This window comes from Mycobacterium sp. (assembly GCF_040509115.1).
In the GTDB taxonomy this organism is placed as follows: domain Bacteria; phylum Actinomycetota; class Actinomycetes; order Mycobacteriales; family Mycobacteriaceae; genus Mycobacterium.
Map to the genome: position 1 here is coordinate 1 of NZ_JBEVLO010000284.1, position 41,815 is coordinate 41,815.

Annotated in this window: 34 protein-coding genes; 24 read left to right on the forward strand and 10 right to left on the reverse strand. The window is 64.8% G+C overall.

Features of this window, described 5'->3' with window-relative positions; translation table 11 throughout:
* Nucleotides 1-903: dihydrodipicolinate synthase family protein (locus ABW137_RS19340; RefSeq protein ID WP_526402913.1), on the forward strand; the 903-nt coding region annotated here is incomplete at its 5' end.
* 294 nt (nucleotides 904-1,197) lie between these two features.
* Nucleotides 1,198-2,493: an Nramp family divalent metal transporter gene (locus tag ABW137_RS19345; protein WP_526402915.1), complete on the forward strand. Its 1,296-nt coding sequence runs from the start codon at nucleotides 1,198-1,200 to the stop codon at nucleotides 2,491-2,493.
* A 206-nt stretch (nucleotides 2,494-2,699) separates the two neighbouring features.
* On the opposite strand, the gene ABW137_RS19350 is transcribed toward ABW137_RS19345, so the two are convergent.
* Entirely contained in the window at nucleotides 2,700-3,542 is an 843-nt protein-coding gene (locus ABW137_RS19350; protein ID WP_526402917.1) for a maleylpyruvate isomerase N-terminal domain-containing protein, read from the reverse strand.
* Between the two features lie 161 nt (nucleotides 3,543-3,703).
* Here ABW137_RS19350 and ABW137_RS19355 point away from each other — a divergent pair, with 161 nt between their 5' ends.
* The 3 genes from ABW137_RS19355 to ABW137_RS19365 all read left to right on the forward strand — a co-directional run bounded on the left by ABW137_RS19355 (nucleotide 3,704) and on the right by ABW137_RS19365 (nucleotide 9,571).
* Complete coding sequence (locus tag ABW137_RS19355) at nucleotides 3,704-7,021, forward strand: helix-turn-helix transcriptional regulator (protein WP_526402976.1); 3,318 nt, start codon at nucleotides 3,704-3,706, stop codon at nucleotides 7,019-7,021.
* A 175-nt stretch (nucleotides 7,022-7,196) separates the two neighbouring features.
* Nucleotides 7,197-7,967: an enoyl-CoA hydratase/isomerase family protein gene (locus tag ABW137_RS19360; protein WP_526402919.1), complete on the forward strand. Its 771-nt coding sequence runs from the start codon at nucleotides 7,197-7,199 to the stop codon at nucleotides 7,965-7,967.
* Between the two features lie 35 nt (nucleotides 7,968-8,002).
* Nucleotides 8,003-9,571: an AMP-binding protein gene (locus ABW137_RS19365; RefSeq protein WP_526402921.1), complete on the forward strand. Its 1,569-nt coding sequence runs from the start codon at nucleotides 8,003-8,005 to the stop codon at nucleotides 9,569-9,571.
* A 24-nt stretch (nucleotides 9,572-9,595) separates the two neighbouring features.
* Here ABW137_RS19365 and ABW137_RS19370 read toward each other — a convergent pair whose 3' ends face one another.
* Nucleotides 9,596-10,387, reverse strand: a complete 792-nt coding sequence (locus ABW137_RS19370; protein WP_526402922.1) for a FadR/GntR family transcriptional regulator — start codon at nucleotides 10,385-10,387, stop codon at nucleotides 9,596-9,598.
* A 70-nt stretch (nucleotides 10,388-10,457) separates the two neighbouring features.
* The gene (locus tag ABW137_RS19375; protein ID WP_526402924.1) at nucleotides 10,458-10,841 is read right to left on the reverse strand and encodes a thioesterase family protein; all 384 of its coding nucleotides are present in this window, start codon (nucleotides 10,839-10,841) and stop codon (nucleotides 10,458-10,460) included.
* A 203-nt stretch (nucleotides 10,842-11,044) separates the two neighbouring features.
* Between ABW137_RS19375 and ABW137_RS19380 the strand changes: the two genes are divergently transcribed.
* The 6 genes from ABW137_RS19380 (at nucleotide 11,045) to ABW137_RS19405 (ending at nucleotide 19,625) form a co-directional block, all read left to right on the forward strand.
* Entirely contained in the window at nucleotides 11,045-12,418 is a 1,374-nt protein-coding gene (locus ABW137_RS19380; RefSeq protein WP_526402926.1) for an MFS transporter, read from the forward strand.
* Between the two features lie 298 nt (nucleotides 12,419-12,716).
* On the forward strand, nucleotides 12,717-13,970 hold the full coding sequence (locus ABW137_RS19385; RefSeq protein WP_526402928.1) for a PucR family transcriptional regulator: 1,254 nt from the start codon (nucleotides 12,717-12,719) through the stop codon (nucleotides 13,968-13,970).
* Between the two features lie 99 nt (nucleotides 13,971-14,069).
* A complete protein-coding gene (locus tag ABW137_RS19390; protein ID WP_526402930.1) occupies nucleotides 14,070-14,813 on the forward strand; it encodes a class II aldolase/adducin family protein in 744 nt (247 codons plus the stop codon).
* A gap of 206 nt (nucleotides 14,814-15,019) precedes the next feature.
* Nucleotides 15,020-17,047, forward strand: a complete 2,028-nt coding sequence (locus ABW137_RS19395; RefSeq protein ID WP_526402932.1) for a CocE/NonD family hydrolase — start codon at nucleotides 15,020-15,022, stop codon at nucleotides 17,045-17,047.
* Between the two features lie 135 nt (nucleotides 17,048-17,182).
* A complete protein-coding gene (locus tag ABW137_RS19400; RefSeq protein ID WP_526402934.1) occupies nucleotides 17,183-18,673 on the forward strand; it encodes a peptide MFS transporter in 1,491 nt (496 codons plus the stop codon).
* A 91-nt stretch (nucleotides 18,674-18,764) separates the two neighbouring features.
* Nucleotides 18,765-19,625, forward strand: coding sequence for an EamA family transporter (locus ABW137_RS19405; RefSeq protein ID WP_526402936.1), 861 nt, complete (start codon nucleotides 18,765-18,767; stop codon nucleotides 19,623-19,625).
* A gap of 75 nt (nucleotides 19,626-19,700) precedes the next feature.
* Here ABW137_RS19405 and ABW137_RS19410 read toward each other — a convergent pair whose 3' ends face one another.
* From ABW137_RS19410 to ABW137_RS19425, 4 genes are all read right to left on the reverse strand, one after another.
* The gene (locus tag ABW137_RS19410) at nucleotides 19,701-20,567 is read right to left on the reverse strand and encodes a TIGR03620 family F420-dependent LLM class oxidoreductase (protein WP_526402938.1); all 867 of its coding nucleotides are present in this window, start codon (nucleotides 20,565-20,567) and stop codon (nucleotides 19,701-19,703) included.
* A 157-nt stretch (nucleotides 20,568-20,724) separates the two neighbouring features.
* Nucleotides 20,725-21,951: an MFS transporter gene (locus ABW137_RS19415; protein ID WP_526402940.1), complete on the reverse strand. Its 1,227-nt coding sequence runs from the start codon at nucleotides 21,949-21,951 to the stop codon at nucleotides 20,725-20,727.
* A 69-nt stretch (nucleotides 21,952-22,020) separates the two neighbouring features.
* Nucleotides 22,021-22,962, reverse strand: a complete 942-nt coding sequence (locus ABW137_RS19420; RefSeq protein WP_526402942.1) for a LysR family transcriptional regulator — start codon at nucleotides 22,960-22,962, stop codon at nucleotides 22,021-22,023.
* A 14-nt stretch (nucleotides 22,963-22,976) separates the two neighbouring features.
* A complete protein-coding gene (locus ABW137_RS19425) occupies nucleotides 22,977-24,362 on the reverse strand; it encodes an MFS transporter (RefSeq protein ID WP_526402944.1) in 1,386 nt (461 codons plus the stop codon).
* A 326-nt stretch (nucleotides 24,363-24,688) separates the two neighbouring features.
* Here ABW137_RS19425 and ABW137_RS19430 point away from each other — a divergent pair, with 326 nt between their 5' ends.
* From ABW137_RS19430 to ABW137_RS19470, 9 genes are all read left to right on the forward strand, one after another.
* Nucleotides 24,689-25,885: a hydroxymethylglutaryl-CoA lyase-like TIM-barrel protein gene (locus tag ABW137_RS19430; RefSeq protein WP_526402946.1), complete on the forward strand. Its 1,197-nt coding sequence runs from the start codon at nucleotides 24,689-24,691 to the stop codon at nucleotides 25,883-25,885.
* 29 nt (nucleotides 25,886-25,914) lie between these two features.
* Nucleotides 25,915-26,238, forward strand: a complete 324-nt coding sequence (locus tag ABW137_RS19435; protein WP_526402948.1) for a 2Fe-2S iron-sulfur cluster-binding protein — start codon at nucleotides 25,915-25,917, stop codon at nucleotides 26,236-26,238.
* Nucleotides 26,235-27,497, forward strand: a complete 1,263-nt coding sequence (locus tag ABW137_RS19440) for an NAD(P)/FAD-dependent oxidoreductase (protein ID WP_526402949.1) — start codon at nucleotides 26,235-26,237, stop codon at nucleotides 27,495-27,497. Before ABW137_RS19435 ends, ABW137_RS19440 begins: the two co-directional genes overlap by 4 nt.
* Nucleotides 27,498-27,533: 36 nt before the next feature.
* Nucleotides 27,534-28,751: a cytochrome P450 gene (locus ABW137_RS19445; protein ID WP_526402951.1), complete on the forward strand. Its 1,218-nt coding sequence runs from the start codon at nucleotides 27,534-27,536 to the stop codon at nucleotides 28,749-28,751.
* Entirely contained in the window at nucleotides 28,748-29,839 is a 1,092-nt protein-coding gene (locus ABW137_RS19450; protein ID WP_526402953.1) for an isocitrate/isopropylmalate dehydrogenase family protein, read from the forward strand. The genes ABW137_RS19445 and ABW137_RS19450 overlap by 4 nt, the downstream gene beginning before the upstream one ends.
* On the forward strand, nucleotides 29,814-30,689 hold the full coding sequence (locus ABW137_RS19455; RefSeq protein ID WP_526402955.1) for an amidohydrolase family protein: 876 nt from the start codon (nucleotides 29,814-29,816) through the stop codon (nucleotides 30,687-30,689). The genes ABW137_RS19450 and ABW137_RS19455 overlap by 26 nt, the downstream gene beginning before the upstream one ends.
* A gap of 1 nt (nucleotide 30,690) precedes the next feature.
* A complete protein-coding gene (locus tag ABW137_RS19460) occupies nucleotides 30,691-31,662 on the forward strand; it encodes a D-2-hydroxyacid dehydrogenase (protein WP_526402957.1) in 972 nt (323 codons plus the stop codon).
* 494 nt (nucleotides 31,663-32,156) lie between these two features.
* Nucleotides 32,157-33,500 carry an MFS transporter gene (locus ABW137_RS19465; RefSeq protein ID WP_526402959.1) on the forward strand — a complete coding sequence of 448 codons (1,344 nt, stop codon included), beginning with the start codon at nucleotides 32,157-32,159 and terminating at the stop codon, nucleotides 33,498-33,500.
* 100 nt (nucleotides 33,501-33,600) lie between these two features.
* Nucleotides 33,601-34,176, forward strand: a complete 576-nt coding sequence (locus ABW137_RS19470) for a hypothetical protein (RefSeq protein WP_526402960.1) — start codon at nucleotides 33,601-33,603, stop codon at nucleotides 34,174-34,176.
* Nucleotides 34,177-34,203: 27 nt separating this feature from the next.
* Here ABW137_RS19470 and ABW137_RS19475 read toward each other — a convergent pair whose 3' ends face one another.
* The 3 genes from ABW137_RS19475 to ABW137_RS19485 form a co-directional block, all read right to left on the reverse strand.
* Nucleotides 34,204-35,454 carry a hypothetical protein gene (locus ABW137_RS19475; RefSeq protein ID WP_526402962.1) on the reverse strand — a complete coding sequence of 417 codons (1,251 nt, stop codon included), beginning with the start codon at nucleotides 35,452-35,454 and terminating at the stop codon, nucleotides 34,204-34,206.
* A gap of 199 nt (nucleotides 35,455-35,653) precedes the next feature.
* Nucleotides 35,654-36,307, reverse strand: coding sequence for a sigma-70 family RNA polymerase sigma factor (locus ABW137_RS19480; protein ID WP_526402964.1), 654 nt, complete (start codon nucleotides 36,305-36,307; stop codon nucleotides 35,654-35,656).
* 253 nt (nucleotides 36,308-36,560) lie between these two features.
* A complete protein-coding gene (locus tag ABW137_RS19485) occupies nucleotides 36,561-38,339 on the reverse strand; it encodes an acyl-CoA dehydrogenase C-terminal domain-containing protein (RefSeq protein ID WP_526402966.1) in 1,779 nt (592 codons plus the stop codon).
* A gap of 213 nt (nucleotides 38,340-38,552) precedes the next feature.
* Here ABW137_RS19485 and ABW137_RS19490 point away from each other — a divergent pair, with 213 nt between their 5' ends.
* The 4 genes from ABW137_RS19490 to ABW137_RS19505 all read left to right on the forward strand — a co-directional run.
* The gene (locus tag ABW137_RS19490) at nucleotides 38,553-39,809 is read left to right on the forward strand and encodes a ketoacyl-ACP synthase III family protein (RefSeq protein WP_526402968.1); all 1,257 of its coding nucleotides are present in this window, start codon (nucleotides 38,553-38,555) and stop codon (nucleotides 39,807-39,809) included.
* Nucleotides 39,810-39,826: 17 nt separating this feature from the next.
* On the forward strand, nucleotides 39,827-40,753 hold the full coding sequence (locus tag ABW137_RS19495) for a hypothetical protein (protein ID WP_526402970.1): 927 nt from the start codon (nucleotides 39,827-39,829) through the stop codon (nucleotides 40,751-40,753).
* On the forward strand, nucleotides 40,750-41,010 hold the full coding sequence (locus ABW137_RS19500) for an acyl carrier protein (protein WP_526402972.1): 261 nt from the start codon (nucleotides 40,750-40,752) through the stop codon (nucleotides 41,008-41,010). The genes ABW137_RS19495 and ABW137_RS19500 overlap by 4 nt, the downstream gene beginning before the upstream one ends.
* The coding region (locus ABW137_RS19505) for a beta-ketoacyl [acyl carrier protein] synthase domain-containing protein (protein ID WP_526402974.1) at nucleotides 41,007-41,815 on the forward strand (809 nt) is incomplete at its 3' end. The genes ABW137_RS19500 and ABW137_RS19505, both read left to right, overlap by 4 nt.

The following is a 41,815-nucleotide window of genomic DNA, read 5'->3' on the forward strand; positions in this document are numbered from 1 at the left end:
ATCACCCCGTTCACCCGCGACGGCGCCGTCGACTACGACGCGATTCAGCGGCTAGGTTCCTGGCTCGGCAGCATCGACGGCGTGAAGAGCCTGGTCGTCCTCGGCCACGCCGGCGAGGGAACCTTCCTGACCCAGGACGAGCAAGCCCGTGTCATCGGCGCCTTCAAGGACTCGGTCGACGGAAAACTGCCGATCATCGCGGGCATCACCGGCGAGGGCACCGCCGTGTCGGTCGAGGAAGCCCAGCGCGCGGTCGACGCCGGCGCCTCCGCCGGCCTGGTCTACCCCTCGCACGGGTGGCTGCGGTTCGGGTACCAGGATGGCGCCCCCCAAGATCGCTACAAGGCCCTGTACGAGGGGTCGGGGCTGCCACTCATCCTGTTCCAGTACCCAGACGTCACCAAGGCGACCTACAACCTCGATACCCAGCTCGAGATCGCCGCGCAGGAAGGCGTCTTCGCCACCAAGAACGGTGTCCGCAACATGCGTCGATGGGATCGCGAAATCCCCGTGTTGCGTAAAGAGAACCCGGACCTGCAGATCCTGAGCTGCCACGACGAATACCTGCTGCACACCATGTTCGACGTCGACGGACTGCTCGTCGGCTACGGCGGCCTCGCACCCGAGCCGCTCATCGAGCTGATCGCCGCAGGCAAGGCCAAGGATTACCCCGCAGCCCGCGCGATCCACGATCGCCTGCTCCCGGTGACCGCCACCGTCTACCACCGCGGCTCACACATGGAAGGCACCGTCGCACTCAAGGAAGGCCTCGTCCACCGCGGCATCCTCGAGCACGCCACGGTCCGCTCGCCCCTGCTCCCGCTGGCAGCCGGCGCCCACGAGGAGATAGCCGCGGCGCTCGATTCGGCGAACCTCGGCTCTGTCGTGCCCGCTTTGGTCTGACCGGACACCTCTCTGGCAGCACGGACCCTGTGCCCTCCGGCCATCCACCCGATGGCTGGAGGGGCACCCCATCAGCGCTTCCTCTCGGGCGCAGCACATGCAGCGGGCAAGCCCCGCGGATCGGGCCCCACGGGCCGCCGCCCGACGATCCTTCACAGGCACCAGCGACGACCCCGCTCGGCTCGATGTGCCACGTCTGAACCCCGCATCCACGTCTCATATCCGCTCCCCCCGCGTCGAGCTGAGGGCACACTGCCTAGGTAGCGGCACCGAGCGCCTCCAGGAAGGCTCATCATGAGTCAACACCGCACATCTGAAGAACTAGTCGGCTCCGCGCTCACGCCAGGCAACCCGCCGGGGGACCCCATCCCTGCGTCGAGCAGGTGGAAGACCGTACTCAGCACGCTCGCGATGGCCGGCCCGGCATTCATCGCCGGGGCATGGCAATTCGGCCCGGGCAACCTCGCCAGTGCAGTCGAGGCCGGCAGCGGCTACGGGTACTCGCTGATCTGGGTCATCGTGCTCTCGACCGTGTTCATGCTCGTCTACGCAGACATGAGCGTGCGGCTGGGCATTCGAACACCCAAGTCGATGATCAGCTCCGTCAAAGACGTCCTCGGACAACGAGTGGGGGTGGCAGCTGGCGTCGGCGTCTTCATCATCACGCTGTGCTTCTCGGTCGGCAACGCCGTCGGATCCGGGCTCGGGCTGTCCATGGTGTTCGGCGGCTCCCCGCTGATCTGGTCCGCGGTCTGTACCGCCTTCGTCGGGCTAATCCTGTTGTTCCGCAACGTCTACCGCACCGTCGAACGGGTGCTACTGGTCATCGTCGGACTCCTCGGTGCCACGTTCATCATCAGCGCGGTCATCGCCAAACCCGACTGGTATCAGGCCCTCAACGGCGTCGTTCCCAGCATCCCACCCGGTGGGGCACTGCTGGTCGTCGCGCTCGTCGGCACCAACTTCTCGCTGAACGCCGCGTTCTTCACCTCCTACGGAACCCACGAACGTGGCCGCACCCGCGACCAGTACCGTCAAACCAGTATCGCCGACACCATCCCCGGGATCATTGCCCCCGGGATCATGACCTCCCTGGTCATCATCGTCGCAGCCGCGGTCCTGGGCCGCGAAAATGCCGAAGCAACAACACTTCTCGGCCTGGCCAAGATATTCGAGCCCATCGCCGGACCCGTGGGCTCAACGATCTTCGCACTCGGACTCTCCGGCGCGGCGTTCTCGGCGATGGTCGCCAACGCGACAGCTGGCGGCACCATGCTCTCCGATGCCCTCGGCAAGGGGCCGTCGCCGAGCACCGTCACCGCCAAGCGCACCAGCGCCGCCATCCTGGTCTGGGGACTTGCCATCACGCTGCTGTTCACCAAGTCCCCGATACAGCTCATCATCGTCGCCCAAGCCCTCACCGTCCTGATCGCACCGTTCCTTGGATTCCTGCTCTACGTCATGAGCAACAATCGCCAACTCATGGGCGACCTGCGCAACACCTGGTGGAAGAACGTCATCGGGGCGATCGGCTTCCTCTGCATCCTGTCCCTGTCCGGGCTGCTCATCTACGAACTGGTCACCCGGTAGATCGCATGAGCCGATCCGCCTCTCGCGGCAGCCACGCCCGGCTGCCGCGAGACGCGTCGTGCGAGCGCCTACGAAGTGCCGTGAAGAAGAGCTATCCGACAGATGGATCCGAGGGAGTGGGCGGAGTCGCCGAGGCGCACGATGGCACCCGCTGACGTGCCCGATGTCCATCGACACGCCCCCCGCCGAACGCCAACGCAACGGCATCACGGAGTGAAGAACAGGCGGTTGAAGCGCAGCCCGAGCCATGGCCTGCGGCCCGTCGCGACCATCCCGCCACGCAGCAGTGCCCGGCCGAGCGGCATCCGCCCGTAGCGGACCAGTAGATACGTCACCGGGTCCGCGGAGATCACGCAATCCACCGGGCCGCCGGCGGCCCGGGCCTCCGCCGTACCGTCCGCGACCTGGATGATGTAGCGCGGGCCGTTGCCGCGGAGCCGAATCTCGTATGTCACCGGCCGTCCGCGGCCCGCTTCGGGCCGCACCAGCAATGGCGACATTTCTGGGCACACCGTGCCAAGGATCAGCTTCGCGTGCTCGGCGGAGATCGGCCATGGTCGGCCCGTCCCGCACGCGATGTCGTGCCCGTGCACGGTCAATTCCCCCAGCGCGAGGGCGGTCAGGCAGTCCACGGTGCGGACCCGGCCCGGGCCGTACCACGGCGTCGCGCATTCCATCTGCGGATCGGTCCCCGCCGCAAGCTCCAGGAACCGTTGCGTCCCAACGGTGATTAGCTCCGTGAGACGACCCACGTCGGTACGGTCGACCATGGCGATGGTGGCGGCATTGGTGGCTGCCAACCGAGTCGGGAAGTCTGCGTCGAGGTACGGGAGCGCTTGCGACTCCCCGGTGATCGCTGCGCTGAACCCGGTGAACACGACGGCCAGGTGGGCCGCGGTCTCTGCGACGGTCCAATCGGTGCCAGCCGCCGGGCGCGCGATGTCATCGGTTTCCCGCAGCAGCGTGGTGAACCGTCCAGTCGCAGCGCTGATTGCTGCCCGGGCCGCTTCTCGGTCCAATGCGATGACTGGCGTCGTGTGGATCGTCATAGTCGTCCTCCTGGAGTCGTGTGAGTCGACTATGGGACGTCGCCGGTGCGAGATCGAGCGTCACAACGCGTAAATGCACGCAAGCGAGGTGTCGTAGATCCGCACTGCGCGGAGGGGAAATCCACGCGATTCCGCTGATGTTTGTGGCGTGCGGCCACAGCATGCTGGCTAGCATGAGCGAAACGGACCCACGGGCGGACACGCCGTTGAACTGGAGCGACCTAGGTGTGAGCGAGCTTCCGACCGGAACGGTGACGTTGTTGCTTGCCGACGTCGAGGGGTCGACGCGGCTGTGGCAGACCCAACCGGAGGAGATGACGGCCGCCATTGCGCGCCTTGATCGTGCGCTGTGCGACATGGTCTCCGCCCATCACGGTGTCCGGCCGGTGGAGCAGGGCGAGGGAGATAGCTTCGTGGTCGCGTTCGCGCGCGCCAGCGACGCGGTGGCGTGCGCGCTGCAGTTGCAGCGGGCACCGTTGGGCCCGATCCGGCTGCGCATCGGCGTACATGCCGGGGAGGTGCAACTGCGAGACGAGGGAAACTACATCGGTCCGACCATCAACCGGACCGCACGGCTTCGCGATCTGGCCCACGGCGGGCAGACCGTGCTGTCGGGCATCATCGAGGATCTGGTTCTCGATCGGCTGCCGACCGACGCCTGGCTGGCCGACCTCGGCGAACACCATGTGCGGGATCTTCCGCGCCTGGAACGGGTGGTGCAGTTGTGCCACCCCGACCTTCACAACGATTTCCCACCGCTGCGCACACCCGAAGCTGTTGTTGCCCAGCATCTTCCGGTCCACCCAACGAGTTTCGTGGGGCGCCGCGCCGAAATCAAGGACGTGCAGCGGATTCTGGCCGAGAGTCGGTTCGTAACGCTCACCGGGGCGGGCGGTGTCGGCAAGACGCGACTGGCGGTGGAGCTCGCGCGCGCGATCGCCGGGGGATTCGACGGCGGGGTGTGGTTGATCGACCTGGCGTCGATCACCGATCCCGATCTGGTGTCGGTGGCGGTGAACCGCGCACTCGGGTTGCCTGACCACCAGGGCAGTTCCACGACGGACGCGCTGCTGCGGTTCATCGGTGAACGTCGGATGTTGTTGGTACTGGACAACTGTGAGCATCTGCTTGACGCGTGCGCGGCGCTGGTAGTCGTTCTGCAGGGCGGCTGCCCCGCGGTAACGATCGTGGCGACGAGTCGGGAGCCGATCGGGGTGGCCGGCGAGGTGAGTTGGCGGGTGCCGTCGCTGTCGCTGGTCGACGAGGCGATCGAGCTGTTCGCCGACCGTTCCCGACAGGTCCGTCCCGAATTCCGCCTGACCGAGGACAGTGCGGTCATCGTGGGAGACATCTGCGGGCGCCTTGACGGCGTGCCATTGGCGATCGAGTTGGCGGCGGCGCGGGTGCGCGTCTTGTCGTTGACCGAGATCCGCGACAGCCTGCACGATCGCTTCAGGCTACTGACCGGCGGCTCCCGTACCGCCGTGCGCCGCCAGCAGACGTTGCGTGCATCGGTGGATTGGTCGCATGCGCTGCTGACCGAGTCCGAACGGGTTTTGTTCGCGCGGCTGGCGGTGTTCATGGGCGGATTCGATCTCGATGCCGCAGAGGCCGTCGCAGGCGGCGGCGACGTGGAACGCTTCCACGTCCTCGACCTGCTCACATTACTGGTCGACAAGTCCTTGGTCGTGGTCGAAAGCGGAAGCGGCCGAACGAGATACCGTCTGTTGGAGACGGTGCGGCAGTACGCACTGGAAAAACTCGGCGAGTCCGGACAGGCCCACGCCGTGCGTGCCCGTCATCGCGACCACTACACGAGTATGGCGGCCCGACTCGATACGCCGGCCACCGCCGGCCACGAGCGGTTTCTCGAGCAGGTCGACACCGAGATCGACAACTTGCGCGCCGCGTTCACGTGGAGCCGCGAGAATTCCGAGGCAGGGCTTGCGTCGCAGTTGGCGTCGTCGCTGCAGCAACTCTGGCTCGGACGGGGCCGAGTCCTGGAAGGGCTGGCCTGGTGCGACGCCGTCCTCACTGACCAAAACGCACGTCCGGACGAGGTGGCGCAGGCAGTGCGCGCGGCGGTGCTTGCCGATAGGGCCACGCTCAACGCATTCATGGGTGCCACTGACGACATGGACCAAGCGCTTGAGGCCCTGGCGATCGCGCGGGATGTCGACGACCCCGCCCTGTTGCTCCGGGCCCTGATCGGCTGCGCTGGCATCGCGCTCTACGACTCTGCCGTGGCCGGCCCCTACTTCGCTGAGGCGATCGGCCTGGCCCGCTCGACAGGCGACGGATGGAGGCTCAGCTGGATTCTGAGTTGGCTGGCAGTCGGGGCGGTCATGCTGGGCGATCCGATCGGGGTACGCGCTGCCGCCGAAGAAGGACGTGACCTCGCCGACGCCGTCGGCAACCGGCGCGCGCAGCGTGGCTGCCGATGGAGTCTCGGTGTGGCGCAGGGAATGACCGGTGATCCGGCCGCAGCCGTCGCGATGTTGGGTGCGGTCATTGTCGAGGCTGACGCGGCTCGCGACCCGTACTGGCGGTGCTTGGCCCTGTTCATGCAGGCGCTCATGCTTGCGCACCAGGGAGCCTCGGATGCGGCGCGGGACGCGGGCATCGCTGCCGTCGAGACCGCCGCGGAACTGGGCGGGTTCTTCCCGGGCCTCGCCAACGTGGGGTTGACCGTCGCGAGTCTTGCCGCGGGTGACGTTGCCGCGGCAGCCGATGCGATCGCTGCGGGCTTGCCCTACCTCAGTCTTCAACCCAAGCAGGCGGCGATCTGGATTGCCTATACGGCCCAGGCCGCGCTGGCACGCGGGGATCTGACCGCGGCGCGGCGCTCGGCCGACGAGGCCGTCGCGGCGACGAGCGGGTTTCACCTGTCGCTCGCGCTGACGACACGCGCCATGGTGGCGATCGCGCAGGGTGAGCCCGAACAGGCCGGCCGCGATGCGCACGACGCACTCGTCACCGCCACCAGCAGCGGAACATGCGGCGCCACTCCAGAAACTCTGGACTGTCTCGCGGCACTCGCCGTCGACACCGGCAGTCACCGCGAAGCCACCCGGCTGCTCGGCGCCGCAGACTCCATCCGGCAACGCGGGGGTTTCGTCCGCTTCAAGATCTTCGACGCCGCCGTCGAAGCCTCGGCCGCGACGCTCCGCGACGCATTGGGAGAGAGGGACTTCGAAGCCGCGTGGGCCGAGGGCGCCGCGCTGTCCACGGCCGAAGCAGTCGCCTACGCCCGGCGCCGTCGCGGCGAACGCAAACGCCCAAGCAGCGGGTGGGCATCACTCACCCCGACCGAACGCGACGTCGTACGACTGGTCAGCGAAGGGCTCGCGAACAACGACATCGCCACGCGGCTCTTCGTCTCGCCGCGCACCGTCCAAACCCACCTCACCCACGTCTACGCCAAACTCGGACTCACGTCCCGCGTGCAACTCGCGCAGGAGGCGGCCCGGCGCGGCTGACCCGGCCTCGTAGGGCCGGGTCAGCGTGGCCAGCCGCGGTAGTTGACACGACAGGCCAGAACGGCCAAGCTGTAGGCAACTGGCTAGACCACTAACCGCGAACGGTATTTCCAAGGTATTGGCAGGAGCGACCAGCGCCCCTCGGGGAAGCTGGCTCGACCACAACAGGAGGACGATGAGTTCGACGCCACCCGTGATCACCGAACACGTCGGCAGCATTGCCGTGATCACGCTGAATCGTCCTGACGTACTCAACGCCCTCAACCGAAGCCTGCTCGGCGGTTTGGTCGACGCGCTGCGACTGGAAACACGTTCTGCCGGAGCGGTTGTGGTTCGGGGGGCCGGTCGCGCCTTCTGCGCTGGCGAGGATCTCACCGAGACGCTCGCCCCGGACACGGGCTCGGCCGACGAGCTTCGGGTGGCCTTCGATCAGCTGCAGGAGATCACCCGGCTGATGGTGGCCGCCCCTTGCCCGGTGGTCTCTGCGGTGCACGGCTATGCGGTCGGTGGTGGAGCCGAGATCGCACTGGCGGCCGACTTCGTGATCGCTGGCCCGTTGGCGCGAATGAAGTTCCCGGAAGCGGTGATCGGGCACGCACCGACCGGCGGTATCACCGGCAGGCTGCCACTCATGGTGGGCATGCTGCGCGCGAAGGACCTGCTCTTGACCGGCCGATGGGTGGACCCTGCGGAAGGGCACGCCATCGGGCTCTACACGGAGCTGGCTGACGACCCGGCGTCCCGGGCAATCGAGCTGGCACACATGCTGGCGGAGAAGCCGCGGCGCTCAATGTCCAGCGTCAAACAGGCAGTCGAACTCGCGGCCCACGCCAACCAGGAGCTCAACCTGCGGATGGAGGTCGACATGGCCTCGTACTGCTTCGCATCCGCGGAGAACGAGGAAAGCTTCACCGCGTTCCGCAACCGAGAGCGCAGCCAGGTCTAGACGCAGCCGACGAGAGGAAACGAGTCGAGAACGACATGCACGACGACACGACCCTGAACTCAGCGCTGGCCTCCGCAGTGGAACGCTGGCCGGAGCGGGTCTTTCTCAAGATCGACGGCGTTACAGTGACGTTCGCCGAATTCGAACACGAAGTAGGACGGCTGGCGGGCGGTCTCCGCGCTGTACACGCGGTAGGACGAGGCGACCGCGTCGCGGTATTGATGCGGAACTCGCTGGCGTGTGAACACACCTGGTTCGCCAGCAACCGTCTCGGTGCGGCGTGGGTTCCGATCAACACCGAGTTCAGGGGCCTCGGGCTCGAACATGCGGTGCGGCTCGCCGACGCCACCGTGTTCATCGCCGATGCCGACCTGGTCGACGTCCTGTCAGTCGCCTTGGCCCGCGCCGGAATCGACGCGCCCATCGTGACCGCCAACGGGCCGCGCGACGCGGCGCACCGGCTCGAAGACCTCTACCAGGACGCGGTGCCAGCCGAAGTCGTCCACCACAGCGACACTGCTGCATTTCTCTATACCTCCGGCACCACCGGCAGATCCAAGGCGTGCGTACTATCCCACCGGTACTTCACCTCGCAGGCGCGTATCGCCATGCGCGACTTTGGACTCCGTCATGACGACGTGTTGTATTGCCCATTTCCGCTGTTCCATGCGGACGCAACGGCACTGACCACCGTCCCGGCGCTACTACTCGGCGCGACCGCGGCAATCGGGCGGCGCTTCAGCGCGTCCGGGTTCTGGGCCGAGGTCCGCGAGACCGGAGCGACCGTCTTCGATTTCATGGGCGCGACGCTGTCCATCCTGGCCAAGGCGGAGCCTCGCCCCGACGACGCCGACAACCCCGTCCGCTTGGCCTGGGGCGTCCCGGTGCCGGAGTCGATCGAGGTCTTCGAGAAGCGATTCGGGCTCACCGTCGTCGAACTGTACGGCTCGGTCGAGGCGAACATCCCCATCACCCAACGGTTCGATCAACCTCGGGTTCCGGGCTCCTGCGGCACGGTAATCGACGAATTCGACGTGTGCATCAGCGACGACAACGACGAACCAGTGCAGGCAGGGGTGGTGGGGGAGCTCCTCATCCGCCCCAAGGTGCCGTTCTCGGTGTTCTCGGGGTACTACGAGAACCCCGAGGCCACCAACACCGTGCAGCGCAACATGTGGTTCCACAGCGGCGACCTCGCCAAGATCGACGAGGCCGGCAATGTGTTCTTCATCGGCCGCAAGAAGGAAGCGATCCGGCGCCGCGGGGAGAACATCTCCTCGTTCGAGGTAGAGGAGAGCGTGCGTGAGCATCCTGCTGTTCTCGACTGCGCGGCGTTCGGGGTGAAATCCGACCTCACCGAGGAAGAGGTCATGGTCGCAATCGTGCTGCAGCCCAATGCAACTGATACGACGGAGGAAGTGGTCTGGGAATTTTGCCGCGAACGAATGGCACGCTTCCAGGTGCCGCGCTACATCGAGTTCGTCGACCAGCTGCCGAAGACACCGACGGGCAAGGTCGAGAAGTTCAAGCTCCAGGAAGCGGGTGTGACGGCGCAGACTCGCGAATTCGTACTACCGCGCGCCGCCGCGAGCGCCGCGCTCTGACCGACGTGGCAAGGCCGTCGCCACTCAGCCCACAGGTGATCGAGCGGCGAAGGCTTCTAGCGGTGCGCGACGGTCGGCGGGGATCAGCGGGGTGTAGTGCTCCATCATGTCCTGCAGCGCCATTCGCGCGGCCGCGGCCCCATCGCGTTGTTCGATCAGCTCGAGCACCAGGCCGTGGCTGCGGCAGCTGTGTCGCATGAGCTCCAAGATGTCGACCGACGTCTTCAGTTTCACTTCGATGAGGTTCATCACGACGCCGCATGCCACGTCGTTGCAGACCCGCAGGAGCCCGCTGCCCGCGGCCTCGGCGACCGACCGGTGGAAGTCGACGTCGGCGGCGGAGAACGCCTCGTAACCGGAATCGATGGCCGCGGCTGCCGCCGCATGAGCCGCCTTCATCTGCGCCAGCTGTTCGGGGGTGTGCGATACCGCGGCCAGGAATGTCGTCGAGCCCTCGATCGTCATCCGGAATTGCACTAGATCGGCCAAGTCGAACTGCTCGAGGTGCACCATCGTGGTCAGCGAGCGGTTCAGCGCATCCGGCGAGAACTGCTGTACTTCTGCGCCGCCGGTGGGGTCACCCTGGCGCGACTTGATCATGCCTTGGCTTTCCAGCACTCGCAACGCTTCTCGTACGGTGGCGCGACTCACGGCGAACTGGGTGGTCAGGTCACGCTCGCTGGGCAGCCGTTGGCCGGGGCGCAGATCGCCGCGCAGGATTGCACTCTCGATCTGGTCGACGATGCTCTCGTACGCCCGGACGCGTTTGGCGGGGGTGAACTGACGCCGCGGTTCATCACCGGTGTCCTTGGCCAACGGTGCACCCCTCGCCTGGTTGTAAGTGGTCCGACCAGCGCCACCTTACTCCGACCCGGCTAGCGCATCGTCACTCGTCGGTGACGCGCCGCGCCAAGCGGGCGGCGATCTGTTCGCTCAGGACCACCGCACGGCTGTGGGTGACGGTCGCGCACACCTCGTCACCATCGACTACCTCGACCTCGAAATGCAGGCGCCTACCGCTGCGCTCGGTCAATCGGGCCCGTGCGGTCAGCGTGGCGCCAACGGGGCTCGGTGACCGGTGCTCGATGGTTGCCGAAGTGCCAACGGTGATTTCGCCGGGACCGAGCTCGTCTGCGATTGCGTTGTGGCACGCCACTTCAGCGAGCCCGAGCACGAACGGCGTGGACGCGGCCCGTGGAAAGGACTGCCCGAAACTGGCTGCGGTGTCCCCCTCGCCGACGGTTCCGGATAACGATCCTGTTAATGGCATGTGCACTCCTCGTTAGTTGCGCAGGTGGCGTCCTGGATTCCGCGCCACCGCTCCTGTGAAGTTTTCAAAACCCGCGACAACAGCGCCGCATCAGTCTACTTTGGTCACTGGCTAGACCACTAGATGGGGCCTAGCGACTCATCGCCCGCGTCGCGTCAGTTCGACGGACTGCCGCGCCCGGCTTCACTGGAGGATTACTGCACGTGAAACCACACGCTCTTGATGACGCCCCCCTGTCGGGATTCCACAAGCGGTTGGCCGTCTATGCCGCCGGGGGGCCATTCCTGGACGGCTACATACTGAGCAGCATCGGCATCGCTCTGGTCGCTGCGGGGCCAGAACTGCAGTTGTCGTCGGTGATGGAGGGACTGATCGGCGCGGGAGCGTTGATCGGAATGCTCTTCGGCGGCGCCGTATCGGGCTTCCTCACCGATCGATTCGGTCGACAGGTCATGTACACCCTGGACCTGGGATTCATCGCGGCGGTCTCCGTGCTGCAGTTCTTCGTGACCGAGGGTTGGATGCTGTTCGTGGCGCGACTGCTTCTCGGGGCCGCCGTCGCTGCCGACTATCCGATGGCCTCATCACTGCTGACCGAGTTTGCACCGCGGAAGTACCGCGGGCCACTCCTCTGTGGCCTGGTGTGCATGTTCTTCGTCGGTGCTGCGGCAGCGTATTTCATCGGTGACGCCGTGCTGCGCCACCTGGGTGACGACGGATGGCGATGGTTCCTGGTGAGCTCCGCGGCGCCCGCCCTGGTGCTGCTGATTCTGCGGCTCGGTACCCCGGAGTCCCCGCGGTGGCTGTTGAGCCGGGGCCGTGATGCTGAGGCCCAGGAAGTACTCACCAAGGTCTACGGGCCGCATGTGACGGTGGCCGATCTCCCCGCCGTCAGTTCGTCGACACTCACCTGGCGTGATCTGGCCCGGCGCGGGTACGTCGGCCGCCTCGTCTATGTGGTCGTCTTCTATACGTGCTCGAATATCCCGGTCTTCGCGATCTACACGTTCGGCCCTGACATCCTGGCTGCCTTTGGTCTCAGCGGTATCTCGGACAACGTCGGCGCCGCCTTGCTGGAGATGCTCTTCCTAGTGGGAGTCGTTGCCGCTCTTGCCGTCATCAACAAGACCGGACGGCGACGCATGGTCATCTGGGGTTCATTGCTGGCGGGGTTGTCGCTGCTCGTGCTGGGTGTCGCCCCGGGGGCTCCGACGTTGGTGATCGTCATCGCGTTCACTCTCTTCGCACTGTTCAATGGTGGGCCGCAGGTGCTGACGTGGGTGTACCCGAATGAACTGTTCCCGACTGCCGTGCGGGCCACCGCGATCGGAATCATCACCGCGCTGACGCGGGTGGGATCCGCGGTCGGAGTGTTCCTGGTGCCGCTGTCCCTGGAGCGCCTCGGCATCGGGGGGACCATGACGATCACGGCGGCGCTGTTGATCTTCGCGGGCCTTGTCTCGGTGCGCTGGGCACCGGAGACCACGCAGCTGAACCTCGATGATGCCAGCGGGCTGAACCCAGTTGCACCACCAGCCCCTTCGCCCGCACCGGCCATGGATGGCGAGCTGCGCTGAGCAGAGGAGAACGCCTCCGTGGCCAGGACCATTCAAAGGATCGGCATGACAACAGTATTCGGCTGGCGTCCACTGCGTCGACGCATTCACGTTCAACACTGCGGCCCCACGTTAGCCCCTGCCAAGCGGGAGAGGTCGACGAGAAAGGATGTGCCATGACGGGGCGGTCGACGTTGGTGCCGTGGGCACCCGCTGCCGTACACGATCGGCTGACTAGCCTCGACCGCGATCGCCGGGCGCTCGTATGAGCGCGAGCATTGCCGAACACAGCTGTTGCGTCCTGAATCTCGCTGCTGACGTGGACCACCCCGCACTACGAAGGATCCCTCACACAGATCACGAACCGCTGTACGGCAGCGACATCCAGCAAGCGCTGGACTACATCGCCGATGGTCTGCGCATCGGAGTATCGCTCGATGACCTCACCGGAAGGCTCATCGCATACAGCGCTCAACACGGAGTCGATGACGCGTGTGTTCGTGCGGTGCTTCACCACGGAGTGCCGCCAGCAGACATCCGTGAGTGGCAGGAACGCCATGGCACCGCCACCGCGGTCAAACCCGTTGTCATCCCCGCGAACGCGGATCTGGGGATGTCCGCACGCCTCTGTGTGCCCTTGATCGCAGGCGGTGTGCGGACGGGACTGCTCTGTCTGCTCGCCTCCGAGGCAGTGCCCGTCGAGAGACTCCAGCAACATCTCGACACGATTGGTGATCAAACCGAGCTGCTAGCGGCAACGTTGTACGAGTTGGCTTCCCCGCATCTCGACGAGCGACGCCAGCGCGAACGCGACTTCATCGCCGCATGCCGAGGCGACACGGACGCCTTGGGCCTGATTGGGGAGATCGCCGCAGTGCGTAGCGCCACGACGTTGCGGATCGCTGTATCGATCTTCAGCACCGCTGACGCGAAACCATTGTCGCAGAGTCGGGCGGCGCAATTGCGACTCAGCGCCCAGCAAGCCGTCTCCCGGTATCCCGGTGTGATCGCCAGTTCGGTCCAGGGCACTCACACCGTGGTGCTGCTGCGGCCCGACCGCGACGCCAACTCTGCAGGGCGGCTACACCAACAACTTTCGTTGTCCTCTCGGCACAGCCGGGATGCCACCACTGACCGATTGTGTACCGGGATCTCCCAAACCAGTTCAGGAGTGGAGGATCTGCCACGAACCTACCGACGGGCCGTCGTGGCTGCCCAAACCAGCGCTGTGGAACCCCTCCTTGGAGACGCCATCGACTGGGCCGATATCGGGGCCTACCAGCTCATCGCCGGGCCGATGAAGGTGGGCGACTCGCTCCCGTCGGACAGACTCTCGGCCCTGCTCGCCGCCGACACCACCGGCAGCCTGACTGACACCCTGGAAGTGCTCTATGACAAGGGCGAGAACGTTCAAGCGGCCGCCGAAGAGTTGCACGTACACCGGACCAGTCTTTACTACCGCCTCAACCGCATTCGGGAAATCCTCGGCGTCGATCCGCTGCTGGGGTCGGTGCGCCTCGAGCTGCACTTAGCACTCAAGGTTCGACGCTGGAGCCGTCGACCGCTCGTCTGAGAACCGGGTACCTCACGGCGAAGACTGAAGGGCACTGCGTCGAGGCTTTCATTCTGAACAGAGAAATCGTTGGACACCCATCGTCGGGAGGCGTGAAAGATGTTTCAATTCTGGAGTGAGCGGCAGGATCTGGCAGCGACGCTCCGCTGGGCTGCCCGGCTGAACATGCAAGAGGACATCGACAATCACTTTTCGCTTGCGGTTCCCGACGAAGACGGGCGGCGCACGGGGAGCCGCTATTTGGTGAACCCGTGGGGACTTCACTGGTCAGAGATCACCGCGTCGTCGTTGCTCCTGTGCAATTACGACGGCACCGTGTTAGAAGGTGACGGCGAAGTCGAGTCTTCTGCCATGAACATTCACGCTCCCGTTCATCGGCGAGTCCCCGATTCGCCCGCGGTGCTGCACACTCACGCGCCGTACGCCACAGCGCTGGGGATGGTGGCTGGTGGCCGGGTGGTATTCGGGCAGCAGAATGCGGCTCTGTTCTGGGAGAACATCGCCTACGACGATCACTACGACGGTGTCGCGATCGATCACGGCGAGGGCGAGCGACTGGCCGACATCCTCGGTGCCGCTTCCGTTTTACTGCTCAGCGGGCATGGTGTCATCACGGTGGGCTCGAACCTCGCTGAGGCCTTCTGCTACATGTATCTGCTCGAACGAGCGGCGCGGGTGCAAGTGCTCGCGGCGTCGACGGGCGGGGCGCTTCTCGAGTTCCCCAAGGAGGTGTTGGTTCGGACAGCCGCCGACCTGAAGGGCGGCTTCGCAACGCTGTCATCCACGTACTTCGAGTTCGTCAAGCGGACGCTGGCTCGGGAAGAGCCCGAGTACCTCGACTGAGGGGCCTGTCGGATACCCGCCCGGCGATCGACGTGCCCTTCATTGCAACAGATGTCGAGAGTTCGCCGACGAGCACTCATCGTTTGACGATGGTGACGAATGTCGCTGTCACCGTAGCGTTCACGTCGGGTAGCGCGGTTCTAGCCCGATCCACCGATTCAAGTCCAGCACGCCACCACTTTCGACCCGCCGGAGGCCTCCACGATATGGCTGAAACCCAAGAGCCCAATCGGACTCAATCACGTGGCAGTGCGCCAAACGACGATGACCTCAACGATTACCGCCCGAGCGAGCAAGCGCGTCCCTCGCTATGTGATGTGCGCTTGGCCATGCGTGATGGGATCACCCTTGCTGCCGACGTATACCTGCCGGCTGGAACCGGACCATGGCCCGCAGTCGTCGTCCACACGCCGTATTCGAAGGACTTCAACCAGGGCATCACCTACGCCAACTATCTGAACCACTTCGCCGAGCATGGCTACGCTGCAGTCATCGTCGACTTCCGCGGCATCGGCGCCTCCAACGGAACGAAGACCGACTCGATGCAAGCCATCGAATCTGACGACGCGTACGACAGCATCGAGCAGATCGCGACCACATCGTGGTGCAACGGCGACGTCGGCGTCTGGGGCGTGTCATATGGCGGAATCGCGGCACTGCGTACCGCCGCTGCCAAGCCGCCGCACCTGCGGGCGGTAGTCGCCGTCGAAGGGTCGACCGACCCCTACGAACACGAGATCATGCGATGGGGCGCACCAGGCCTCGCCGAGGTCATCGGCGCGTGGTCGTCGATGATGCTGTTCCTCAACTGTCTGCCGCCGGCCAACGGCGGCAATGCGTTTCGCATCGGCTCAGCCGAAGTCTCGGCGGGTGTCTGGGCCGAGCATCTCCACGCGTTGACTCCGTGGCACTTCGCCTGGCGCGATCATCCAACGCGCGACGGCTACTGGCTAGGACGCGCGGTCGATCCTGCACAGATCGCCGTGCCCACGATGATCGTCACCGGGTGGCGCGACATCGTCACCGTCGGGGCCTGGCAGGACTACAACAGACTGGCCGGTCCGCGCCGCCTCGTGGCCGGGCCGTGGCAGCATGGCCTACCGGATCAGGACTCCAACCATCCCATCCACTCAATCGACGAGATGATCGCCTGGTTCGACCAGTGGATGCCGTCCTCGCCGAACGAGCAGCCCACAGAAGACATCCGACCATATTCAACGGCGGATCTCTTCGTCATGGGGGCTGACATCTGGGAGAGCTACGACCACTGGCCGGTGACCACCACACCCGCCACCTTCTACCTCGGACCCGACGGCAGTCTGCTCGGCGCCCCCCATGTCGCCCGAGACCAGGTCCTGGTCACCTTTGACGCGACAGTGGGCATTCACGGAGGTCTCGGTAGCAAGCACGTGCCCGCCGACCAGCGACTCGACGACGACCGGTCGGTGACCTTCACCAGCGACCCACTGACTCAGCCCCTGGACGTGCTGGGACAGGTAGTAGTCCAGCTGAGGCTCACGGGCGTAAGCCCCGACGTCGATGTCGCGACCCGTATCGTCGATATCGCCCCCGACGACTCGGCGACACTGATCACCAAGGGCTACCTAAAGCTGAGCAACCTCGCCCCCGGCTACGTCGGTGATCACGTCCACGGCTCGTCGGCTGCGGTCAGCGTCACGTGCAATCCAGTCCGCTGGCGGATCGCCGCTGGACACCGGATTCGGCTTGCGATCGCCGCCGCCGACTTTCCCGAGATCTGGCCGTCCAGCCAGGCTCTCGACTGGGCCGTCGACGTCGGCGGCGACATCGAGCCGAGCAGGCTGGTCGTGCCACGACCGTCGGAGCCACCAACTCGCACGCCAACGTTCAATCCGCCGGATCCCACGTTGGTGCGCAATCCGCCCGCACCACCGCGGTCGGACTTGATCATTTGTGAGCCCGATCGTTCCGGACTGGCTTCCGTCCAGCACACGACGGAGATGTCACTGATGAGCTTCGCCGGTGACCTCGTGGACTTCACCCACACCTATCGCGCGTCCACGGTGGCTCGTCGGCCCGAACGAACCCAGCTCACAACCGACGGCAAGATCACCGTGACCCAACCACACCGGATCGTCGCGATCACGGGCCGCTCTTACAGCAGCCGCGACGTCGCAACCGCGGACGTGGAGGTCACGATTGACGGGCACGTGGTGGCGCACAAGCAATTCCACCACCAGTCGACCTCACCGTGACCCACGCGCCGATGTACGAGCACCCGCCCGCCTGCCGTCGACCAGGTAGTCCACCTACGCGCAGACCTGGCCGGACACCTCGACTTGTCGAACCCGGCTCCAACTACCGCAAGTGTCAAGGATTGGGGAAAGAACATGTCTCAGGATGAGACGGTGCTGCCGGATTTGGGCGGGCCGGCGACGAGGGACCTGCCGTCCCGCAAGATCTTTGGCCACCCGGTCGGGTTGACCACCCTGTTCGGCGTGGAGATGTGGGAGCGGTTCTCCTACTACGGCATGGCCACGATTTTGGCCTACTACCTGTACTACTCCCTGGACCAGGGCGGCCTGGGGCTCCCGCAGGCCACCGCCACCGGCATCGTCGGCGCGTACGGCGGAACCGTGTGCCTATGCACGGTGCTCGGCGGCTGGCTCGCCGACCGGTTGTTCGGCATGGAGCGCACCCTCTTCTACGGTGGCGTCGTCGTGGTGCTGGGTCACCTCGCGCTGGCCGTGCTGCCCGGGCTGCCCGGGGTTGGGGTCGGACTGGTGCTGGTGGCGTTGGGCAGCGGAGCGCTGAAGGCGAACGCGTCGTCGCTGCTGGGCTCGCTCTACGAGCCGGGCGACCCGCGCGCCGACGGTGGATTCACCCTGTTCTACCTGGGCATCAACCTCGGCTCGTTCATCGGGCCGATCACTACCGGGCTCCTGCAGCAGTCGTGGGGCTTCCACGTCGGGTTCGGTGCGGCGGCTATCGGCATGACGATCGGGTTGGTGCAGTACGCCGTGTTCCGGCGCAACCTGGGGACGGTCGGCCGCGCGCCGACGAACCCGTTGCCACGGTCGGCCTACGGGAGAACGGCCGGGATCGGTGCCGCGGTCGTGATGGTAGTGGCGCTGGTGCTGATCACCGGGATCGTTCCGCTGGCGCAGGTGTCCTACGCGATCGCCGTGGTCCTTGCCGTTGGCGCACTCGGCTACTTCACGTTGATGCTGCGCAGCAGCCGGGTCGGTGCCGGGGAGCGCACCAGGGTCCGCGCGTTCATCCCCCTCTTCCTCGCCAACGTGGCGTTTTGGGCGCTCTTACTGCAGATCCTCACCACTCTCGCCGTCTACTCCGACGAGCGGATCAACCGGAACGTCTTCGGCTGGACCGCGCCGTCGAGCTTCATCGGCTCGCTGGAGCCGATCTGGGTGATCGTGCTGTCCGGGGTGTTCGCGGCGCTGTGGACCAGGCTCGGCACCCGCGCGCCGTCCACGCCGCGCAAGTTCGCCTTCGGTGTGATCGGCATGGGCATCGCATTTTCGATGTTCCTGCTATTCGCAGGCGGCTCCGGGACGTCGACTCCGGTCGTGGCGGTGGTGTTCATTCTCGGGCTGTTCGCGGTCTCGGAGCTGCTGGTATCGCCGATCGGGCTCTCGGTCACCACCAAGCTTGCGCCGCAGGCGTTTCGGTCGCAGATGATGGCGCTCTATTTCATGTCGATCGGCATCGGTGCGGCCTTGTCCGGCACGCTGGCCGGTTTCTACTCTGCAGAGGACGAGGCGGCCTACTTCGGCGTCAACGGCGCAGTGGTGATCGCGATCGGGCTGGTGATGTTCGCCCTCGCGCCGTGGATCAGCCGCCACATGGAGGGCGTGCACTGAACGGCCGCGTCACCGAGGCCCGTCGAGCTGGGCGGCGCCCTCCTAATTGCCGACCCGACACCGGTGCCGCGTGCGAAGCCGAGGGGAGGCGATGAGCGCCCGCGGCTGGGTGCTGTTCGCCGCGATGAGCGTGATCTGGGGGATTCCCTATCTGCTGATCAAAATCGCGCTGGAGGAACTGCCGGTACCGGTGCTGATCCTGGCCCGGACACTGATCGGAGCTGCAGTGCTGCTGCCGGTGGCATGGTCGCGCGCCAACCTCCGAAACCTGCTTGCGCACTGGAAGCCCGTGCTGGCCTTCGCCTTCTTCGAGGTCATCGCCGCCTGGCTGCTGCTGACGAATGCCGAACGGCACCTCAGCAGTTCGACGACAGGTCTGCTGATCGCGGCGTCTCCGATCATCGCGACGGTGCTGGACCGGGCCACCGGCAGCACGCACCGCCTCGACGCGCTGCGCTGGGCCGGGCTGATCATCGGACTGGCGGGTGTGGCGGTGTTGGCAGGACCCGGACTGACCGGCGGGGGCGCCTGGCCCGTCGTGCAGGTTCTACTGGTGGCGACGTGCTACGCGATCGCGCCGCTGATCGCCGCGCGGTATCTGGCCGACGTTCCGGCGCTACCGATGACCGCCGGCTGCCTGGTCTTCGCGGCGCTGGTGTACACCGTGCCTGCGGCACTGCAGTGGCCCACCGGGGCGCCCGGCGCACGGGTGCTGGTCGCCACCGTCCTGCTCGCTGTGGTCTGCACGGCGCTCGCCTTCGTCGTCTTCTTCGCGCTCATCCGCGAGGTGGGCCCGACCCGCGCCGTGGTGTTCACCTACGTCAACCCGGCGGTGGCCCTGGTGGCCGGCGTGCTCATCCTCGCCGAGCCGCTGACCGTATTCAACGTGGTGGGTCTGGCACTGATCCTGGTCGGCTCAGTGCTGGCGACGCACGACAGTTCGACTGCCTAGAGCGGTCACGCGACAGCGCCCAGGAAAATCGCGCAGCTAGGTCGGCGGCGCGACCTTCACCGTGGTGACGGGACCTCAACGGGATGCGCGGGAAGGCAGACACTGTGCGAGAGCTCGGTACTCGGTCATCGGCGAAGCGCCATGCTCCTCCGTGAGCACCTGAATCCCAACGTGATTCGCCCCCGCCGTCAGGTGTTCGGCAAGCTGATCGAAGATCTGAGCCGGCGGTCCGTGCAGGACGAGGGCATCAATCAGCCGGTCACTGCCCGAACCGGCGATATCTTGCTCGGTGAAGCCGTGACGCACCAGATTGCTGGTGTAGTTGCGCAGCCGCAGGTACGGGTTCTCGATGGCGGGCCTGCCGATCGAACGGGCGTACTCGACGTCCTCGGTCAAGACGACCTTGTGCTCCACCGCGAGCAATGGGGTGGGGCCAAGAACGTCTCGCGCGAACCGCGTGTGCTCGGGCGTGGTGTTGTACGGATGGGCGCCCAGGGTGCGAGTACCGGCAAGGTCAAGGGTTTTCGTGCCGAGCGCGGCAACAACGATCTTCTCGGCGGGCACGCCCGAACTGAGTAGCGTGTCGAGGTAGCCCACCATGTGCGTGTACGGCTGCCTGTAGGGCTGGGTGCTCTCGGGGTGACCAAGCCCAACGCCCAGCAGCAGACGCGCGCCGAACCTGTCGGCCAGCCGGTGGTACTGGGCGGCGACGCTTTGAGCACTGTCCTGCCACATGTTGATGATGGCCGTGGCGACTGTCGCGGTCCGTGTGGCTGCCAGAACCCCTTCGAGGAGCGCCAGATCGCCCACGGGCTTGGCGCCGATGCCCAGCCAGATCGTAGAGAAGCCGAGCTCCTCGAGCTCGGGGGCGTAATCAATCCGGGCCCGATCCCCGAGGGCAGGGTTAAGCCAGGCGCCGAACGCGCCGAATTGCTCGTACAAGGCGAATCCTCCATTTAGATGTGTCGGGGCCGATCGGCTGACACGTGGCCCCGTCTGATTGCCGCTCACGTACACCGAGCGTGAAACCTCCCCCTAGGGGAATGTCAACCATCCAAACGACGGGTGCCCCGGCGACATGTCGTGGGCGTAGCGAAGGTCAGGTCACCCGGCTCGGCCGGCACATTCCGCCCAGAATGGCGAGACTTGCGGCGATCATCATCAGCGCGGTCCCGACACCGAGGTGATCGGACACCATGCCGACGACCACGGCGGCGATCGGGCGGGTACCGAGCAATCCCATGAGCCACAAGGCCATCACGCGCCCACGCAGTTGGGAAGGCACCCGCAACTGAATCAGGGTGCTGGAACTCGTCAATGCCATCACGAACCCGAAGCCGGCCGACCCGAAGGCGACGACGGCGAGGCTTGTTGTTGGAGCCAGAGCGGGTGCCGCCAGCGCGGCCGCCATCAGCAGGATGCCGGCCATCGGTACTACAGAGAGCCGAAGTCGTTGCGCAAGAGCCGCAGTGACGACGAGCCCAGCTGCCGCGCCTGCCCCGAAGCTCGTGGTCAGGACACCAGTGATGGTCGCTCCGCCGCCGAGTTCCTTGGCCAGCGGGGGTGCCAGTGTCACCACGGGCTCGGAACCGTAGCCGAGTGCGGCGGTGGCCACCAACAGCATCAGCAACGGGCGATCCCGCCGGACGTGGACCAACGCAGCCCTCATCGTGAATTCGTCGCCAATGGTCTTGGGCACCCGCGGGATATGGACGGCGAACATCATCAACACGAATACCAGATGCGCCAGGGCCGCCACGGAGAAGGCGTGACTTGCCCCGAGGCCGACGGCGAGGGTGGCGCCTAGCGCTGGACCGCCGAAGCGCCCCACGGTCACCGGCGACGTGTTGAGCGCCATTGCTGCGGGCAGCTCCTCCCTGGTCACCAACAGCGGAGTGACCGCCTGCATCGCGGGACCGCCGATGACCTGCCCGAGGCCGGTGATCAGCGACCCGCCCATGATCACCGCCGCGCCCGCCCAGCCCGGCCGACCGTTGGTGACGGTCAACCACACCGCCAGCACGCCAGATCCCGTCGCGCACAGCAGTCGTCCCGTGATGATCTGCCGGGCGAGATTGCCGCTGTCGGCCTGAGATCCGGTAAGTGGGGCGAGAACCAGTTGAGGGACATATTGCAGACCCGTCACCAGTGCGACGCCCAGCGCCGAACCAGTCTGCTCGAACACCACGATCGATGCGACCACGGTGTGTATCCAGTTGGCGGCCGCCGTCAGAAGCCGGCCCCAGAAGAACGCGCCGAACTGGCGGTCGAATACCAGGGCGAGTACGCCCCGTGGCCGACCAGGCCCGGAATCTCCTTTATCCATGCAGCATCCCGCCGACATCGATCGAAACAAGCTGGTGCACCCCGTGATCGACGTGCCTTCGGGTGTGCCTCAGTTCTGGATTGCCACCAGCTTCGGCGTGGTCTGCCCCGGCACACGTGCCGGAGTGGGGAGTGCGGTCTCCGAAGCGCGCAACACTTCCCGAAGTGCCGCGCTATCGTCGTTGTCCCGCCAGGCGAGCCGGGCATACGTCGGCTCGATTCCGCCCTGGGGCTCCAGAACATGCAAGCCCTCGGTGCGAATCTGTGCCACCACTGCATCGACGGTGAACGTGATTCCGATGCCTGCGCTCACCATCGCCATCACGTCCCACGAATCGGGTGCTGTCTGAACGATATTCGGTGTGAACCCGGCCTGGTAGCACTGGGCGGTGAAGGTGTCGCGGACCGTCGATGCCGGCTCTGAAGGGAGCATGACGAACTGCTCGTCCTTCAGCTCGGCGAAGCTGACTCGCTTGCGATCGGCCAGCGGGTGGGCTGCTGGCACCACGATGACGAAGTGCTCCTCCTGGACGATCCGCGAACAGATGCCGGGCAGTTCCGTGGACCAACGCGTGATCGTGAGATCCATCGAGCCTTCCATCACCAGTGCCAGGCCTGCATAGCCATAGGTGACGCTACGCAGATCGAACTCGATACCTGGATGCTCCGTGCGCACTGCCTGCACCAACTTGCCGATCAGCGTGTGCGATGACGGGCCGGCATACCCGAGCCGGATCATGCCCGTCTCACCCACGCCTGCGGCCCGCACCGCGGCCTCGGCGACGCGGCAGCTGGCGAACACGTCCCTCGCCGGGCCCACCAGCGCCTTGCCTGCGGCCGTCAGTTGCACCGACCGAGTGGTGCGGTCGAACAGCCGGGCTCCGAGTTCCCGCTCCAGTTGCTGAATGGCACGCGAGAGCGGTGGCTGGGCGATGTGCAGCCGGTCGGCAGCGCGCCCGAAGTGGAGTTCTTCGGCGAGGGCGAGGAAGACGTGGAGGTGGTGCAGTTCCATGTGGGTCATTGTGGTCAAGGTCGGGTGACACGTGGGCGGGATTGCGAAGTCAGCCCATTGCGTTCTGCATCCCCCCTGCCCGGCGTCTCCGAGGCCTGAGCGGCAAGGTCATCGGCCAGTGGATCTTCGACCGGCAGGGCGATGAAGGCCTGTGCGCAGACGAGGGAGATGGCGCACGCAACCATGGTCAGCGCTATCGGCTGCACAATCGATCCGGACGCGGCGTAGACGGTTTGCATCAGCGCAGGCATGCCGCCGCCGATCATCGCCGACAAGGCGTAGGTGGTCGAGATGCCGGTGTAGCGGACCGCGGCCGGGAATCCATTGGCGAACATTCCCGCGAGCATCCCGAGATACATCACGTCGGGGATGGTGGCCGCCACGGTGCCAGCCAGGGCGAGCCACCAGTTCTCCGTCGCAACGAGAATGAACATCAAAGGAAGGGCCGGCAACTCGAGGGCCAGGAAGATGATGACCATCGTCCGCGGGTTGTACCGGGTGGCCAACCATGCGCCGGCCGGTTGCGCGAAGAACTGCAGGACGCTGGCTATCAGAATGATGGTCAGGAAGTCGTTCTTGTCGAAGCCCAATTCATTCGATGCCCAGGCGAGTGCGAAGTTGTCCCGTGCGTAACCGAGGGTGAAGATGATGAAGCACGCGCCGATGCCAAGGGTGACTGCCTTCCTGTGATCACGGAAGAGCGTTCGGATCGGCAACTTCTCGACCCTCTTCGTGAGTTTCAGCGCGACGATGGCGGGCGATTCCTCCAGGCGCAACCGGATTACCAAGCCCACGATCACTAGGATTGCCGACGCCAGGAACGGGATTCGCCACGCCCAGGTCATCAACGCTTCGTCGGGCAGCGACGCGATCGGGATGAAGGACAACGTCGCCAGGATCCGGCCGAGGGGAGAGCCCTGCTGGGCGAACAGGCCGTACATGAACGACCGGCTGCGTTTGGCGTGCTCAGTGGCGATGAGCACCGCGCCGCCCCACTCGCCGCCAAGGGCGATGCCTTGAACGACACGCGCTAAGGTCAGCAATATCGGTGCGGCGATGCCGATCTGGGCGTAGGTCGGTAGGAGGCCGATGCCGACCGTCGCGCCGCCCATCAAGGTGAGCGTGGTGACGAGCGATTTCTTGCGGCCGACCCGGTCGCCGATGTGCCCGAAGATCACCGCCCCCAACGGACGGGCCAGGAAGCCGACCCAAAACGTGAGGAACGACAGCAGGACACCGACCGCATGCGGCGCCGGCGAGAAGAACGCCTGACCGAAGATCAGGGCCGAGGCGGTGCCGTAAACGTAGAAGTCATACCATTCGATCGTCGTGCCGCACAGGGATGCCCATCCCGCCTTCCTGGCCATCTTTTCTTTGGGATCAAGCAGTGTTTGTCGCATCGTGCTCTTCCTTTGCCGGGACGAATTCAGTCGATGTGGCACCAATCACAGTGGCCGCGCGCAGCCTTATTCTGATCAGGGCACGAGGCCGTGTCCAACACCGAAATTGATGCCCGGCAATACCAGGAATACATAGATCGACGCGTTCGGAGATTGATGTTCCACGGTCATGAACGCTGCTCGGAGTTGGTATTGGACACCGCGGTGTCGTCCCGTCCATATTCGATGGAGACAAACGCGGCACCGGCATCATCGATTCAGCGGTGATGTCTTCGGGCTGTTTCTGAAACGGCGTGATTGGCTGCCAATTCGAATTGGAGGCATGAATGAGTGATTCACAATTGAGCCTGTACAACACCAAAATCAAACGTGGGGAAGCGCGGCCGCGGGTCCGGCTACGGGAGATCACGTTACGTCAGATCGGCCACATGGAAGCCGAATTGACGATGACGGAGAAGATGTACCTGCTGCGCGAGCTGGCCGAGTCCGGCGTCGCTGAAACGATCGTCTGGGGTGCCGACGACGACGCCGACGAACTGGTGCGGCGCAAGAACGACGAGGGTCTGCCGATCGGCATCGGCTTCTACGGCAAGTCCTTCTTCCGAAAGGAGTGGCTGGCCACGTTGGAGAAGGCGCAGAAATGCGGCGCCGACTTCGTCTGCCTGAACGGACGAGGAGCGGAGTTCGCCCTTGAGCAATCTGGATGGACGCAGCAGGAAATGCTCAAGGCGTCCAATGATGCCGTCGCTGAAGCCAAAGACCGTGACCTGACGGTCTCCATGGGTCTCTACGGCTTTCCGCAGACGGTGCTGGGATTCGTCGAAGAGTTCGGTGCGGCGATGGGCGAGGCGGGTGCCGACCGCATCTACTGCCCGGACTCTCTTGGCGTGGCCAGTCCGCAGGCCATGGCCATGGTCGTCGCAACGTTGCGCAGTGTCACGGACGTAGCGATAGAGGCGCACTGCCACAACGATTTCGGGCTCGGTGTGGCCAACTCGATCGCGTGTGTGGAAGCAGGTGCCGACTTCGTTGAGGTGTTCATCAACGGGATGGACCCGGAACGGTGCGGTATAGCCGCACTCGATGAAGTGGCCACCGCACTGGAGAAGCTGTACGGCGTCGATACCGGGATCAAGCTGGAACGGCTGACCGAGCTGTCCCGCCTGCATGAACGCCTCACCGGTATGCAGATGGCTCCCAACAAACCCATCGTCGGGGAGCGGGCCTTCAACTACCGGGTGGCTCCCGTGCAGGGCCACGGCGAAGCGCGCCACGACTCGTTCTACGGGTCCCCCCGGGTGACCCCCTTCGATCCCGCCGACGTGGGCAACTCACGCCACTTCATGCTCGGAAAGTATTCGGGGCCAAACGAAGTGCGCAAGCGTCTGGACGATTTCGGACTGGACGTCTCGGACGAGCGGATGGACCGTTTGGTCGAGCTGGTGCGACTGCACGGCGCACGGACCAGGATGTCGGTGAGCGCTGAGGAACTGGCACACCTCGCCGCCGTCGTATCCAAATGACTTCAACCGCGACGGAGGTGTGACCCGACATGACCAAAGTGACATTCGTAACCAGGGGCTCGGCTGAGATCAGCGTCGACGTCGCTCCCGGTGTTTCGGTGATGCAGGCGGCGACCGACAACGGGATCCGAGACATCCTTGCCGACTGTGGCGGTCAGCGGCAGTGCGCTACCTGCCATGTTCACGTTCGCGTGCCCGACGTCACGCTGCTGCCAATCATGACCGAGGACGAAGACGAGATGCTCGACATCACCGCATGTGAACGCGATGCCGACAGTAGGTTGTCGTGTCAGATCATCGCCAGCGACGACCTCGACGAGCTGGTGTTGGAACTACCGGAGCGACAACGATGAGTGGCACCTGCCCCGTCGTCATCGTTGGGGCAGGTCACGGCGGATTCACCGTGGCCGACACACTGCGACAACTGGGCTATACCGCCCCGATCACGCTGATCGACGCGCAGGATGGTTGGCCCTACCAGCGGCCACCACTATCGAAGACCTACCTCGGTAGCGACCAGCGCGCGCCGCAAATTGAGTTCCGCGCCAACGACTTCTACGGGGCCAATCGCATTGACTACCAGCCCGGTGCCCGGTGCGTGTCCATCGACCCGGCCACCGCGTCAATCCGGTCCGCGGCCGGCCGTACCCTGCGCTACCGGCACCTGGTCCTGGCCACGGGCGCACAGCCCCGGACACTTCCCGTGCCAGGAGCGGATCTCGAAGGAGTCTGTCCACTACACACCCGGGCTGACGCCGGGCGCCTGGTGGCAGGTCTGTCGGGTAGCTCACGCGTGGTCATCGTGGGAGGCGGATTCATCGGATTGGAGGTTGCCTCGGCCGCGCAGGCGCGCGGTCTCGAGGTCACCGTCGTCGAAGCGGCCTCCCGGCTGATGCAACGCAGCGTGTCGGCGCCGGTGTCGCAGTACTTCCTCAAACTGCACCGGGATCGGGGGGTCACCGTTTTGCTCGACTCGAAGGTGACCGGCATCCGCGGCGCGGGCGGTCGCGTCGTCGGGGTCGAATTAAGCTGCGGCAGACTCATTCCCGCCGATGTCGTGATCGTGGGGGTGGGCGTGCGCCCGCGTACCGAACTAGCGCTCGAGGCGGGGCTGGCAGTCGACGACGGGATCGTGGTCGACGAGTACTTGAAAACATCGGAGCCGGACATCTCTGCGGTGGGCGATTGCGCTGCGTTTCCAAACTCTCTGTTAGGTATCAGGACTCGGCTCGAGTCCGTGCAGAACGCAACCGATCAAGCCCGCTGTGTCGCGGCGCGGCTGGCCGGCGACACCCAGCCCTACCGCGACACCCCCTGGTTCTGGAGTCATCAGGGCGGCGCGAAGCTCCAGATCGCGGGCTTGGCTGAAGGCGCGGTCGAGCAACTCGTCCGCGGAGACCCTGAGCAAGGGCAGTTTTCGGTGCTGCACCTCGATGCGGCGAGGACGCTCGTCTGCGGGGAATCGGTGAACAGCTCCGCCGACCACGTGGCGTTGCGGACACTAGTCAGCCACGGAACGGACGTCGGGACCGCGCTGCACGAAGAGCCGGACCTACCGTTGAAAGGCCTTGCCAAGACCGTGCGTGACAAACATCGACAACTCACCCCGTGATGCCCGCCACGACACCAGCCAAGGAATGAGATTCTCTTGACCAGCACCATGACCCGACCCCTCGCTGATTTGGTGGCCGAATTCTACGAGACGACAGGGGAATTCGACCCCACCGAGCTCTACGGAAGGTTGCTCGCCGAGGATCCGTTGCACCGCACCGTGTACGGGTTCTACGTCGTCTCCCGATACGCAGACGCCGTAGCGCTATTGAAGGGGAACAACGCAGTTCGCACACCCCCTCCGCTGTCGCAAGAGGGCTCGCCGGAGGACCGCCTCAACAAGCACTTTCTGAGCCGTATGGAGTCCCCTGAACACGAGCGGCTCCGGGGGCTGGTTCAACATGCGTTTTCGCCGCGCAGCGTGAAGATCTACACCGAGCAAATCCGCGCAGCGGTGACCGACTGTGTGGCAGGCGCCGCCGATGTCGGAACGTTCGACATGGCCACTGATCTGGCCCGCCCGTTACCGCTGGCGATTCTGTGCCGGATCTTCGACATCCCGGTCGACGAACGCGATGAACTCAGCGATGCGCTGTCCCGGCTGATCCTCGCCTACCGACCCGCCGGCGCACCTCCGGGGACTGCCGAGGTGGCCGACGAATCCGCCCAGCACGTGATCGATCGCCTTGGGGAGCTGATCGCCCGCCGACGCCGGGAGCCGGGGGAGGACCTGCTGTCATCGATGCTGCGGGCCCAGGACAGCGGCGCCGACGTCTCGGACGACGAGATCATCGGCATCGTCGGGCATCTGCTGCAAGCGGGGACCCAGACTACCCGGATCCTGCTGACCAATGGGCTGCTCACTCTGTCCCGACACCCTGACCAGTTGGCCCGGGTACGCGTGGATCGATCGCTGCTGCCGTCTGCAGTCGAAGAGTGTCTGCGCTACATCACCCCGGCGCGAACCTTGGCTCAGCGGGTGGCGATCGAGGACATCGAGCTCCCCAGCGGCACGATCGCGAAGGGCGAGCGGCTCACCGTCTGGGTGGGGGCATCCAACCGCGATCCAGAGGTGTTCGACCACCCGAACACCTTCGACGTCGGGCGCAGCCCCAACCCGCATCTGACGTTCTCCACGGGATTGCACTTCTGTCTGGGCACCAATCTCGCCAGGCTGGAAGGCCGGGTAGCGCTGTCCACCCTGCTGGACCTTCTGCCCGACTTCGAGCCGGTGGAATCGGAGATCACCTACGGCATGGAAGCACCGTTGCGGCCGCTGATTACGTCCCTCCCGATCCGGGTGCCACGGAGATGACCTCTGCGACGATCGGCGTCATACGGGGCGATGGCATCGGACCGGAAATCATCGACAGTGCCGTGCGTGTGTGCGATGCCGCGGTCGACGCCTCCGGTGCGGCGCCGCTGACTTGGGTGAACGTCATGGCCGGCCTCGCGGCGATCGACGACGGTGGGTTGGCGTTGCCGGCTCGCAGCGTCACGCTGCTTGAGGGCTGCGATGGCGCGTTGCTGGGGCCGGTCGACCACGCCACCTATCCGCGTTACGCGGACGGTCGGCGGCAGAATCCCAGTGGCGAACTGCGCAAGCACTTCGACCTCTACGCCAACGTTCGGCCCGCCAAGACCATCGAGGGCGTGCGCAGTGTCGCCGGGGCGGCAGATCTGGTGATCGTTCGGGAGAACACCGAGGGTTTTTACTCCGACCGCAACATGTATCGGGGGGCTGGGGAGTTCAGCGTCACCAAAGAGGTGGCACTGAGCGTGGGTGTGTTCACTCGCCCGGGTGTATACCGGGTGACCCGGTTCGCCTTTCAGCTCGCGGCCCGACGGCACGGCAGGTTGACCGTGGTGCACAAGGCAAACGTGTTGCCCGAAACCACCGGCATGTTCTGCGAGGTGGCCACCGAGCTGCGGCAAGAGTTCCCCTCGATCATCGTCGACGACGAGCACGTCGATGCAATGGCGGCGCTGCTGGTTCGTCGACCGGAGACCTTCGATGTGATTGTGACCGAGAACTTGTTCGGCGACATCCTGTCAGACCTCGCCGCAGAGCTCACCGGTAGCCTGGGGATGGCCGGGTCGCTGAACGTCGGGAATCGCTATGCGATGGCGCAGGCCGCGCACGGCTCTGCACCAGATATCGCGGGGCTGGGTGTCGCTAATCCGCTTAGTGAGATCTACTCCGCAGCAATGCTTCTCGATTGGATTGGGCAGCAGCGCGGTGAGGCGGGCTTGTCCACTGCGTCGGATCTGATCCACACCGCAATTGCCGAGGTGCTGCCGTGCACTGCGACCAGGGACCTCGGCGGGCAAGCCAGCACCATCGAGTTCACCGACGCCATCATCGCCTTCATCGAACATGACCGTGCGCATGCGGTTCGGTGACCGACCCTGCCCGGTCACCGATGCCCAGGTGCACATCTGGGCCGACGATCGGCCAGACCGGCCATGGCCACCGGAAGGACACGCACGGGCTCACCGTTCGTCGGCATTCACCGAGGACGACCTCCTGCGCGAGATGGACATCGGCGGTGTGGAGCGCGCCGTGCTCGTTCCGCCGTCATTCGAAGGTGACTACAACGACGTCGCCATCGCCGCCGCGCAACGCAATCCCGATCGCCTGACCGTCATGGCACGGTTCAATCCGTTGGCGCCGGACGCCACCACTCACTTGATGGAACTGATCGCCACGCCTGGGGTGCGCGGGTTTCGGATGACCTATCACCGGCCCGAAACGTGGGAACACCTCCGTTCAGATGCCAACGAGTGGTTCTGGGCCACGTTGGCGGCCAAGTCGATACCCGTCATGATCTACGCGCCAGGACAGAACGCCGCGCTGCGCGATCTCGGCGCGCGCCACCCGGCCCTCCGGGTGATCGTGGATACCCTGGGTTTGACGTTGCGCATGCGCGACACCGAGCTCGACGGACCGATCGCCGACTTGGCAACACTCGCGGTGAACCCCAACATCGCCGTCAAGGCGACCGCATTGCCCGCCCACGTCACCGATGACTACCCATTCCGCTCGCTGGTGCCGTATCTGCGCACAGTGCTCGGCGCGTTCGGGCCGCGACGGGTGTTCTGGGCAAGTGATCTAACGCGTGTGCCTCGGATATATCGCGAGATAGTCGATTATCCAACAGCTTTGAACTTCGCGACCGCCGAGGATTTGACCTGGTTCATGGGCCGGGGCATCAGTACCTGGCTGAACTGGCCTTATCAATGGGAGCTTTGACATGTCACCTGAGTTGGTCATCCTGCCGCCGCAGACCGAACTATCACGCCGATGGGCGCAGCGCCTCGCCCAGGAAGTTCCGGAAGTGTCAGTGGTGCTGGCCGAGGACCAGACATCGGCGGTGCGCGCACTGAGCGCGGGAGCGCCCGCGGCCTTCGGCACCCTGCCTGCGGACCTGCTGCGTCACGCCGGCCGGCTGAAGTGGCTGCAGTCGCCGATGGCGGCACCGCCGGCGGGCTACTTCTATCCCGCGCTCGCCCAACACCCCGTGGTCGTGACCAACTTGCGGGGTACCTACCACGATCATGTGGCCACGCACGCGGTGGCCATGCTGCTGTCTCTGGCACGTAATCTCCACCGCTACCACGGCTTTCAAGCCCAACACCGCTGGCAGCAGTTGCGTGATCCGGCTGGCATCCTGCACCTGCCCGAGGCGGTGGTTCTCATCGTGGGTCTTGGCGCCATCGGTGCCGAGATCGCCCGACTGCTTGAGCCTTTCGGATCCACCGTACTCGGCACCGACGCGCGCCTGAACGCGTCACCGCCGGGGGTGGACGAGTTCGGGGGACCGGACTCGCTCGACAAGTTCTTGGCACGTGCCGACGCGGTCATCCTGACAGTTCCTCATACACCGTCGACGGAGAACCTCATCGACGGCCCGCGCCTGCAGAAGTTCAAACGTGGTGCCCTGCTCGTGAATATCGGACGCGGCCCCGTGGTGGATATCGACGCTGTTTCCGGGGCGCTGGTCACAGGGCAGATCAGGGGCGCCGCGCTCGACGTCTTTCCCACCGAACCCCTTGACCCCACCCATCCGCTGTGGGATCAGCCGGGCGCGATCCTCACCCCTCATGTGGCGGCCGTCGGCCCCTACACCGAAGACCGGCGGTTCAGCGTGTTCCGCGACAACACCCGCCGATTCCTCGGCGGTGAGTCGCTAGTGAACGTGGTCGACAAATCGTCGTGGTTCTGAGCCGCGGGCTCCGAGACGGCGTATGAGAAGGACGTGCGCGACCGGATGGTAGCCATCTCACCCATCCTTGTCGCGCCAATCAACCTCGGTCCTGATCACCGCCAAACCCCTATGAGCCAGCGAGGCACCGTGCACTCAGTCGCCGGTAGCGGAAGACGGGACAGTGTGATCGGCCGTCGCGGCTGCTTCTGTACTGACAATCGTTTGGGCCGCCGGCGACATGCATGTCTTTGCAAGCGTGGCCATTGGAGACGGTCTAGGCGGCTTGTTGGTTCGATCGCCGCTCATTGACCGCGCAAACGCGTTCGTGGCTTGGAGTGGCATTGGTGTCGGTCGCACTGGCGTCGCCTTGGCGCCAAGCACGTGACATCATGGCCCCGGTAACAGCGCACTTCCACGCCCCCGGCTGGCGAGCGCTCGAGGCCTGGTTCGGCAAACCAACGTAGGGACGACGTTTACCGCGACATCCCAAGTCACTCCCCCGAGGTGCACCTATGATCGAGTCGCTCAAGCCCGCGACAGCAACCCCGCGAAAGTATCTCGTTGCCGCGTCCATCGGCAACGCGATCGAGTGGTACGACTTCTCGGTATACGCGTTCTTCGCCAGCTACATTGCCGGTAACTTCTTCGTCAAGGGGGACCCGACCCAAGGACTCATCGCCACGTTTCTGGTTTTTGCTGCTGGGTTCATCGCACGGCCGATTGGCAGCTTGGTCGGCGGTCTCGTGGGCGACCGCTCTGGCCGCAAGGCGGCACTCATGCTCTCACTGGTCACAATGGGCGCGGGACTATTCGTCATTGCCGTCGCTCCGCCAGTCACCGTGATCGGCGTCGCCGCCCCGATCTTGCTCCTCTTGGGTCGGCTGCTCCAAGGCTTTTCGGTGGGCGCAGAGATCGGCGGTGCCGCGTCGTATCTGATCGAGCAGGCACCGGAAGGCAAACGGGCCGGGTACACCTCCTGGCTTCAGGCGACGATGGGAATCGCCAATCTGATGTCGGCGGTCATCGGTCTGGCCATTACCAGCACACTGCCCGAGAGCGCCGTCACTGGTTGGGCCTGGCGCATTCCCTTTGTCTTTGGCCTGATCATCGTCCCCATTGCCCTGTATATCCGAAGCTCGCTTCCTGAGAGCGAAGCTTTCAAAGCCGAAGGGAAAACAGCTTCTGCTAAACAAACATTGAAGATCTTGATCGTCGACAACTGGCGAAACCTCGTCGCGGGGTGCTTCTTCGCCGTCCCGTGGCACTTATTCATATATTGCTTCGTCGTGTTCGGCCCGACCTACTACCACATCGCTACCGGACTGAAGTTTCCGTCCGCCCAGACTTTCGGGGCCTCCGCTCTTGGGAACGTTTGTCTCGTCATCGGCTGCCTGGCATTCGGCCGTCTCGCGGACCGGGTCGGACGGATGCCAGTGATCATGGCGTGCGCCGCAGTAATGGTGGTCCTGCCTCTGCCTTGCCTCGTCGTGCTGCATGCGGTGCCGACGCTCAAGGTGCTCCTTATCGTGCACAGCCTGCTGTGCCTCAACGTTTCCGCGCTCGCCGGAGTCGCTCCCTCGACGCTGCCTGCGGCGTTCCCGGCCACCGTCCGCGCGACCGGGGTGTCGATCAGTTTCAACGTGGCGGCGATCGTAGCCGCGGGGTTCACCCCGGCGCTTCTCACCTGGGCGATCGGATCAGTATCGGTCTACGCACCGGCCATCTTGGCATCAACTGGTGCAGTCATCTGCCTCGCCGCCACTCCATGGCTCTTCACCCGGATACGCACGCTATCCACACCGACCACCGGACATGGCGCTGCGCAACCTGATGCGGGTGCGCCAGGCAATCACTGAGTTTCACCAAATGCAGCCGACGAGTCACGACTCAGCCCGGCATGTCTGAAAGGCGAACCACGATCCGTAAGGGCTTCCGACCCGGCAGTAAGGAGATCCGATGGCCTACCTGATTGCAGTCGTCGGCGTGGCCGGTTCGGGTAAGAGCACTCTATGTCGGGCCGCTGTGTCAAGGTTTCCGATGCTCGTCAAACTGGTCTCCGTAACCACGCGTTCGCCGCGCGCATCCGAGGTAGACGGCGTCGATAAGTACTTTTTGGACGGCGCGACCTTCGACGCGAGGCTCGCGACCGGTGATCTCTTCCTGCAGACGGAGACCTACGGGAACCGTTACGCCGTCCGGAGAGCGGATTTGGAGGGTTCTTTCACGCTCATAACAGAACTGCACTATGCGAATCTCCAGACGTTCCGGGAGCTGCATCCTCGACTCGTGAGCGTTTGCGTCATGCCGGAGTCGCCCAAACTCGCATTGGACCAGATCGGCGCCCGCGGAGAGACCGCTCAGGAGGCCGACCTAAGGAAGGGGCTGCTCTGGAGCGAGTACACCCATCTCGTCGATCTCGCGCAATCAGATTCATTCGACTATGTCTTCGTGAACGAGTTCGACGACGCTAGCACGGAAAGGTTTCTGGGACTGTTGAGCTCGGTACTGGACCTATTGAGCGGCTCGGTCTGAGCCGTGGTGCGTGCAAGGCGTCGGTCCTCAACCCTTGGAACCCTCAGCAAAAGGTGACGCATAGATCCTGGCTCTGACGGCTTTCCCGGCGAGTTTCGCGTCGTCGGTCAAACCAGCTGGCGTCGGCAGTGCGCTATAGATCTCAGTCGTCTGCGCCAGAGACGCCTTGCGTTCTGCGACTGACCTCGCGATGTCACGGCTTGCCTTGTAGAGCGGGTACGCACGGTCCTTGAACTCCAGGTTGAGGCTGGAACGGAATTGCATCTCCCATCGCTGCCCCATTGGTGCTTCCCAGACGCTCTTGAACCCCTTGTAGAAGTTCCCCTTGAGATAGGAGTGCTCAGTCGACACAAGGCGATGACCCTTCTCGGCCAATCGGATTGCCACATCTTGAGCGTCGCGGACCATCTGATCGTGATCCTGGGTCACCATCGTGTAACGCACTACATCTGGGATCGAAGAAACAACGTTGTGTGGCTGCAGCGACGCCGCAGTTGGTGTACGCGCTGCAAACCACATATCTACTTTTCTAGCCAACGACGGCGGCGATTTCACCCTGTGTTCGAGACCAAGTAGCGTCTGCCCCGTCAGGCAGTCCAAGAGGTCGCCTGTGATTGACGCTTCGGCTGCAAAGGCCTTGAGTAAGAGCTCGGCCACCGTGCTACGCACACAACCGGGTGAGTCGTTGTCTAGCGTACTAAGCTCCGACAGCCAGGAAATGGGCTGAAGGCGATGCTCTACCGAGGGCCCTTCCGTCGGGCCGCTGAACTCCGCCATCATTGCAGTCGTGCTATCGACCGCACGCTGAGCGTGTTTCGGCACCATCAAACCTAGGTTGGCGGGGCTCACCCGGTCCCGCTGCGACTGCTGCGCAAACCGTGCGACCAGCCAACCCAGCGACCGGGGGTCTAGGGGTTCGACGGAAGAGAGAAGGCCCGATGCGGCAGATGAGTTGATCTCGCTGTACTCGTTGTACTGCTCGAAGGTCAGGTCGTCACCCAGCGACGGGTTGTCATGAAACATCCCGGTCTCTGCGAGGTATTGGAGCGTGCGGCCATCGCTTAGCCATGCCATGAGGCCCGTCCGCTCGTCACCGACATGCGTGATCGCGTAGAAGCGAGCTGATGTCGCCGCGTCGAGTTGGTGCGGTGATATCGCGATATCGAGGCCCTCGGCACGAATTGCGTTGTGAAAGAAACGCTTTGCGGCACCGCCTACGTTCTTGTTCGCCGCGACGACCTTCGCGAGTGACGTGCCGGCGATGGTGGAGATCTTCACGTCAACCAGTTTCGCACCGTTTCGGCACTTGGTTCGGGCTGATCCGTTCCACTCATGTCGCCGTGTTGCACTGTGCCTGACGCCGGTCCCGTCGGCACGAGCTCGGGCCCATGGACGGCCGGGTCGCGTCGTTCTGGAGCCGCAGCTGGTGCCGCCCGAGGGATCACTCATGAGCCCTGCCGTCGAATCGGTCGTGCCGCTACGCCGCCCCGGGCAGTGTCGCTGGGAGGTCTGGCACGTCGTAGCCATGCGTACGTGCGCACTCGGCAAGACTGGCCCGCAGACTTTGACGCGCTCGATGTAGCCGCGACATCACGGTGCCGATAGGGATGCCGGTGATCGCCGAGATGTCCTTCTGCCTGCGGCCCTCGACCAAGGCATAGTAGACGACGATTCGCTGTGCCTCGGGTAGGGCCTGAACCGCACGCTGGACCTCCAGGGCTGGCGCGCCGGCCAGCTCCGAAACGTCTGAGGCCGTCGACCCACCGCGGGCGAACGCGTCCTCGAAATGGTCGGCGACCAGTAGCTCGCTCGGCCTGCGCTGGGTCGCGCGGTATCGACTTATCCACGTGTTGACCATGATCCGGTACAGCCAACCACCGATATGCGAATCGGGCGCGAGCGTCGGGTAGGCCCTCCATGCCTTCATCAAGGTCTCTTGTATCAGATCGTCGACATCGGCGGGCTGTCTGACGAACCTCCGTGCCGAGCGACGAAGTTGGCTGTAGTGAATCGACACCTCGTGGCTGAACCGGGCAGCCGGATCCGCCGTCGTCTCGTGGCCAGGATCGCTCGTCGGGACCCGTCCGGCAGCTTCTCGATGCGTTGGCTCGTGGCCGAGCTCATCGCGCATGTGACATTCCTTCGTCAGAGTTAGAAGCCGACGTACGGAGACATCGGCCGCGTTGACCAGCGACGACGGCGACATGGCGAGACTCCATTGTTCGCAGCGGCGCTTGAGTTGTCGTCGGTTGTCAGCCTGCCCAGCGGGCGCTGTCTGAACTTGGAGGATGCGTGGAGATCGGATGGAGATTGTCAGTTCCGGTTGAATTCTTGCCAGCCTGGCCCAGGCTGGCTTCTCGGCGGGGTAGCCATGAGGAGTGGCTTCAGAACACATCTGGTGGAGTGTCGAGCACAGTTCTGTCGCCGCGTTCGACTAGGTCGAGAAGCGCCTGGACCTTCGGTAGTTCGACCCGGAAGAAGTAGCCCGCCGCAGCGTGCTTGCCCCTGTGCAGCTTCGACGTTCCCGTTGCGGCGAGTTGTTGTTCCAGCCAGATCCAGGCCAACACGATATGGCCGAAGGCATGCATGTATGGGGTCGCGTTGGCCAGCGCGCACAGAACGCCTTCGGGGTCGGTGATGGCCGCGGTGACCTCGCGCAGCCGACCCCACGCGAAGTCCAACTCCGCCGCGTGGTCTGCAGCCACACCACCCGTGATCAACGCATGCGTGATCGTCGAGTTGATCTCACGGTCGAGCAGGTTGAGTGCAACCCCGCCGTCCATGAGAATCTTGCGCCCGAGGAGGTCCAGCGCCTGAATACCGTTGGTTCCCTCGTGAATCGAGTTGAGGCGATTATCGCGATACTGCTGTTCGACGTCGTACTCGCGGGTGTAGCCGTAGCCGCCATGGACCTGGATGGCGAGGCTGTTGGCCTCGAGGCACCATTGCGACGGCCAACTCTTGGCGACGGGTGTTAGGAGGTTCAGCAGCATGGTTGCCTCGTGTGCAGTGCCGGGATCGGAGCCTGCGGTCTGCTTGTCCAGCAGGTTGGCGCAGTACAGGACCAAGGCCAACGCGCCCTCGACGTACGACTTCTGCGCGAGCACCATTCTGCGCACGTCTGGATGCTCGATGATCGCCACCGGCTTGCTGGAAACGTCTCGATCGCCCAAGGCTCGCCCTTGGGTTCGCACAGTCGCGTATTCGACCGTGCGCAGATAGGCGGCGTACCCGAGCGCGGTGGCGCCCATGCCCACGCCCAAGCGTGCCTCGTTCATCATGTCGAACATGTACTTCAAGCCGTGGAACTGCTCGCCAACCAGGTATCCGACAGCGCCCGGAGATAGGTCCGTGGTGAAGGATCCGTCGCCGAAGCTCAGCACCGCGTTGGTGGTACCGCGATAACCCATCTTGTGATTGAGACCCACCAGCGCGACGTCGTTGCGCTGGCTGGACGGCAACACCTTGGGCACGATGAAGAGGGATATGCCCTTGACCCCCGCTGGTGCCCCAGGGGTCCGGGCCAGCACGAGATGCACGATGTTGTCGGCCAATTCGTGATCCCCGCCGGAGATCCAGGTCTTCGTCCCGGTGATTCGATACGTACCGTCCGAGCACGGCACGGCCTTGGTCGACAAGTCGGCAAGCGACGACCCGGCTCCGGGCTCGGACAGGCACATCGTGCCGAAGTATTGCCCAGTGAGCAGCGGGCGGACATAGGCGTCGATTTGTTCGGTGCTGGCGTGTGCCTTCAGAAGCGACGCCGCGGCCACGGATAGCAACGCATAGGTCGAGATGGCGATGTTGCTGGCCTGGAACCAGGCCATGGCTGCGTAGGTGACGGTATTGGGGAGCTGTGCGCCGCCAAGGGATTCATCGAAGCGGCAGGCAGCCAGCCCGGCCTGGTAGAACTCGCGCAGCGCCACGGCGACCCCCGACGGCAGGGTCACGGTTCCGTCATCGGCTATCGACGGCTCCTCGCGATCCAACTGTTTGTACAGCGGCGCAAAGCGTTTCGTCGCAATGCGCTCGCTGAGCTCCAGCGCGTCATCGAAGGTCTCCTTCGAGTGCTCCTCGAATCGGGTCAGTTTCGTCAGCTCCGTGACGTTGAGCCAGTCGTACAGCAGGAACGAAAGGTCGTCGCGGGAAAGCGCGGCAGCCATGGGGTCTCCTCAGTGCAGTGGATGGGTTTCTAGACGACCGTGTCGCCGGGACGTAAGAGCATGACGTCCCGATGCACGCCATGCCTACGCGAATCTAGACGCACGGGAGATCGAAAGAAGTCCACCGGTGGGCCTCGGGCAATCGGTAAAGCAAGCTCCAGCAAACACATTCGACGCATAGTGGCTGGATTTGGCCCATTCGAGCCCGCTGTGATGAGCGACACCTTCTGGTCAGCGTCGAAGATCGCGGTCGGCCTCGGCGTCCATATCCGTAGACAGATCCATCCCTGCCAACTCGGCGCGAACACAACCATCGGAGCAAGAAACATGAGTGCCTACATCACCGCCACCGGGAGCTTTCTGCCAGGCGCGCCCGTCCCGAACGAGGAGATCGAGGATTACATCGGCAAGGCGGGTCGGTCGACGTCCGACCTCAAGGAAATCACCCTCGCCAACTGCGGCATCAAGACCCGCCACTACGCGATCGACAAGGCACAGAACACGCTGATGTCCAATGCAGCCATGGCTGCCAACGCGGTCCGCGTAGCTGCTGATCGCGCCGGTCTGGGGCCCGACGACGTCGAATTACTTTGTGCTGCAACCACACAGCCCGATTTGATGACGCCTGGGCACGCCAGCATGGTACATGGCGAGCTTGGCTTCGGTCCCCTGGAGATTGCCACCATGCACGGCGTGTGCAGCTCGGGGATGATGGCACTGAAGAACGCCTACCTGCAGGTCGCGATCGGCGAGAAGCGCAATGCGATAAGCACCGCCAGCGAGTTCGCCTCCCGATTCTTCAAGAACACCCGGTATGCCGAGATGGGAGCCACGGCAGAACAAGGGTCGTTGCCCCTGGAGGCGGCGTTCCTTCGGTACATGCTCTCGGACGGCGCAGGTGCCGCCGTGGTCGAGCGTGAACCGGCCGCCTCGGGAATCAGCCTGCGTATCGACTGGATCTCGCTCACCTCGTACGCCAACACCAAGCAGGCATGCATGTATGGCGGCAGCAGCGACACGTCGTGCACGAAGGCGTGGGCCGACTATCCGACCGTGTCGGAGGCGGCGGCGGACGGCGCCATGGTCCTCAGGCAGGACCTGTCCTTGCTGCCGCATTTGGTGAGCATCGGCGTGGACGAATACGAGCGGTTACGCCACCTGGGCAAGTTCGACCCCGCGACGCTGACCTGGATGCCTGCTCACTACTCCAGTGAACGGATGAAAACATCTGTTGTGGAGGAGTTTTCGCGCCGAGGACTCGAAGGGGTTCGGCCCGAGCTCTGGTGGAGCAATCTGACCAGCGTCGGCAACATCGGAAGTGCATCCATCTACGTGATCCTCGACGAGATGCTGTCGCAGGGCCTGATCAGCGAGGGGGACACGCTACTGTGCATGGTTCCGGAGTCCGGCCGATTCGCCGTCTCGTTCATGCATCTCACAGCGGTGACGTCCGCGGGAACGCACCGGTGAGCTCCAGCGGAGGGACGATGCCGCCGGCGGACGCGGCACACACTCGGGCCGCGGTGTACCTATACACGCAGACCGGCCAGCTACGCGAGGTAGCCGACGCGTTCACTGCCCCGATGCGTGCGCGCGGGTGGGACGTTCGATTCGTCGACGTGCAACCCAGCACGCAGTTCCCGTTTCCGTGGCCGATACGGCGGTTCTTCGAGGTCTTCCCGCGGGCCGTCGACCCACGGGCGACCGTGGATCTCGTCGAACCGCCCGACGGCTTCGGTTCTGCACCAGACGAACTGGTGATCCTCGGATCTCAAGTGTGGTACCTGGCGCCCTCGCTACCGATCCGTTCGCTGCTGAGTTCGCACCCCGAAGCGGTCCGCGGTCGTGACGTCGTGGTCCTCATCGCGTGCCGCAACATGTGGTATTCGGCGGCCATCGAGTTGACAGCGCTGCTGACGTCGGCGGGGGCACGCAGTGTCCGCGTGGTGGTGGCCACCGACACTCGGCGGTCGGCGACCACGTTGGTGACCACACTGCGGTGGTTGCTCACCGGGCGCCGCGAGGCGTTCCTGTGGTTCGGCCGCGCCGGGGTGGGTGACGACGAGTTGCGGCGGGTGAGCGCCGAGGGGCGCGAGCTGGCTGACGGGCGTCCGTGCTCACCGCGGTCAGCGCCGGTGGCACCGGCCCTAGCGATGGCAGACCTCTGGGCGGGCAACGTCTTCCGGCTCTTCGCGCCGACGGTGGACAAAGCCCGTCGGGTCGGATTCGTGGCACACACCACAGCGCTCGTGTTATTCGTCGTGGGGCTGGCGGTGGCCATCGTGTTCGGATTGCCGCTGATCGGCGTCGCTGCACTGCTCGGCGGGCCGACCCTCGCGCGTCGGGTCGGGGAGCACGTCCACCGCCGCATCACGTCGGCTGTGCCCCTTTCGGACCAGGAGATGGCTGTATGACCAGCGACTCGATCACCGATTACGAGGACTTGGTCGGCTGGCTCACTGCGAAGGTGGCGGACTGCATCAACGAGGGCCCCGAGATGGTCGACGTGAACACCGCGCTGGCCGATCTCGGGATCGACTCCGCGGCAAGCCTCGGGCTGTGCGCGGATTTGGAGTACGAGAAGGGAATCACGGTGGAGACGACGATCCTATGGGACCACCCGACAATCGACGCCATCGCGACGCATCTGACCGATCGGGCGAGTCGATGACTCCGATCGCCGTCGTCGGGATCGACTGCCGGTTCCCCTCGGCGCCAGACAAGGACGCCTTCTGGAAGCTATTGATGAACCGCACGGTCACCGACTCCGAGGTGCCCGCACAACGCTGGGACGTCGCGCGCTACTTCCGACCCGACGCGGCGCCAGGATCGACGAACACCCGACGCGCGCACTTCATCGACGACGTCGACGCCTTCGACAATGAATTCTTCGGCATCGCTCCCGTCGAAGCGGCGGCGCTGGACCCCCAACAGCGAGTTCTTCTGGAATCAACCTGGCGCGCAATCGAAGATTCAGGCACCAATCCATCCGATCTGGCCAGCACCCCGACAGGTGTCTTCGTCGGCGTGATGTCGAGCGAGTGGAGCAACCTCCAGATGCACGACTATCCGCGGCTCACCCCGCAGCGCGCCACGGGAAGCGGCTATTTCATGGCGGCCAACCGCATCTCCTATCATCTCGGTCTCACCGGGCCGAGCATGGCGATCGACACCGCCTGCTCGTCGTCGTTGACGGCGATACACCAGGGCTGCACGGCTCTTCGGTCCGGAGAGGTCGACACGGCGATCGCGGCTGGCGTGAACCTGATTCTGACTCCGGCACTGTCGATCTTCTACACCCAGGCGGGGTTGTCCGCGGCGGACGGCAGATGCAAGCCGTTCGGAGCCGATGCCGACGGAATCGGAAGGGGAGAGGGCGTCGGCACCGTAGTGCTGCGCCGCCTCGACGACGCAGTCAAAGCAGGCCAGCCGATCTATGCCGTGGTGAAGAGTTCGGTCACCAACCACGACGGCCG

Excerpts from the sequence above, each read along its gene's own strand:
- ABW137_RS19365 (WP_526402921.1), top strand. The coding sequence starts at position 8,003 with ATGCACGACGACACGACCCTGAACTCAGCGCTGGCCTCCGCAGTGGAA.
- ABW137_RS19495 (WP_526402970.1), top strand. The coding sequence starts at position 39,827 with ATGCCGCCGGCGGACGCGGCACACACTCGGGCCGCGGTGTACCTATAC.
- ABW137_RS19450 (WP_526402953.1), top strand. The coding sequence starts at position 28,748 with ATGACCTCTGCGACGATCGGCGTCATACGGGGCGATGGCATCGGACCG.
- ABW137_RS19360 (WP_526402919.1), top strand. The coding sequence starts at position 7,197 with ATGAGTTCGACGCCACCCGTGATCACCGAACACGTCGGCAGCATTGCC.
- ABW137_RS19345 (WP_526402915.1), top strand. The coding sequence starts at position 1,198 with ATGAGTCAACACCGCACATCTGAAGAACTAGTCGGCTCCGCGCTCACG.
- ABW137_RS19470 (WP_526402960.1), top strand. The coding sequence starts at position 33,601 with ATGGCCTACCTGATTGCAGTCGTCGGCGTGGCCGGTTCGGGTAAGAGC.
- ABW137_RS19465 (WP_526402959.1), top strand. The coding sequence starts at position 32,157 with ATGATCGAGTCGCTCAAGCCCGCGACAGCAACCCCGCGAAAGTATCTC.
- ABW137_RS19440 (WP_526402949.1), top strand. The coding sequence starts at position 26,235 with ATGAGTGGCACCTGCCCCGTCGTCATCGTTGGGGCAGGTCACGGCGGA.
- ABW137_RS19455 (WP_526402955.1), top strand. The coding sequence starts at position 29,814 with ATGACCGTGCGCATGCGGTTCGGTGACCGACCCTGCCCGGTCACCGAT.
- ABW137_RS19375 (WP_526402924.1), bottom strand. The coding sequence starts at position 10,841 with ATGCCATTAACAGGATCGTTATCCGGAACCGTCGGCGAGGGGGACACC.
- ABW137_RS19460 (WP_526402957.1), top strand. The coding sequence starts at position 30,691 with ATGTCACCTGAGTTGGTCATCCTGCCGCCGCAGACCGAACTATCACGC.
- ABW137_RS19500 (WP_526402972.1), top strand. The coding sequence starts at position 40,750 with ATGACCAGCGACTCGATCACCGATTACGAGGACTTGGTCGGCTGGCTC.
- ABW137_RS19395 (WP_526402932.1), top strand. The coding sequence starts at position 15,020 with ATGGCTGAAACCCAAGAGCCCAATCGGACTCAATCACGTGGCAGTGCG.
- ABW137_RS19390 (WP_526402930.1), top strand. The coding sequence starts at position 14,070 with ATGTTTCAATTCTGGAGTGAGCGGCAGGATCTGGCAGCGACGCTCCGC.
- ABW137_RS19405 (WP_526402936.1), top strand. The coding sequence starts at position 18,765 with ATGAGCGCCCGCGGCTGGGTGCTGTTCGCCGCGATGAGCGTGATCTGG.
- ABW137_RS19355 (WP_526402976.1), top strand. The coding sequence starts at position 3,704 with ATGCTGGCTAGCATGAGCGAAACGGACCCACGGGCGGACACGCCGTTG.
- ABW137_RS19420 (WP_526402942.1), bottom strand. The coding sequence starts at position 22,962 with ATGGAACTGCACCACCTCCACGTCTTCCTCGCCCTCGCCGAAGAACTC.
- ABW137_RS19415 (WP_526402940.1), bottom strand. The coding sequence starts at position 21,951 with ATGGATAAAGGAGATTCCGGGCCTGGTCGGCCACGGGGCGTACTCGCC.
- ABW137_RS19480 (WP_526402964.1), bottom strand. The coding sequence starts at position 36,307 with ATGCGCGATGAGCTCGGCCACGAGCCAACGCATCGAGAAGCTGCCGGA.
- ABW137_RS19425 (WP_526402944.1), bottom strand. The coding sequence starts at position 24,362 with ATGCGACAAACACTGCTTGATCCCAAAGAAAAGATGGCCAGGAAGGCG.
- ABW137_RS19435 (WP_526402948.1), top strand. The coding sequence starts at position 25,915 with ATGACCAAAGTGACATTCGTAACCAGGGGCTCGGCTGAGATCAGCGTC.
- ABW137_RS19490 (WP_526402968.1), top strand. The coding sequence starts at position 38,553 with ATGAGCGACACCTTCTGGTCAGCGTCGAAGATCGCGGTCGGCCTCGGC.
- ABW137_RS19400 (WP_526402934.1), top strand. The coding sequence starts at position 17,183 with ATGTCTCAGGATGAGACGGTGCTGCCGGATTTGGGCGGGCCGGCGACG.
- ABW137_RS19485 (WP_526402966.1), bottom strand. The coding sequence starts at position 38,339 with ATGGCTGCCGCGCTTTCCCGCGACGACCTTTCGTTCCTGCTGTACGAC.
- ABW137_RS19350 (WP_526402917.1), bottom strand. The coding sequence starts at position 3,542 with ATGACGATCCACACGACGCCAGTCATCGCATTGGACCGAGAAGCGGCC.
- ABW137_RS19430 (WP_526402946.1), top strand. The coding sequence starts at position 24,689 with ATGAGTGATTCACAATTGAGCCTGTACAACACCAAAATCAAACGTGGG.